The sequence below is a fragment of the Bradyrhizobium sp. Kon58 genome (assembly GCF_055807455.1).
This window is the reverse complement of the sequence record NZ_JBVVOT010000012.1, coordinates 1-57,191: the sequence shown is the minus strand read 5'-3', so window position 1 is coordinate 57,191 and position 57,191 is coordinate 1. Positions and strand designations below refer to the sequence as shown.

Below are 57,191 nucleotides of genomic sequence, written 5' to 3'. Positions count from 1 at the left end.
ATGAGGATCTGCGTGCCGTAGGATTTGTTGGCGCCCTCGAGGCGGCTCGCGACGTTCACGGCATCGCCGATCACGGTGTAATTCAGGCGCAGCTCGGAACCGATATTGCCGACCAGCATGCGGCCGGAGTTGATCCCGATCCGGATCTGGAGCGGGTGGCCGAGATCGTCGGCAAGGCCGGACGCCGCGATCGCCCTGCAACAGCCGAGCGCCGCACGGCAGCAGCGTAGCGCGTGGTCGGCCTGCGGCTGCGGCGCGCCCCAGAACGCCATGACGGCGTCGCCGATGAACTTGTCGATGGTGCCGCCATTGGCGACGACGGCCTCGGAGGCGAGGTCGAGATAGCGCGACAACAGCGGCACGACACGGTCGCCCAGCCGCTCGGACAGCCCGGTGAAGCCGGCGATGTCGACGAACATCACGCTGAGCTCCTGCATGCTGCCACCGGGCCTTGCCTCGACGCCCTGTCGCAACAGTGAGCGGACCAGATCGGCCGGAATAAACTTGCGAAACGCTGAAAGGCCGGCCGCCATCTCGGCGATCGCGCCGGACAGGCTCGCGATCTCCTTGAGCCGCGACGGATGGCGGCGGACCTGCTCCAGCGCGAAGGCTTCGACATGGCGCAGCTCGCCGACGACGCGCGACAGCGGTGCGGCGATGACGGAACGCGCCAGCATCGCCGAGGCCAATGCTGCGAGCACGGCGCCGATGCCAAGGCCGAGGATCAGGCGGCGCAATGTCGTCTCGACCGGACCGAGGAACTCGGCCTCGGGGATCACGGTTGCGAGCGACCAGCCGGGAAACGGCAGCGGCGTGAGCGCCACTTCGTAAGCGCCGCCAGCCGATGTCAGCCGACTTCGCCAGGCTTCCTTGCGGCCATCCTCGCCCGCCTTCACGAGTGCCATCCGCGCCAGCGGCAGCAGCGTCGTATCGCCCTTCGCAGCGTGCAGCTCGTCGGCGTCCTTGTCGGGCGCCGCGATCAGCTCGCCGCTGCCGTCGATGATGAAAGCCGTTCCGGTGCGCCCGACCTCAAGCTGCGACAGGAAGCGCGCGAGCCGGGTGTATTCGATGACGATGGCGAGGACGCCTTGCCGCTCCTGGTAGACATCGATCGGACCGGCAAAGGTAATCGAGGGCCGCTCGCCGGTCGGATGGTCCATGACCTTGAACCACTCCGGCTCCCCGGCCGCCAACCCGGTCTTGAACCAGGTGCGATCGGCGACACGAAAATCGGTCGGCTCGAAACGGCGATTGGCGAATTCGATGTCGCCGGGCACCACCTCGTATTCGTCGATGCGGCGCTGGCCGGCATGATCGGTCAGCGAGATCTCCATCATCTCCAGGCGGCGGTCGCCGAGCTTGTGCGCGGCGAAGAAGGTCCCGTCGGGCCAGCCAAAGGCGACCCAGGAGATCGTCGCCTGCGATTGCAGTTGCGACAGGAATACGAATTCGCGCTTGTCGGCCTCGCGGGTGTCGAGCACGTTCTGCAAGAACAGCGTTCGAATGGCGGTGTGGGCCGCACGCGCCTCGTCCACGATCGCGGCGACCTCCTTGCGGACAGCGGCCACGATCTGCTCGTTGATGGTCGATGCGAGCTGCCGGCTCGCCGCCTCTGCCGTGCGCCACCACAACAGGCTGGAGAGAGCCGCGGTCAAAAGGATCGCGGTCAGGACCAGCGCCGAGACGGCGAGCCGAATGCTGACCGTCAGCTTCGCGAGCGCGCGCAGGTGCCGTCCGGGATCGACGTTCATCGCTGTTTCCGTTCTCCGGCAAAGCGGCGACTGGCCACCTCCTGTTACCGCTCTACGCAGCGCGCATGCATTCGTTACCTGTGGCAGGCACCGCGTGCCGCCGCCAATGCTCTCCGGCTAAGGTCTCGATAGAGACTAGGCATTGGATTGACCGGCCCGTCACCCGCTAATCCGATCCAAGCGCACAGCCCGTGCGCCCATTTAACGGCCTCACGAACTCGTGACCTGCTCGATCGGTAACGCGAGCCGGCTGCGAGGCGAACGAACAAGGCGCTCTTCGCCTGCCAGGCGATGCCATCTCGAACAGGAGAAACTTCAATGTCTGCCAAACTTGCCGTGACCACGCTCGTTCTCGCCGGCGCCATGTCGACCGCACTGGCGACCCTGGCCGCTGCTGCTCCGCTGACCAAGGCCGAGGGCGACGCGGCCGTCGCCGCCAAGAAGGAAAAGTGCTTCGGCGTCGCACTGAAGGGCCAGAACGATTGCGCCGCCGGACCGGGCACGACCTGCCAGGGCACCTCGACCGCCGACTTCCAGGGCAATGCCTGGAAATTCGTCCAGGGCGGCACCTGCACCAGCATCGAGCTGCCGGGCGGCAAGAAGGGCTCGCTCAAGCCGGTCTGACGCGCTGCGTCGCGACCACCACGACACGGAAGAGCGGAGAGAAACCATGACGACGGCAATCGCGCCTGACATGTCTGCGGTGCCCCTCCGCTATTCCGCGCCGATCGGCGGCGTCGCCGGGACGAGCTTCAAGCCCGAACACCTTCATGCGATCCTGGGCGCGAAACCACAGCGCGGCTTCTTCGAGGTCCATGCCGAGAACTACATGGGCGCAGGCGGACCGCCGCACCGCGCGCTGGAAGCGATCCGCCGCGACCATCCCGTCTCGCTGCATGGCGTGTGCATGTCGATCGGCGGACCACAGCCGCTCGACAAGACCCATCTGGCCCGCTTTCGCGCACTGGTGGCGCGTTACCAGCCCGCGCTGGTATCGGAGCATCTCGCCTGGTCGACGCATGAGAGCAGCTTCTTCAACGATCTGTTGCCGCTGCCCTACACCGCAGCAACGCTCCGAAACGTCTGCGATCACATCGATCAGGTGCAGGACGCGATCCGCCGACCGCTGCTGCTGGAAAACCCGTCGACTTATGTCGCCTTTCGCGAATCCTCGATGAGCGAAACCGATTTCATCCGCACTGTTGCCGAACGGACCGGCTGCGGGCTGCTGCTCGACATCAACAATGTATTCGTATCAGCGACCAATCACGGCTTCTCAGCACTCGACTATCTCGCGGACTTTCCGCTGGCCCGCGTCGGGGAGATTCATCTCGCCGGCCATGCCGCGCAGGCCGACGACGAAGGCGACCTGCTGCTGATCGACAGCCATGACGGCCCGGTCGCGGACGCCGTGTGGAAGCTGTACGAGATCGTCGTCCGGCGCCGCGGCGGCGTGCCGACGCTGATCGAGTGGGACAGCAAGATCCCGGACTGGGCGGTCCTGCAAGCGGAGGCGGCCGCTGCGCAGGCGATCCTCGATCGTTGCCGCCCGGTCGGGCTGACGGGAGATCGTCATGCCGCCTGAGCCTGACCTTTGCTTTGCCGCAGCCTTTGCACCGGCGCTGCTGGACCCGGTGCGCCCTGCGCCTGAGATCGTGACCGGTCCGAACGGCAAGGCACCTGGCAAGCGCTACGACGTCTACCGCAACAACGTCACGGTCAGCCTGATCGACGCGCTCGCCGCGATCTATCCGGCGGTGCAGCGCATCACCGGCATCGACTTCTTCCGTGCCATGGCGCGCTTCCATGTTCGCCAGACGCCACCGATCTCACCGCTGCTGTTCGACTACGGCCACGACTTCCCGGCCTTCATTGCGCAATATGAACATGCGCAGATGATGCCGTGGCTCGCAGATGTCGCCCGCATCGAGCGGGCCTGGCTCGATGCCTATCACGCCGCCGACGCCGCACCGCTGTCGCCGGGGCAGCTTGCCGCGGTTGCGCCGGAGCGGCTGGGCGACCTCGTCCTCATACCGCACCCGGCGACGGCAATCGTGCGGTCGCAATTCGCGGCGGTGACGATATTTTCCGCCAACCGCGATACGTCGCCGGTCGGGCGCATCGACGCTGCGACACCGGAGGACGCGTTGGTCACCCGCGCCGAATTCGATGTCGTGGTCCGGCACCTGCCGCGGGGCGGAGCCACATTCGCGAGCAGCCTGATGTCGGGTCGGCCGCTCGGCGAGGCCGCCGCACGCGCGCTGGACGCGGCGGCCGACTTCGACCTCGCTTCGAACATCACCGGCCTGATCGAGGCGGGCGCCTTCACCTCAATCGCTTTCGGAGACGTCTGATGATCACGGACCAACGCATGCAGGCGGGTGGCGGCCTGCCCTCTCTCGGGCTGCTCGTCGACAAGGCCAATCATCTGGTGCAGACCATCGCCTCGCCGTCGCTCGTCCAACTCGTGCTCCGCGTCGCGCTGGCGGTGCCGTTCTGGCGTTCCGGCATGCTCAAATGGGCAGGCTTCCTCAGGCTCAACGACACTGCCGTGACGTTATTCAGCGACGAGTTCATGCTGCATCTGCCGGGCGGGCCCTATCACTATCCGGCGCCGACCGTGATGGCGTTCCTCTCCGGATGCGGAGAGATCATGTTCCCGATCCTGCTCCTGCTCGGCCTCGGCACGCGGTTTGCGGCGCTCGGACTGCTGTTCATGACCGTCATCGTCGAGCTGACCGTGCCCGACGGCTGGCCGATCCACATCACCTGGGCGGCGATGGCGCTCGGCATCATGGCCTACGGACCGGGCTGGGTCTCGCTGGACCACCTGATCTGCCGAGCGCGCGGCCCCCGGCCATAGGCGCGAGGCGCCGTCTCACATCCCGCTCAATCCGCTATCGACCGCGAGCGTCTGCGCGGTGACGTAGACGCTCTCGTCCGAGAGGAAGAACAGCACGGCATAGGCGATTTCCCAGGCGGTGGCCTGGCGGCCGAACGGGACATGGCCCTTGCCACGGTTGGGTCGGCCGGCGCCGGCCTCGCGGCCGTTCGGGGTATCGACGAGGCCGGGATAGACCAGGTTGGCGCGAATGCCGCGGCGCGATCCGAGATGGGCGATGTTGCGCATCAGGCCGCCGAGAGCGGCCTTCGAGGAATCATACACCGCCATCTGCGAGCCGGCTTTCAGCGCGGCGATCGAGGAGATGAAGACGATCGATCCGCCGTTGTCGAATTTCGGCAGGCCCGCGCGGCAGCACAGCATCGGCCCGCGAACATTGACATCGTAGATCGCATTCCACTCCTCGGGGCTGACGGCGTCGAGCCCGACCTTGCCGAAGGTGCCGATGTTGAGCACCATGCCGTCGAGCCCGCCCATGGCGCGATGCGCCTCGTCGATCATGCGCAGGATTTCGGCCTCCGACGTGACGTCGGCAGCAATCGCAAAGGCTTCGCCGCCTTCGTCGGTGATGCGCTTGACGGTGTGCTCGGCCGAGGTTCGATTGAGGTCGGCGACCGCGACCTTGGCGCCCTCACGCGCGCACAGAATGCTCATGGCGCGGCCGTTGCCGATCGGATCGGTGGCGGCATCGAACACGCGCTGGCCACCGCCGACGATCAGGATGCGGCGGCCCCTAAGGCGCCCCCTGCCCGGCGCTTCGCCCAGCGATTCCGCACTCGGCGGGCGGACATAGCGCTCCGGTCTGGTCTCGGAATTCTCGGACATGCGCGCCGCCTATGTCTTGCCGCCGTCATAGACCTTCATGCCGGCTGCCGGATCGAGATCGGTCTCGGTTGCCTCGGTGACACGCGCCATCATCATATAGAAGCCGAGCGCGACGATGGATTCGACGATCTCCTGGTCGCTGAAATGCTCGCGCATGGCGGCGAAGATCGCCTCGGGAACGCGGACGTTCTCGACCACTTCGCGGCCGAATTTCAGCAGCGCGCGCTCGGCCTCGCCCAAGCCGGCGGCATCGTAGTCGGCGCGCTCGACCGCATCGATCTGGGCTTGCGTGCAGCCGACCCCGAGCGCGATCGGCACGTGCTGGCGCCACTCGTAGGCGCCGCCTTCGAGCTGGGCGGCCTGGAGGATCAGGAGCTCGCGATTGACCGCACTGAGCTTCTGCTTGTGCAGGATCGAATTGCCGAGCCGCATCGCCGGAATCATGTTGGCCTCGGCATGGGCCATCATGCGGAAAATATTCAGCTTGACCGGCATGCGGTCGAACGAGGCGCGGATGTCGCCGCTGGTGGTCTCCGGATCAATCAGGGGCAGCCTTGCCACGAGTCTCTCCCTTGGCTTTTCGTTTCTTGTTGTCGTTTGTGCCACCATCCGCCGCGATCAGCGACAGGAAGAAGGCGAGATAGCGATCGATCGCCTCGATCACCTTCGGCCGCGGCGACGGTGCCGCGCCCATCACGTAATGCTCGAGACGGATGTAGATCAGCCCGGCCGCGAACAGCCGCGCGGTCTCGCGCGGATCCGGCGTCGAGACCAGACCGGCAAGCGCAAAGCCGCGGAAATAATCCGTCATCATGCTCTGCTCGCGCGCGTAAAAATGATCGGCGAATTTGGCGCGGATGCCGGGCACGCGATTGCGCTCGGCGGTGATGACTTTCTGGAACTGGTGCTCGCGCGGGTCGGACCATTGCTCGACGAGATCCAATGCAAACTGCCGGCAGAACGCGGCCGGCTGGCGCGCGAGCTGCTTGTAGCGCGGCTCCTCCAGCCGGCTCGCCGAACTGGCCGGACCGTGCTCGCTGACGATCGCCTCGAGGATCGCGGCCTTGCCCGCGAAGTGATTGTAGAGGCTGCTCTCGCGAATGCCGACGCGACGCGCGAGCTCGCGCATCGAGGCGCCGCCATAGCCGCTGTGCGCGAACAGATCGAGCGCCTCGGTAAGGATGCGCGCGCGGGTCGTGGGCGCAGCCGCTTCCGCCGCGCTGGTGGTGTGAACAGCCATGCGGCTTGACTAACGAACGATCGTTCGCTAGTCAACCGTCAGCACGATCGCTCGTTCGGTCTTGCGCTTCAACTCCGCTCCCAGAAGAAGCGGAGAGCAATCTGGGGAGACTAGGTCATGGCGCGCTTCGTCCATTTTCGTCTGCTGCGCGCCGCAACATTGTCATTGGTCGTAACGTCCTCGGCAATGCTGCCTGCGCGCGCCGAGGACCCAGCCGCCTATCCCACGCACAAGATCAGGATGCTGCTGCCTTATGCGGCCGGTGGCGGCGGCGACGTGATCGGACGACTGCTCGGCGACAGGATGGGCAAGACGCTCGGACAGAGCGTCTATATCGAGAACCACACCGGGGCTGCCGGCACGCTCGGCACCCAGATGGTCGCAGCGTCCGCGAATGACGGCTACACCATCACTGTCGGCGGCATGACCACGCATGTGCTGGCGCCGGCGATCTATCCGAAACTGCCTTACGATTCGATCAAGGACTTCACCACGATCGGGCGCATCGGCACGTCCTCGATCATGCTGGTGGCGACCAAGGATTTCGCCGCCAACGACATCAAGGGCCTGATCGCGCTGGCCAAGAAGGGTGAGCCGATCCAGTACGGAAGCTGGGGCGTGGGCTCGACCGGACAATTCTGCGCGGAAATCCTGATGCAGCAGACCGGAATCAAGATGGATCACGTGCCGTTCAACGGCATCGCAAAACTCGCCGGCGATCTGCTCGGCGGCCACATCTCGCTGGCGACCCTCGACATGGCGACCGCGACGCCGCTGGTGAAGGACGGCTCGATCAAGGCGCTGGCCGCCTGCGGCGAGCGCTCGCCGAGCCTGCCGGATGTCGCAAGCTACAAGGAACAGGGCGTGCCGTTCGACCGCAGCCTGTCCTGGGCGATGTATGCGCCTGCGGGCCTCGCAGAGCCGATCGCAAGAAAGCTGTCGGCGGCACTGAAGGACGCGCTCGCCGATGCCGAGGTGAAGGAGAAGCTGCTGGGGCTCGGCATCACGCCGCAATTCGTGCCGGGCGACGAGCAGCGTGACATCAACGCCCGCGACATCGCGGCCTGGAAGCAGGTTGCCAAGGACGCGGGCATTGAAGTGAAGTGAAGTGAATCGAGATCAGGTGAACGAGGTGACAACGGGGGCGCCGCTATGAGCCGCATCTTCGGCGCGGTGCGCCAGAACGGATATGTGGTGCGGGACATCCACGCCGCGATGAAGCACTGGATCGAGGTGATGGGCGTCGGTCCGTGGTACTACATGGACCGCGTCAAGACCGACTGGTTTCGCCATCGCGGCGAAAACTCCGCCGTCGAGATGAGCATCGCGCTGGCCAATTCCGGCGACCTCCAGATCGAGCTGATCCAGCAGCGCAACGACGCACCCTCGCTGTACAGGGAATTCCTCGAGTCCGGCCACGAAGGCCTCCAGCACATGTCCTACTGGAGCCACGACTACCAGGCGCTCTACGACAGGGCGCTCGGGCTCGGCTACAGGATCGGCCACGAGGGCCAGATCGGCGGCGACAAGGGCCGCTTTGCCTATTTCGACACCCAGGCCCATCCGGGCACCGTGATAGAGATCTCCGACATCAGCGGCACCAAGGGGCCGTTCTTCGAGAAGGTCCGGCAGGCTGCGGCCAACTGGGACGGCACGCGGCCGATCCGTGAGGTCGGTGGGGGCCGATGACGCCGGCGGCCCGCAAGGCGATGCAGGAACGGTCCGGGTTCACCGCGCTGCTGGCGCGGGAGACGGCAATCCATGGTAACGTGAGCCTCGTGTCCGAACCTTCAGCGAGGCAAGCATGTCCAACACTGACAAGGTTTTCGCCGGCTCGATCCCAAAGCTCTACGACGAATATCTGGTACCCCTGATCTTCGCCGTTTACGCCGACGACATCGCAAGACGTGTCGCGGCCCGGTCCCCCTCCGTGCTGCTCGAGATCGCGGCAGGCACCGGCGCCGTGACGCGCGCGGTCGCGGCGGCGCTGCCGCCTGGCGTCCGTTATGTCGCGACCGACCTCAACGAGCCCATGCTCGCCGTCGCGGCGCAGCGTCAGGCAGACGACGATCGCATCTCGTGGCGCCAGGCCGACGGATCGGCCCTGCCCTTCGACGATGCCGAATTCGACGTGGTCTGCTGCCAGTTCGGCGCCATGTTCTTTCCGGACCGCGTCAAGGCTTACGGGGAAGTGAAGCGCGTCCTGAAGGATGGCGGCACGTTCGTGTTCAACGTCTGGGATCGCATCGAAGACAATGTGCTGACGCATGAAGCAACTGTCGCACTCGAAAAGCTGTTTCCCGACGACCCGCCCCGTTTCATGGCCCGGACGCCGCACGGCTATCACGACAAGGCGGTCATCAGAACCGACCTCGAACGCGCAGGCTTCCGTGACATATCGATCGAAACGCGCGCTGAAATAAGCCGCGCGCCGTCGCCTGAGCACGCTGCGATCGCGCTCTGCCAGGGCACGCCGCTACGCAGCGAGATCGAGGCACGCGATGCCAGCAAGCTTCAGGCTGCGACCGACATCGTTGCCGAGGCGATCCGAACGCGCCATGGGTCCGGACCGATCGAGGGCAAGATCCAGGCTATCGTGATCGAGGCGCGGTAGTGACGGACTTCGATCAGCCCGCCTCCTACCAGAAGCCCCGCTGCATCGGCTGTGCCGGCTGATAGTATTGATACTGGCCACGCCGGCGCGGATTGACGGGCTGCGGGTTCGGGTCGCGCTGGAAGAAGAAGCCGAAACCGTTGCCGCCATTGTCCCAGCCGTCGTCGCTCGCCATGGCCATCGGAGGCGCGGTCGGCTTGCGCGTGATGAAACCGCCCTGGGGCTGATTGCTCAGCACCGCGACGAACTCGGTGCGGTAGTTGGTCTCGCTGCTCAGCGGCTCGTCCGAGATGATGATCGAGGACCGCGGCAATGCGGTCGGCGCGATGCGATCGAGCACCTCCTGCGGGATGGTGATGCGATCGAGCGCGCTCTTGGCGTTGTCGCCGTCTTCGATCGTGACCACGCTCCAGCGCAGGCCCATATCGTTCTTCGCCATCGCCGTGAAGATATGCGTGCCGAGCGGCTGGTCGGGATTGCGGATCGTGACGGGAACCTCGATGCTGGTGTCGAACACCTCGCCGCCGCCGTCCGGTGCCGGCTTGTGCGTGTTCCGCCGCACATAGAGCTTCTGCGTCGCGCGGCTGATGTAGACCGAGACCGGTTCGAGCGCGAGTTTTGCGTCGGTCGCAGCCTTCACGGCGTCGGCCTTCCTGGCCGCTGCCGCCTTGGCGGCCTCTTTCGTGGCAGCGACCGCATCGCGCTTCGGCTGTGCGGCGGCCTTGGCGGCATCGAGCTGCGTCGCCGCGTCGGCAGCCTTGATGGCGGCCTTCTGCTTCAGCTCCTCGGCCTTGGCGCGGGCCTGATCGGTCTTGGCGGCCGCGAGCTGCTTGTCGGCGAAGGCGAGTTCGGCGTCAGCGCGGGTCTTCTGCTGTTCCAGCTTGCGCAACGACGCCGGCAGCGAAGCCGCCTCTTTCGCGGCCAAAGTCGCGGCCTTCTTGGCCTCGTCGGCCGCCCTTGTGGCCTCCTCGGCCTCGCCGGAGAGCCTGCCGATTTGGCCCGGCGCCGCGGCAATGGCGTCCCGCTTCGGCATGAACAGTGCGGGATGAACGATGTCGATCGGAGCCGCGTCGTTCGGCGAGATGATCACCCGCATCCCGATGTTGGTCTTGTCGAACAGGCCCTCCGCGAAGCCGAACGGCATCCGCACGCAGCCATGCGAAGCGGCATAGCCGGGCAGCGGCCCGCCATGCAGCGCGATGCCGTTCCAGGTGATGCGCTGCATGTTCGGCATCCAGGCGTCGTCATACATGGTCGAGTGGTGGTCCTTGTCCTTCTCGACGATGGCGAAGACGCCGGCCGGCGTCTCGCGTCCCGTCGTGCCGGTGGACACCGGCGCGCGAAAAATCCAGCCCTCGGCGTCGTAGAAGGTGACCTGCTGGCTCTTGATCGAGACGATCGCCATGATCGGTTCGCCGGCCTCGCGCGGCGCCACCGCCTCGGCCGGCTGGCGCGCCTGCTTGGCCGCATTGGCCGGGCCCACGGCCGCAAAGGCGAGCATCGCCGCCAAGGTCACAATTCCGGGAGGCCCCCAACGCCGCATCGCCACGGTGGATTGCGCCGTTGTCATCAGGTTTCTCATGCCATCCTCGGTCGAAATTGCCAGTCCGCCGGTCATTGATCAGATTGCGATCATTGAATTAAGAAATCGCAGCCGCCTTACGTTCCGTCTGTGGCGACATTCGGCACGTTCCAGCGATAAATCTCATATACGACGGTTGACGCAGGCGGAAGGGCGGCGCGCGGCCGAAGCTGGCGGTCTATCGCTGCGACAGAATGACCGGGGGCGGTGACACGGCTGCCAGCGCCCGGCGTCGGACGGCGGGCCACCTTGAACGGGCGCTGAACGCCCATCGCCTTCCGATCGCGCGGATTCACGCCATTCGGCGGCCGCGCGGGGGCGGCGTAAGCGAAACCGCTGGGGTCAAGGCTGCCTTTTCAAACAAGCTTGGCTCCCTTTCCAAACAAGGCCGCCTCTCCAAAGGAGACGAGCCGCTGCCGCTCCTCGTCCCACAAGGTCAGCCGCACGGTCCGCAAACTCTGGAGCAGCGTAATCCGCCCGACACCAGCGAACTGCGGATTGTCGCGCAACACGTCCTGCAAGCGATAGTAGGGAATTCGACTGGACAAATGATGGATGTGGTGGACGCCGATATTTGCCGTGAACCATCGCAAGACAGCCGGCAGTTGGTAGTGAGAGCTGCCGTGCAGCGCGGCGTCGTGAAAATTCCAGGTCTCGTCGTGGGCCCAGTGCGTGTGCTCGAACTGATGCTGGACGTAGAACAGCCAGACACCGATCGACGCCGCCAGAACAATGATCGGCAGATGCACGAGCAGGAACGGCCCATAGCCGACCAGCTGGATCATCGTGACGACGAGAACCGCGAGGGCGATGTTCGTGCCCATCGTGCTCAGCCAGGGTTTCCAGCCGCGACGCATCATCCCCACCGGCAATCGGTGCTTCAAGATGAACAAATACGAGGGGCCGACGCCAAACATCACCAGGGGATGTCGATACAAGCGATACAGCGTCCGACGCCATCGAGACCGCCCGAGAAATTCACGCGTGGTCAACGTGTCGATGTCGCCCAACCCTCTTTGATCGAGATTGCCGGAGTTCGCATGATGGCCTGCATGGTTGCGCCGCCAGTAGCCGTATGGCGTCAGTGTCATCACGCCGAGGGCACGGCCGACCCAATCGTTCGCAACGCGGCCGCGGAAGAAAGAGCCGTGTCCGCAATCGTGCTGGATCATGAAGAGGCGGACCAGCAAACCCGCCGCGGGCACCTCCAGCAGGAGGGCCAACCAATAGCCCTGGTCAAGAGCGGCCCAGATCAGAGCCCAGATGACGACGAACGGTATCGCCGTAATCGCCAGTTCAAGGACACCCCGCGCATTGTCGGGCTCGCGATAGCGGGCAAGCAACTGCGCCGATGCGCGGATTTCCGGTATTCCTTGGGTCATATCTGCTCTGCTCCCGACATGCGGCCCAAGAAGCACGGTTATGGCCAAGGATGCAACAAAATCGCCCACCACCTGGACCGCTTCCGGTCGAAACCGAGCCATCGCCAAGTCAAGCGGCGCTTTCAGGGCTTCAGACGGTGAGGACGAGCCTCGTCAGACGCCGCGGCTAAACGCCTAACGCCTTCCGATTGAAGGTTCGCAGGAAACGCAACGACAGCGTCCGGACATTTGCGACGTTCAGCAACCACGCTGCGGCGACATAAGCGAGGCCGCCGGCAAGGCTCACAACCATGAGCGGGACGAGGCCGATGCCATTGACCTGGGATCGTGCCACGAGAATCGCAGCCGCCATCGCCGCGGCGGAGACGGCAACGCCGGCGAGGCGGTGGAGGTCGAACGGGACCGGATGGGCGCGATGCATCAGGGCGACGGCAACGAGGAAGCCGATCGCTTCGGTCGCAAGCGTTGCCAGCGCCGCGCCGTAGAGGCCATGGCCGGCCACCAGCACGAACATCAGCGCCACGCTGACGACCAGCGTCAGGAACGACTGCGCCGCCAGCATGAACGGCCGCTCGGCAAGCTGGAAGCTAATCTGCACGTAGAATTGATTGGCGATGCCGAACAACCGCGCGAGCACCAGGATCGGCAGCAATGCCGACACCCCGGCGCGGAAGTCGACGCCGACGAGCGTGCCGGCAACCTGGTCGGCTGCGAGCGCGAGCCAGACGGCGACGGGCGCGACCACGACGAGCAGAAGTTCGAGGCTCTCCGTCAGCCGCTCCCGCGTCGTCTCGTTGTTTTTCTCCGACAATGACCGGAACACCAGCGGCACTGTTGCCGCAGCGACGCTGGAGGCAATCATGACCATGAACTGTCGCGGCAGATCGGCGGCGACGCCAAAGATGCCGGCGGCGTCCTTGCCGAGCAAATATGCCACGATGAGGCGGTCGCAGGCCGAGTAGACCGCGACGGACAATCCGGCCAGCGTCAGCGGCAGGCCGTAGCGCGCGAGCTGCACGAACTGGCTGCGCTGAAAACGCGCAATCCGGGTGCGGTCACCAACGAGGTTCAGGATGATCCCCGCGAGCGAACCCAGGCCGAATGCGGCGAGCAGGCCCAGTCCACCCCAGCCGAGCCAGATGCCGAGCAGGCCGAAGCCGACGCTCGACACGCTGCGCACGATCGAGATCGCCGCGAACCTGTAAGGGCGCAGTCTTGCGCGCTCGAACTCCTGGCCGACATCGACGGCATTCGCCATGATCGCAACGAACATGCTGGCAAGCAGCAGCCCAACGCTGAGATCACTGCGGAACAGGAAGACCAGCGGCGTGGTGGCGCAGAGGACGGCGACGGTGAGCGCGAAGGCGACCATTGCGGTGCCGCGAAAATCCACCTCGGCCGACATCGCCTGATAGCGCGACACCGAGAGCTTGATCCAGGCGAAGAAGATCGCGCCTAGAATGCCGGCCAGGCTGATGCCGACGACATAGACGCCGTACTCCGCCGGCGTCAGCAGCCGCGTGTAGGCCGTGACGGCAAAGAAGCCCACCGCCGCAGGCAGGATGTAGGCGACGAGATAAATCGAGAAATGGCGGTTCAGCATGCGAGCACGGGACCGGCAACATTGTTGCGAGTGTGACGGCCGTTCATCAATTGGACCATGGCGGGGCGAACGAATTGCGCCGCAGCATCTCTCAAGAATGTCACATAAGTCTGGAGATCGGGCGGCGAATGCGGCTTTGAGGCCGCTTTCGCGGGTTAGCGTTAAATTTGCCCTTCCCTGACGGGGCACGGCCACCGAAAGGAACCGTGATTTCGCAGATGGCAAAGTTAACCCAACGACGGGAAACCCCGGCGTTGCAAGGCGTCGCTTGGTACGATGGCGCGTTGGTGCGATTAAGGAATGCCGTGACCAGGCTCGACAGACGCGAATTTCTCCTCGGCAGCGCCGCAGCACTCACGGCAGCCGCATCGGCATCCGCAGCGCCGGCGTCGAAACTCGCCCAGCGCTATCAGGGATTTGGTGCCGCGGCCACGCTCTGGGATCTGCAAGCCGATCCCAGGCTCGGCGAAGCCATCAGCACGTATTGCACGCAGGTGGTTCCGGTGCTCGAGCTGAAATGGCCGATGCTGCGTCCGGACGCGCACACCTTTGCCTTCGAACGTGCCGACGCGATCCTGGATTTCGCCCGGCAGAACGACCTGACGATGCGCGGCCACGCGCTCGCCTGGTATCACGACATTCCGGACTGGACCAAGCAGATCAAGGATACCAAGGGCGTCGAGCGCGCCTATGTCGACCACATCGGCACCGTCGTCTCCTATTACAAGGACAAGCTGACGTCGTGGGACGTCGTCAACGAGCCGATCCCCGACAATCCGCGCAGTCCAAAAGACCGGCGCGACTCGTTCTGGACGCAGCATCTGGGCAATCGCTGGATTCCGCTGGCGTTTCGTACGGCGGCCGCGGCCGATCCCTTCGTCAAGCTCGCGATCAACGAATATGACATCGAGTCGGCCAAGGACACGTTCATCGCGAAGCGCGCGGCCTACCGCCAACTCATCATGGAGCTGCTCGACCAGGGCGTGCCGCTGCACGCCGTGGGAATGCAATCGCATCTGCATGCCGAGCTCGAGATCGACACGCATGGGCTGGCCGAATTCGTCACCGAGCTGCGCGCATGGGGCCTCGAGGTGTATGTCACCGAGCTCGATGTCGACGACCAGAAGCTGACGGGGACGCCAGCGGAGCGCGATGCCATCGTCGCCAAGCGCGTTGACGATCTCCTCACCGCGATCTCGACCAGCGGACCGGTGCGCTCGATCCTGACCTGGGGCCTCTCGGACCGCTATAGCTGGATCAACGGCACCTTTGCCCGGGCCGACAAGCAGCCGAACCGTCCTCTGCCGCTCGACGGCGAGTTCAAGCCGAAGCCGTTCATGAACGTGATCAACAAGTTCACGAGGGACGCTTAAGGTCTAGCGAGCTTTCGGCACTTCGAACTGAGCCTCGTCGCCCATGTGATCGGGCGAAAGGCTCGGACCGCGACGGTCGCGTGAGCTGAGGCGGAACACGTCGCGGATGTCGTCGATCGAGGTCGACGAATAAGACTGGATGCAGAGCGCCACCTGGTCGGGCGAAGCGGCGCGCATCATCGCTTCGATGGCCGGGCGGTCGAGGCGCGTGTCATCCCAATGCGAGACCGCGATGCTGTCCTCGGTGACCCGATGAGTGGCCAGATGCGCGGGCGCGTTCGCGACGAAATGGCCGTACATGAGATATTCCGAGAACTTCTTCTTCCGGCACAGCGCCAGAACCCAGTTCAATCCCGTCGCCGACTTGATCGCGTCGGTCATCGCGCGCGCGGTGTCCTTGTCCCACACCAGTGCGTTGCCGACATAGTCGTCCGCGGGGAAGGACCTGTCCTTGATGCCAAGGAGCTGATCGACGGTGCGGAGCCACAGGACATGCAAAGGGTGGGCGGCGTCGATCCCGTTGCGCGCGACGAACAGCGGCGTCTTCTCGCCGCCGGCATACTGGCCGACGTCGAATTCGCGGAAGAACAGATTGTCCGAATCCAGGATGCAGACGCGCTGCTCGGGCGCGTTGAGGACGCCGGCGATCTTGAGGATCTGCTGGATGTGCCAGCCATGAACGGGTGACGACAGCAGCGACAGCCAGACGCGCCGTTTGCTGATGAACTGCAGAGCCGGCGGCAGCGCCCACAGCCATTTCGGCAAATAGCGCGAGGCCGGAACGATGACACGCTTGTCGGAAGCGAACTGCGCGAACAGCGGCAGATCCTCATCGTTAACGAGAACATAATGCCGCGTGTAACCGGTCAACCAGGTGTCGATGCTCTCGCTGAGCAGCGAAAAGCGCTCGATATCCTTGGCGTAGCTGGCGGTCAGCAGGGCAACGGAATGCATGGCGCGCGCTCGTATGGCGATCAGGCCGTAGTCATAACGGCGCGTAGATGGGCTGGAAACTCACAATCTGAATCAAGGTAAAGCGAAACAGAGGGTAACCGCAGGAAAAGACTAGCCTCCGGACGCAAGGCTTCTGACATAGGCGATCGCTCGCTCAGCTACGGCAGGATCAAGATCGGTCTTACGTATCATTTGCTCAATCAGCTCCAGGTCCAAAGGACGCGTCCCATGGATCGCGCTGACGAACCTCTGGTCCCTCTCATCCAACCTGGCGAGTTTTGACACGACGAGGTCTTCCAGCGCAGGCGCCACGCCGGTCACCGTCCGTCCCGCGACTTCAGTTTGCACCCTGACCGCCCGGTTCAGCCAACCTCTCGGGAGCTTAGCCGTCGTCTCATCGACGCCATCGATGTAGAAACCATGCGTGCGGTGGAACTGGCTTTCAGATCCAAAAAGGCCGTCGATGTGTTCAGACGCAATGGGCTGCACACCGTCGCGCGTGTGCTTGGCCTCCGTCATTTCCCAGACTTTTGCGTTTGCTGGAAAAGCGTCGATTTCCGGCGATTGCCTCGTCGCCTCAGGCGCATCGGACATGGAAGCCAGTATCGCCTGACTGCCCACGATGTACACCGTATCCGTCAAATGCGAAGGCCAGGGCTCTGACGACTCGAAGCAAATCCTCGAAATCGCGTACTGGGCCACCTTCAGCCATCACAGATCTCAATCAGAAGAAATTTGAGTATTCAAGCCGCGTTCGACGATTCGTCTTGCAGCTCTCCGGAGCCGGACCCGCATGTCGTAATCTCCAAAATGAACGCCTTCGGTGAGAAAGAATGGCGACGAATTGCGCAATTTGACCATCTCGCGATCGCGACTGATCAGTTTCATCGCAAGTTCCCCAGTCGGAAGAGCAAGCAACTCCTGCCACTCGCGTACGAAAGGCCAATCGGTGAATTGGTCGGCCTGACGGGCATGAGCTGCCTTGGCCTTTTCGACCAAAGATGGGTCGCGGCGAAGCCTCCGCACGATCAGCCGATGCATCATCAGCTTCGCGGTATCGCCAACCACACCCTCGTTCAATCCGTCATTCATCTGTTCATCCGGACCCAGCCGGAAATATAGACAACCCGCCGGGAACAAAACAGGGCGCAACTTCCCAATAGTTACCACTTTAGCGCGGTGAGCCCTAATCCGACGGCAGCCCCTGCTCGATGCCGCGAAAACGCAGCGGCGCCAGCGCGGAGGCGCGCTGCCACCAGTCGGCGACGCGGTCGTCGAGCGCGGTCACGCCTCGACCCTGGCCTGGGAAGATCCGGATCTGCTGCACCGCCTCGGCTTCGAACCCCTTGCCCTTGCGGGTGATCTTGAGCGCGGCGCCTTCGCGGTCCCGCTGCGTCAGCGGTACCAGAAGCCGGCCGCGCGGACGAAGCGACCGAAGCCAGAGCGGATGCGGCTGCGAGAAGCCGGCATGAACGATGATCACGTCGGCGGGCTCGCCGATGTCCTCGCATCCGTCGCCATGGACGACCGCGACGTTGCGATAGGCGCCGAGATAGCTCGCGGCGCGCGCCGCAAGCCGCTCGTCGCATTCGATTGCCTGCACCCTGCCCTTGGGGCCCACGATCTTGGACAGCACGGCCGAGAAATAGCCGAGCCCGCAGCCGATCTGGACCACACGGTCTTTCTCCCGGACGTCGAGCAAATCGATGAAGTGCGCCCACAGGCTCGGCAGTCCGGTGTCGAGCTTGCGGCGCGCATCGATCGCGACCAGCACATTGTCCTGGAGATGAACGGGATCGGCATCCGGCGTCAGCCGATAATTGCGCGCCGCCTCGCTCTTGATGCGCCAGGGTCCCTTCGCCAGAAACTTTTCGCGCGGAACGGTGGCGAGGGCTTCGAGCAGGCGCGCTGAGGAGATCCGCTCGCGCTTTGCGATCAGCTCCACGTAACGCGCACGCGCGGCGGCAAGATCGCTCATCTCACGGGATCGACCTGTGCACGAACAGGCGCGTCCGCGCCGAGCTCGTCGATCAGTTGCATCGCCTGTTTCAGGTCCGGCGTGGAAAAGCCCTCGCTGAACCTGCCCACGATCGGTACGAGCAGGAGACGAGCGTGCTCGCGCTTGCCGGCTTGGTGCGACAGGCGCGCGAGGCTGACGGCGGTGCGAAGCTCCCACGACAGCGCGCCCTGCTTGCGCGCGATCTCCAGCGACAGGTTGAACAGGTCCTCGGCCTCCTGCACCGAGGCCGGATCCCCGTCCGAGAGCGTGATCTCGCCTTGCAGGCGGTAGACCTCGGCGAGGTAGGAGTGGTCACCGGTCCGTCTTGCGGTCGCGAGCGCACCGTCCAGCGCGCGCAAGGCGGCATCGCGCATCCCGACCTTGGCGTAGGCCTCCGCGAGCAGGCAGCGGAACCAGCAGCCGGCGAGCCAGGAATCCATCGCTTCGTATTCGTCGAGGCCGAACCGCATCTGGCTGAGGCCTTCGTCGGCCTCGCCGAGCTGCGCCAGCGCCCAGCCGCGCAGGATCGCGGCCTGCTGCTTCCAGTGCAGGAAATTGTGCTCGGTGGCGATGATCATGGCGCGGTTGGCGTGGTCGCGCGTGCCCTCCACATCGCGCAAATGCTGGCAGAGATAGGCGCCGAACACGAGCGCGAAGGCGAGCGTGAAGGGGTGGCGGATCTTCTCGGCGTTCGCGATCGCCTGCTCGCTGTGCTGGCGCGCCGCGTCGGGCCGGCCGAGGAACCACAGCAGGTAGCCGAGATAGGACAGCGAGACGACGCCGGGATCGGTGCCGTGCCGCTCCATCAGATCGGAGTGCAGGTCGGGGCTGTAGAGGTTGATGCAGCGATGCAGATGGTGCTGGGACACAGCAAAGCGCCCGCGATAGAGCATGGTCATCGCGATCGAGCGATGCGCCTCGATCAGATAGCCGGTCTGCTGCGCCGGCAGCGTCCCCTCGTTCAGCCGCTCGCGCTTGGCGAACTTCAACAGCTCGACGCTGAGGTCGTGCGCGCGGGTCAGATCGGCGCGGATGAAATGACAGACCCAGAGCCCGCGCGTGGCGGCGAAGGCCTTTTCGTCGTCGTCGAGCTGCTGGCCGAGCTCGAGGGCGCGGACGTAGTTCTCCTCCACCTCCTGCACGGCATAGCCCTTGGCGGCGATCAGCGCGTTGCCGAGCGCGATGCGCAGCTCCAGCTCCATCTCGTCGGCGCCCTGCATGCGCGCATTGGCCTGCACGACGCCGAGGCCGCGGCCCAGATGCCCGATCGCCTCCAGATTGGCGCCGCTCTTGGCCGCCTGCTTGCCGGCCTTGAGCCAGAAGCTGGCGGCGCTCTCGCTCTGGCCGGATTCGGTCATATGATGGGCGAGCAGCTCCGGTTCGCGCTCGGTCTTCTCGGGATACATCTCGGCGAGCACCTGGGCGATCCGGGAATGCAGCTTGCGCCGCTCGCTGTGCAGCAGGCTCGCATGCGCGGCGTTCTGGATCATCACGTGCTTGAAGGAGTAGAGCGCGTCGGGCGGATGGCCGCGGCGCATGATCAGCCCGGCCTCCTCCAGGTGATTGAGCGCGGCCTCGATCTGTTCGGCCGGCGTGTTGGCGACCGCGTGTAGCGTCTCGTAGGAGAATTCGCGGCCGATGGTGGCGCCGATCTGCGCGATCCGCTTGAACGGCCCCATCCGGTCCAGCCGCGCCATCAGCGAGTCCGTCAGCGTCGCCGGAATCGCGAGCTGCCGCCACGGGCCGGACAGCACGTAGCGCCCGTGCCGTTCGGTCAGGAGATTGGATTCGAGAACCGTCTTGGTCAGCTCCTCCAGGAACAGCGGCACGCCGTCGGTCTTGACGATGATCTCCTCGATGACTTCCTTGGGAAGCTCGCGTCCCGCCACGCGCTCGACCAGCGTCGCGCGCAACTGCCGGCTCAACCGGCTCAGGACCAGGGTCGTGATATGCGAATGGGCATTCCAGCTCGGCTGGAATTCGGTCCGCGCGGTGATGATGACCAGGATTGCCCGGTGCTGTGCCCGGTCGACCAGGAGATCGATCACCTCACGGGATGTCGGGTCGATCCAGTGCAGATCCTCGAATGCGATCACCAGCGGCTGCTCGCGCGCAAGGCCGAGAAAATGATTGACCAGCGCCGCGACGGTCGCATCCTTTTGCTGCTGCGGCGACAGCTCCAGCGGCGGATAGCGGTCACCGGTCGGAATGGACAACAGCGCGGCAAGCAGCGGAGCAACCTGCTCGATGTCGCCATGAGCGGCGGCGATCGCGGTCTCCAGGCTCGCCAGCGACTGCACGGACGCATCCTCGCGATCGAGACCGAGAGAGAATTTGAGCTGCTCGGCGAACGGATAGAACGCCGTGGAGGTGTAATAGGGCGAGCACTGGAACGAGACCTGTCCATGGCGATCGCCCGCGATCCGCTCGAAGATTTCCTGGATGATGCGCGACTTGCCGATGCCGGGCTCGCCGAACTTGACCACGACCTGGCCCTCGCCCTCCTTGGCCTGCTGCCAGCGCCCCATCAGCAGCGCAATCTCCTCCTCGCGGTTGACGAGCGGGGTCAGCCGCGTGCCCATCGCGGCGGCGAAGCGGGTCTCCACCCGCGAGGCGCGCATCACGTGCCAGGCCTGGGCCTTCTCCGAGATACCCTTCAGCGCGTGGACACCGAGATCGCGGTAGTCGAACTTCCCCTTCAGCAGCGACTGGGTCGACGTGGAAATCACCACACCGTTGGGCGGCGCCAGGCCTTGCAGGCGCGCGGCGAGATTGACGGTTTCTCCGACCGCGGAGTCGCGCTCTTCGGTGCCCTGTCCGACGAGGTCGCCAACCACGACGAGACCGGTCGCAATGCCGATGCGGACGGCGGGCGAGTGGCTGAGCGCACCACGCGGCTCGATCGCGCGGGCGGTCGACAGCACCCGGACGATTTCCAGCCCCGCTCGCACGGCGCGCTCGGCGTCGTCCTCATGCGCGGTCGGATAGCCGAAATAGACCAAAATCCCGTCCCCGACGAAGCGGGCGGCAAAACCTTCGTAATGCTTCACCACGCGGACACAGGTTTCGCGGAAGCTCGCGATCATGTCGCGCACGTCTTCCGGATCGAACTGCACCGAGAGCGAGGTGGAATCCACCATGTCGCAGAACATGGTGGTGAGCTGACGCCGCTCGGCGCCGACCTCCGTCCGGATTTGCGGGCGCGCCGTCCCGTCGGGCTTCTGCGCGGTTTCCGCCCGGAACAACGCGGTCATGGCCCGCTGGAGCCGCTTCCGATCGCCGAGCGGCAAGCCGAGCTCGACCAGATCGGATTCGGTCAGGTCTCCCATGACATCGAGATCGAGACGGTGCTGCGCGAAGAGATCGGTATAGTGGCTAAGACCGATACCCTCGAGCCAGCGCTTCAGCCCGCCTTCCGTTCCCGTGCCCGACTCAGTCTCCAGCATGGTGATTCCGCCCGACCAATCACTCCGTCGAAGGGCTCAAGACCCCGCAACCACAGATTTTGGGGCCAAAACTTCACCTCAGACTGGACGCGTTCCCTAACTTCTTGGAAGAATAGCCCAATCGGATCAAAAGGGAACGGAATTGTCGGACGTCACACGCCCAACGCCGCGGGAATTGGCCAGCACGACGGCCGAAACGAAGATATTCGCGGATATCGGCGGCCTTCTCGATTTCTATGCCCGCAAGACGCCGGCGGCCCCCGCCCTCCTCGCCCCCGGGCGGCCGGTCCTCAACTACGGCGGGATTGGCGCGCGGACGCAGGATCTCGTCCGCACGCTGCGCGGGCTTGGCATTACCCCTGCCGACCGTATTGCGGTTGCACTGCCGCGCGGTGCCGACAGCGCACTGGCGCTGATCGCGGTCGCCTCGAGCTGCGCTTGCGTCCCGGTCAATCCCGATCTGACGGCGGACGAGCTGCAACGCTATTTCAGCGAATTGAAGCTGAGCGCGCTCGTCACCCGGGCCGACACGAACTCGGCGGCCCGCGATGTCGCCAAGGTGCTCGATATTGCCGAGATCGATTTCGTGCCGGGGTCGCAACACGATCTCGGAGGCTGCACGTTCGTCGGGCCGGCGGTTGGACCGGCGAGCAGCAGCGGCGCCTCGCGTGGCGACGACGACGCGTTCATCCTGCTGACCTCGGGCACGGCGGCGCGACCGAAGATGGTGCCGCTCACGCATCGCAATGTGTGCCTCTCCGCCTACAATGCCGGCCGCGTGCTGTCGCTCGCGTCCCACGATCGTCTGCTCAACGTCCTGCCGCTGTTTCACGCCCATGGTTTGATTTCCGGCCTGCTGACGGCGCTGGTCGCGGGCTCCAGCGTGATCTGTACGGAAAGTTTCGACGCAGCCTCCTTCTTCGGCTGGATGCGGCAGCTGCAACCGACCTGGTACACGGCAGTGCCGACCATCCATCGCGCGCTGCTGACCGCGGCGGAAGCCAACCCGGATCTTGCCCGATCGTCCTCGCTGCGGGTGATCCGCTCCGCCTCGGCCTCGCTTGCGCCTGCGATCCTCGATGGGTTGGAGGCGACGTTCGGCGTTCCCGTGCTCGAAACCTACGGCATGACGGAGGCGGCCTCGCAGATCGCGGCCAATCCGTTCGAGCTGCGCAAGGTCGGATCGGTCGGCCGCGCCGCGGGCCCCGAGATCGCCATCATGGACGAGACGGGCCGCACGCTCGCCAGCGGCGAGCACGGCGAGATCATGCTGCGCGGACCCAATATGAGCCGCGGCTACTATAATGACGAGGCGGCGACGCAGGCTGCCTTCCGCAACGGCTGGTTCCGGACCGGCGATCTCGGTTATCTCGACGCCGACGGCTATCTCTTCATCGTCGGCCGTATCAAGGACGTCATCAACCGTGGCGGACAGAAGATCTCGCCGCTGGAGGTGGAAGAGGTTCTGCTCAGCCATCCGGCGGTGCTGGAGGCCGGCGTGTTTGCCGTCCCGCACCCGAAGCTCGGCGAGAACGTCGCCGCAATCGTGGTGCTGCGGCCGAATTCCGAGGCGACCTCGGACCAGTTGCGCCAGTTCGCCCGGAAACGGCTCGCGGCCTACAAGGTGCCGAGCCTGATCCGCAGCGTGGCGACGCTGCCGAAAGGCGCCAGCGGCAAGGTCAAGCGCAATGCGCTGGCCGAGCTGATCGCAACAATGGGCGGCGGCGAGGAGGAGGCGCGTCTGCCGCGCAACGCGCTGGAGACCGAGCTTGCCGGGATCTGGGCCAATTTGCTGGAGCTGCCGCAGGTCGGGAGCGATCAGGACGTCTTCGCACTCGGCGCGGACTCGCTCGCGGTGACGCAGATGCGCTCGCGCCTGCGCGAACGCTTCAACGTCGATTTCTCGTTCGAGGACGTTTTCGATTGCGCCACGGCCGCCGCGCTTGCAGTCCGGATCGAGACCGCAACTCATCGCGAAGCGATGCTGCCGGCCTGGCGCAAGGCCATGAAAGCAGACGCGCCGCTGTCGTTCCAGCAGCAGCGGATGTACGTGCTCTCGCGACTGGACCCCACGCGCTACAATTATAACGTCGTCGAAGTCGCGCTCCTCAAGGGTGGGCTCGACGTCGCCGCACTTTCTACTGGCCTCGCCGCGATGTCGGCGCGCCATGAGGCGTTGCGGTCGGTCATCGTCGAACGTGAGGGCGAGCCGGTGCAGCTTGTGCTGCAATCGCCGCCGCAGTTCGAGCGGATCAAGCTCAAGGCCTGCCCCGCGGACAAGCGGGCCGCTGTTGTCAAGCGCGAAGCGCTTCGGCTCGCGCAACATCCGTTCGACCTCGCGCACGAGGCGCCGCTGAAGGTCACGTTGCTCTCGTTCGACAAGAGCAGCCACGCGCTCGTGGTCAACGTCCATCATCTCGTCACCGACGGCTGGTCGCAGCGGCTGTTCTGGGAAGAACTCGCCGCCCATTATTCGGCAGCGCGCAAGAATGACGTGGCGGCACTGCCTTCGCCAGCCTTCCAGTATCGCGACTTTGCGCTCTGGCAGCAGAGCTGGGCGCAGACGCCGGCCGCCAAGGAGCAGCTCGATTACTGGCGGACGCAGCTCGACGGCGTCACCACACTGCCGCTGCGGACCGACCGACCAAGGCCGGAGGTCTGGAGCGGCCACGGTGCCCGTCATTATCTCGAATTCTCCAAAACCCTGTCGGCCGACCTGCGTGCGCTGAGCCAGAACCAGGGCGTCACGCCCTTCATGACCCTGCTCGCAGCGTTCCAGTGCCTGCTGTTCCGTCACACCGGACACGAGGATGTCGCGACGGGCTCGCTGATCGCCAACCGCAACCAGATCGAGAGCGAGCGCCTGATCGGATTGTTCGCCAACACCCTGATCCTGCGCAATGATTTTGGCGGCGATCCGAGCTTCGGCGACATGTTGCGCCGGGTCCGGCAGGTCACGCTCGATGCCTATCGCAACCAGGACCTCCCGATCGAAGAGGTCCTTCGCGCGCTTCAGATCGCGCGAAGGAGCGACGGCAATCCGCTGTTCCGGATCATGTTCATCCTCCAGAATGCCTCGATCGAGGCGGCATCTTTCTCCGGTCTGTCGACGCGGCGGATCGAGATCGATCCAAAAGTGGCGCGATTCGACATCACGCTCGAGCTGGTCGAGGCTGATGGCCGTTTCACCGGCTTCTTCGAATACGCCACCGATCTGTTCGACGCGGCGACGATCGAGGGCATGGCCGCTCAGTTCAAAACCCTGCTCAAATCTGTCATCGCCGATCCCGAGCAACGCATCTCTCACTTGGCACTTCTGACCGAGACCGAACGCCGGCAACTGCTGGCGCAGGGCCGGGGCGTGCCGGCCAATTTCGCCACGCGCGGCAATCCGAGCGAACGTTTCGACCGCCAGGTCAAGAAGACGCCGAACGCGATCGCGGTGTCGGACGGCCGCACATCCTTGAGCTACCGCGAGCTGGCGCGCCGCAGCCAGGCGGCCGCGCGCTGGCTGGCCCGCGAAGGCGTCGGCGCCGAGGCCGTGGTCGCCTTGCTTGCGGAGCGCGGACCCGACCTGCTCGCGGCGATGATCGCCGTGCAACGCGTAGGCGCTGCCTTCCTCAATCTCGATCCCGACCAGCCGCCGGCACGGCTCGCAACCATCCTCGGATCGAGCGGCGCCCGCATGCTGCTGACCGGACTGGCGCAGTCGTCCATGGCGGAGGCGCTGCTCGAACCGCTGGTCGAGCGCATCCCAATGGCCGGGCTCGAGGATGCGATCGCGCCAGCGTCGAGCAAGCCGGCCCGTGCAACGCGGCGCGCGGCGTCGAGCCTTGCCTATCTCATCTACACCTCCGGGTCCTCCGGCGCGCCGAAGGGCGTCATGATCGAGCAGCGCGGGCTGTCGAACCATCTGGCCTCGCTCATCTCCGAGCTGAACCTCTCGTCCCGGGACGTGATCGCGCAGACCGCGCCGCAGAGTTTTGTGATCTCCGTGTGGCAGTTCCTCGCGGGGCCCATGGTCGGCGCGCGCGTCCATGTCTGCGGCACCGCGATCGTGCAGGACCCGATTTTGCTCGCGCGCGAGATCGAGCGCGAGGGCATCACGGTGCTGGAGATCGTCCCATCGCTGCTGCGCGTGATCCTCGATCGCATGGAGGAGGCACAGGTCCGACGCGCCTTTGCGAGGCTGCGCCTTCTGATCTCGACGGGCGAGCCCCTGCCCGTCGATCTCTGCAACGCCTGGTTCGCGCGCTGCCCGAAAGTGCCGCTGATCAACGCCTACGGTGCGTCGGAATGTTCCGACGACGTCTCGCTGCATCGCCTGACCAGGGCGCCGGCGACCATGACAAACAACGTCCCGGTCGGCGCGCCGCTGCCGAACATGCAGCTCTACGTGCTCGACGCGAGCTTGCAGCCGCAGCCGGTCGGCGTGACCGGCGAGCTCTGCATCGGCGGCGCCGGTGTCGGCCGCGGCTATGTCAACGATCCCGCGCAGAACCGGCAGCGCTTCCTGCCCGATCCGTTCTCGCGCAAAGCAAGCAGCCGGCTGTACCGGACCGGCGACCTCGCCCGTCGCCGCGCCGACGGCACGATCGAATGCCTCGGTCGCGCCGACCATCAGGTCAAGGTCCGCGGCTACCGTATCGAGCTCAAGGAGATCGAGAACGCGCTTGCCGACCATCCGGATGTGCGCGCCGGCATCGTCGAGCCGCGTCGCGAAGCAAGCGGCGATGTCAGGCTGATTGCCCACATCGTCGCGAGATCCGGCAGCCGGAGCAGCGCCAGCGAGCTGCGCGACTTCCTGAAGAGCCGGCTGCCGGGCCATGCCATCCCGTCCGCGTTCCTGTTCCTGGACCAGGTGCCGCTCAATGCCCATGGCAAAATCGACCGGAGCGCGCTGCTGGCGCCGGCGCAGCAGGAAACCTCAGGACCGGATGCGGCGGTGCCGGCGCGGCGCCTCACCGAAAAGGTGCTGTCCGACATCTGGATCGACCTGCTGAAGGTCGAGAGCCTCGGCGTCACCGACAATTTCTTCGACCTCGGCGGCCACTCGCTGCTGGCGGGCCAGGTGATGGCGCGCGTCGCTCGGGCGCTCGGCGTGTCGCTGCCGATCAAGACCATCTTCGAGGCACCGACGATCGACGAGCTTGCCCAGCGGGTCGACGAGGCCGTGGCGGCAAAGCCGCGCAAGCCGGCCGCAAGTTTGGCAAGGCTGGTTGGAGCGAGCCTGGCCGAAGGCAGCCCTCCCACGCTCTCGATCGCGCAGGACCAGATGCTGCGGATCGAGCAGAATCTTTCGGGGTTGCCGCTGTTCAACCTGCCTTTCGCCTTCCGTCTCCAGGGGTCGCTCAATCTGGCCGCCCTGGCGCAGGCGATCGACGACATCGTGCGCCGGCACGAATCGCTGCGGACCCATTTCGGCTGGAGCGGCGGGGAGCCCGTCAGCCACGTCGCCGCGCCCGGCGCCCTCGGCCGTGTCCTGACCGTCGAGACGATCGGCGACGGTCAGCCCCACAACAACAAGCGGCGCAAGGCGCTGGAGCTCCGCAAGATCAATCTCCTGATCGAACAGGAGACCTATGTCCCGATCGACACCAGGCGCGCGCCGCTGCTGCGCACCCGGCTGTTGCGGCTCCACGATGACGATCACGTGTTGCTGCTGACGCTGCACCACGTCGTCGTCGACGGCTGGTCGATCGGCTTGCTGTTCGAGGAATTGTCCAACCGCTATGCGGCGCTGGCTGGCTATCCGTCGGTGCCGCTGCCGAAACAGCCGCCGGCCTTTTCGGACGTCGCACGCTGGCAGCGCTGGTGGTGCGGCACCGATGCCGCCCGCCGTCAGGCGGCTGAATGGACGGAGAATTTGCGCGGGGCGGGTCCCCTCTTCGAGGGCGAATCAAGCCCAGGCCCGTCCCGAGGGCACCATCCGGTCAGTCTCGAGCGCGAGCTGATCGGCCAGCTCGCGGCCTTCGCCGGCCAGCACAATTGTACGCTGTTCATGTGTCTGCTAACCGGCCTGAAAGCCCTGCTGCTGGCGCGGACCGGCCGCGACGACATCTCGATCGCCACCGCCATGGCCAATCGCGCCCAGCCTGACACCGACCGGATCGTCGGTGCGTTCGAGAACACGGTGATCGTTCGCACCAAAATCACGCCGGAGCTGTCGTTCGCGCAGGCCGTGGCCCGGGTCCGCCAGAGCGTGCTTGACGCGCATGCGCGCCAGGAGCTGCCGTTCAACATCCTGGCCGACCATCTGGAGCAGGAGGGGGTCAATCCAGCCGCGCTGCTCCAGGTCTATTTCACCCTGCAAAATCCGCTGCGCCAGCCGCTCGATCTGCCTGATCTCACGACAGGATCGATCGGCAACATTGCCCGCGAAGGCCAGCCGGTGCTGCCGATCGACCAGACCTGGCTGTCGCTGATGCTCAAGGAGCGGCCGACGGGAATCACCGGTTCATGCAATTACAAGAGCGAGCTGCTCGACGGCGCTACGGTCGGCCAGTGGATGGAGGATCTCATCGCGCTGCTCGGGGCCGCCCTCGCCCAACCCAACGCACCGCTCGGCCGATTGCTCAATCGCAAGGCGGCATGACCGGCCGCAGAGCACGGGCGAATACGGAGTCACCCGTCAAAGCTGTGAATGACCAAGTTGCATCTTGATTATTTGGCGCCATCGCGCAAGATTATTCTCGCGTTTTGATTTGGACGATTATTTTCAACCGGGGAGTTCGTTATGGGTTTCATCAAATTTACCAAGGGCACCTCGTTGAGCGACAAGGACCGCAAGGCCCTGCAGAAGTTGCTCGGCGCCGAAAAGAAGAAGCTGCAGTCCGCGCTGAAGGACGTCGACGCCAGCATTTCGATGCTGGGCGGCTCCAAGAAGTCCAAGAAGAAGAAGACGTAAGACTCGTCGGCCGGGACGCCGCGCGAATCTTCAGGCTTCAGGTTTCGGGCTTCTGTTTTCAGATTTGGCCGCTCGCGTGTCGAGTTGGGGTCTCGCACAAGCTTGCGCCCGTAAACCGGCCAGCAATCGACAAGGATTCGCCGGAGTGGACCGCTAGAAGCGGTCCGCTCAGTTGATTCTTGCTCAGTTGATTCTTCCGTCATGGCAGGGGATTTGGCCCCGGCCTGACGCCATGGGCCCAATTGATGGCAGACGACAGAATTGAACTGTTTGTCGGACTGATCGAGACTTTTGACGCGCCGGATGCGGTTGATACGTGCCGGCGCCTGCTCTCGGTCGACGAACGGGCACGAGCCGACCGCTTCAGGTTCGAGCGGCACCAGCGGCAATATATTTTCGCGCACGCGATGTTGCGCCTCGCGCTCTCGCACGTCGCACCTGATGTCGCCCCCACCGACTGGTCATTTGCCGCCGGGCGTTACGGGCGGCCGTTTGTCGCATCACCCAAGACCTCGAGCACGCTGCATTTCAGCCTGTCGCACGCCGACGGCTGCGTCGCCTGCGTCGTATCGGGGCATGAGACCGTCGGCGTCGACGTCGAGACCGTGTCGAGTCGGGTGGCGCCGCTATCGACCGCGCTTCGGTTCTTCGCGCCGGAAGAGGTCGAAACGCTGCGCGGACTGCCGGAGCCCGCCGCGACCGAGCGCTTCTTCGACTACTGGACGCTGAAAGAGGCCTATCTGAAGGCCAGGGGTTTCGGCCTCAATTTGCCGCTCGATGCCTTCGCGATGCAGGTATCGCGCGAGGCCATCGAGATCAGCTTCACGCCCGATATCGCCGACGATCCGGAAGGCTGGCGATTCCAGCTGATCTCGCCGTCGCCCTCGCATCGTCTCGCGATCGCCGACGGCTCCCGCGCCACCGGCGGCCTTCCCATCACCCGCAATGCGTGGCCGCTGCAGGAGGCGGCTGAATGACACTGCCGCGGCTGCGCGTCTTTCCCGCGATTTCGCGCAACCGCGACCCCAAGAAATATGTCGGCGAGCTGATGCGGGTGGCGCAGTTCGCCGAGCGCAACGGCTTCGAGGGCATCCTGCTGTTCGAAGGCAACGACGTGTTCGTCGAGCCTTGGGCGATGGCCCAGCATATCATTGGCGAGACGACCCGATCCTCGCCGCTGATCGCCGTCAATCCGGTCTACATGCACCCGTTCACGGCGGCAAAATTCGTCTCGTCCTTTGCGCAGCTCCACGGCCGCAAGGTCTATCTCAACATGATCACGGGGACGGCGGTCAGCGATTTGCAGGGGCTCGGCGACGAGCAATCGCATGCCGACCGCTACGTCCGGCTCGGTGAATTCGTTGCGCTGATGCGCCAATTGCTGGCAAGCCCGCGGCCGGCGACTTTCGAGGGCCGGTTCTACCGCGCCAGCAACCTGCAACTGCGGCCGCGCCTGCCGCCGGAGCTGATGCCGGAATTTCTGGTCGCAGGCCAGTCCGAGCCGGCACAGCGCGTCGCAAAGGAGACCGGCTGCATCAAGATGCAGATGCTGCCGCCCGATCTCGACCGCGGCCTCGATGCGCCGGGCGTGAATTTCGGAATTTTCGCCCGCGAGGGACGCGACGAGGCACGGGAAGCGGCAAAGGCGCGTTTCCGCGATAATGCCGACGATCGCGAGCTGCTCGTGCTCACGGTGGAGAACAGCGATTCCGTGTGGAAACGGCGCCTCTACGAGGGCCAGAGTGGCGAGCTCGCGGACAATGGCTATTGGCTGCTGCCGTTCCTGACCTTCCAGGCCGACTGCCCCTACCTCGTCGGCAGCTACGCGGAGATCGGCGCGAAGCTGAAGGAGTTTGCCGCAAACGGGCTGACCACGATCATGCTCGACATGGTCGCAGACGAGACCGAGATGCAGCACGTCTGCAAGGCGCTCGCGGCAAGCGGGATGTTTTGAGATCGAATTATCAAGGAAGTGCCTCTTCTCCCTCTCCCCGTTCTTACGGGGAGAGGGTCGGGGTGAGGGGCTCTCTCTGCGGGCGAGATATGCCTGAGACCTGTACCCCCTCACCCGGAATTTGCTCGCGCAAATTCCGACCTCTCCCCGCAAGCGGGGAGAGGTAAACTTCACCGCGCCTCTTCGAATCCGGCCAGCACCGAGGTCAGGTTCGCGCCGAGGATATCCGAGAGATAGCCGCCCTCCTGCACGAACACGGTCGGCAGGCCCATCTTCGCGATGGCCTGGCCGATGCGGCGGAAGCCGGGCGTGGTGACGGCGAGACCCTTCAGCGGATCGTGCTCGGAGGCGTCGAGGCCGAGCGCGATGACGAGGGCGCCGGGCGCAAAGGATTCGATCGCCTTGCGCGCGACCTCCATCGCCTGGATGTAGCCGTCATCGCCGGTGCCGATCGCCAGGGGAATGTTGAGGTTGGCGCCGAGGCCGGGACCTTCGCCACGCTCATGCGCATAGCCCCACACGTAAGGATAATACGCGACCGGATCGGCATGGATCGAGACCGTGTAGACATCCGGCTGCGCGTAAAAGATGCCCTGCGTGCCGTTGCCGTGGTGGACGTCGACGTCGAGGATCACGACACGCTCGTGCCTCTGCCGCAGATGCGCCGCCGCGATCGCGCTGTTGTTGAGGAAGCAGAAGCCGCCGGCCATGTCGCGATAGGCGTGATGGCCGGGCGGCCGGCAGAGCGCATAAGTCGCATCCTCGCCGTCCATCACCATCTGTGCCGCGGTGACCGCGACGTCGGTCGCGGCGCAGGCCGCGGCCCAGGTGCCCGGGCCGATCGGCGCCGCGGTGTCGGCGGTGTGCCAGCCGAGCTTGCCGGTGATATGGGTGGGATAAGTCGCGGCATGACGCACCGGATGGATGTTGCCGATCATCTCCGGACCGGAATCGCCGAGCGCGGTCCAGGCCTCCCAGGCCTCGCTCAGGAACGATAGATATTCCGGACTGTGGATGCGCGCACGCGGCCCCTGCCCGAATGTGGTTGGCTCGACCAGTTGATGCTTGCCGTCTTTCAATCCCTTGAGCAGGCGGTCGGCGCGCTCGGGCTGCTCGGTGGTGCGCTTGACCACGCCGCGAACCAGGAAGAATTGCGGATCGTGGCTGCGATGCAGCTCGGTATGGACGGCTTTCACTCGAACACTCCGTGGTCGCTTTGAGGGTGCCACAGATGTCTAAATCCCCGCGGCGGCGAGATGCAAGCAAGAAGAATGCCGCCCCTGTCGCACCGCCCGCCGCAAGCAGATCGCTCGTGAAGCTCAGCAGCGCCCACGCTGAAGGCAGTGCTCGCGGCCCTGCTGGTCGGTGCGGAAAGACTCGACGAAGCCGCCCTGACGCTGGGTGACGAAGATCGTCTTGCCGTCGTGGCCGCCGAAGGCAAGATTGGTCGGCTCCTTGGCTCTCAGCGCGATCTCCCGCTCGACCGCGCCATTGGCCTTCATCAACGTGATCGTGCCCTTGAGGATGCGCGCGACATAGAGGCGGCCAGCCATGTCGGTGCGCAAGCCATCGACAGTGTCGGGCTGAAACGCCTTGACGAGTTTTGGATTGGTGAGCTCGTTGCCGCCGACCGTGTAGGACCAGATCTGGCCGCTGCTGGATTCCCCGACATAGAGCGTCTTGTCATCAGGGCTGAGGTCGATGCCGTTGGTCGTGCCCATCGCGCGCGGCGCCGACATGAGCTGTCCCTGCACCGTTCCGTCGGCTCCCTTCGCGATGCGCCAGATGTGGCCTTCGCGACCTTTCCAGTTCGGATCGCTCGCGTAGATCGTGCCGTCGCGGGCGATGGTGATGTCGTTGGGCTGGTTCATCTCGTCGGAGTGAAACCAGATGGCGGGCTCGGTCGATCCCTTCGGGATCGCGAAGATGTTGTGCTTCTTGTAGTCGGCGATGAACATGGTGCCGTCGCGCGCGAAGCGGATGGCATTGCCGACGCTGCCCTCGGGCAGTGCCGTGAACGGCTCGGACACCGCGCCGCCGACAGGCAGCTTGCCGATGGTGCCGGGCTTGCCGAAATTGACGACGAAGAGATTGCCGTCGAGATCGGCGGCCGGCCCTTCGATGCCGAACGTGTATTCGCCTGATGGCGTCACCTGCACGCTTTCGAACAGTTTCGTTTCCGCTCGTGCCGGTGCCGTCGCAAGGACGAGAACAACGCTACTGCACAGGCACCAGAAATTCCTGCCGGATGTAATAGCCATCGCCGTCGCTGCACTCGCCATTCAGATAGGGATCGGCCGGCCGGAAGAAGCGGCTGAAGCCGGGTTTGTCTACAGCGTTCCTTTGTGTCACGACGACGACCTTGGCAGCCGGTATTTCGCCGCATTCGTTGTTGGTTTTCCCAAAGAACTTGCGCTGCGGCGGGCCGGACTTGATCCGCATCCGGATGCCTGGAACCATTTTTGACACCAGCAGATCCGCCGTGTCGAGCAGGCGCGTGTAACCAGGCTCGGCCTTCGGCAGGCCTTCGCCACCCGGCGGCATCAGCTTCTCCGCGCCTAACCCACGAAGCCGCGTGCGCAACTTGCTGGAGTCGGGATCACCAGGATAGATCCAGCCATCCTGCGACAGCATGAAGCGAAGCACGGTCGCGTCCTTCTGTGCGTCCGATTGGCCAGGCCTCAGGCCGAAATCCGAGTGACAGCCGACGCAATGCTTTTCGACGAGGCCCTTGCGCAAATTGGTGAGCCGGACGCTGTTCTGCGCGTCCCTGGCCACGAAAACCGCCAGTTGATCGATCAGCGCCTGGCTCCGCATGTCGCAGGGCAAGGGCGGCGGCGCATCGCCCGCGGCGCGGTCGATCCGGATCACGGTCTGGTTCTTGTCCTCGACCAACCAGATGGCGCCGTCCTCCGCGACCGTCATGCCGACGGGCGCACCTTGCGGCCGTGCGCCGTTGACGCGGTGCCAGCCTGCGATCAGCTCCTCGAACGGCGCGGCGGCGACGTCGCCGGCCTCGGTCTGGAAGCTGTGGGTCGGATCGGCCGCGCAGCTGACATGATAGCGCACCGGCGCCGGGGCGGGCTTCGGGAAGCCGTGCTCGTCGACGTCATAGACGATGACGCGGCTGCCGGTCGGGCGATAGCCATGCAGGCCGACCAGCAGCTTGCCCTCGAGCTCCGGAAATTTCGCGCCGTGATAATAGAGCATCGCGAGCGGCGCGCCGTGCGGCGGCAGCAGCGAGAACGGCGCCTTGTAGAGAACGTTGGCGGTGCACAGCGATTTGTAGACCCCCGACTGCAACACGATCCTGAATTCGGGACTCGGCGTCGACACATCGTAGCAATAAGGCCAGCCGTAATGCCTGCCCTGCTCGATCGCGTTGATCTCCTCGTTCGGCTTGAAAATGTCAGGCAGGTCGCGGCCGTTCTCGCCTTGCAGGAAGGCATAGCCCGCATCGGGAAAGCTCGGATGCAGCGCCAGCGCCATCGAGTTGCGCAGGCCGCGCGCATAGACGCCGTGCGGCGGGTCGGGTTCGCCAGGCTTCAACGCCGAGAAGATACCGCCCGGGGGCGGCGTGAACAGCCAGATCGATGCCATCGCGGAAGCGCCCTCGGCCGCCGCGCAAGGTTTCGTGATCGGCGCCGGCGTGATGCAGTCGTCGCTGTGCGAGCCGATGTTGATGAACAGCCGGCCGTTCTTATCAAAGACAAACTGCTTGAGTGGATGCGCGCTCTCGTCGAGCTTTGTGCCATCGGGCAATGTGACCCGGCGGCCGGGCATGTGACGGACGATGGTCTCGACCGTGTCGCGCGGATTGTCGGCGAGCGGATCGAAGCGGAAGATCGTCTCCGCGCTCGAGGCATAGAGCCTCTTGTCCGGGCCGATCACGAGACCGAACGGATATTCGATTGCAGTCAGCAGCTCCTTGAACCGCTGTCCCTGGGGCGCGCGCGGGTCGAGCAACAGCAGCCGGCCATCGGTATGGCCCCAGCCCGCCATGTCAGAGACCACGAACAGGTCACGACCGGGCACCTGGACGATCGAGCGCGGGAATTTCAGCCGATCCTCCTCGCTGGCGACGAGGCCCGCGCAAAATCCCGCCTTCATGTCGATCTGGAGTTTTGGAAAAGCCAGATCGGCACTGCCGCAGGTCTCCGTGCCGATGGCATAGCCGCTCTTGCGGACCGGTTCTGATGAGCCTACCGAGGTCAGGGTCAGGAGGACCACCAAGGCGATCGCGCATGCGCGCAGGCTTCGGCTTTCACGCCACAATGTGAGGTGGTTCACGGCGCCTCCCGGACTTTCCGTCCAGGGTTGTTCCATGCCGTGGGAATGCCGTCCAGTTGATCAACACCCCCTTGTGATCAAACCAGCAGGGGGCTTGGCGCCGACCAATCTCCGTAGATTCCCTTACCGGGCTCGACCCGAATGTTTCGCGAAGGCTTGGAATGGTATCGGTTTGCCGTCCCAATCGCTCCCAATAGGAGACGCATATGGTCCAGGTCTATTTTCACTGCTCCAACTTGGACGGCACGCTGATCGATCGCAGCGGCACAGCCGTGACCAACCTGACCGAGGCGCGCGACCGTGCCGCCCAGATCATGAACGCGATGATCCTGACGCCCGGCGCTGAGGATTGGCGCGACTGGGTGATCCATGTCAGCGGCTCCGACGGCGAGGAGATCTTCGATCTCCCCTTCACTGCCATGCTCGGCAAGCCGCACTGAGGTGATGCCATGTTGCTCGCGTCACTGACCCTGCTCCGCCAGCCCCTGAACTTCGTCGCCAGCAAATGGCAGACGCTGATGCGGGTCGCGGGCAATCCCTACCGCCCCGAGCTTCACTACATGCGCGGGCCTGGCCCGAAATGGCACGCCAAGTATCAGGCCAGCCGGCTGGATCGCGCGCGCTGAGCCCTGCGGCTCCTGCTTCCCACTGATCGGTGTCTCAATGCGTCATGCCCGGGATAGCCGTCCGAAGGACGGCGTCGCTTCCGCTCGCCTATGTCCCGGGCATTCTCGTCTTTCCGAGCACCACCCCTGCCTGTTTCACACCAGCCATGCCGCGCCGCCCTTTCGATGTTCTCGGTGGGGGCGATGTGCCATTCTTCGCGCGTTCCGCCGAATGCGGAGCTCAGCGCAACGAAGCCAAACCGAAGACAGCACACAGACATCATCATGCCGCACCAGTTCAGCCACGCCCAAACCGTCCGCAAGCCCGCCGTCACATCCAAAGGCGGCATCGTCGCCGCGCAATCGCGACGGGCGGCCGAAGTGGGGGCGCAAGTGCTGGCGGCGGGCGGCGACTGCGTGGACGCGATCGTCGCCACCACCTTCGCGCTCAACGTGCTGGAGCCCTGGAACAGCGGCATGGGCGGCGGCGGCGCGATGGTGCTCTACCGTGCCGCGGAAAATCGCTATGAGGTGATCGACTACGGCATGTGCGCGCCGCAAAGCCTGCGCACCGCAGACTATCCGCTCAGCGGCGAAGGCGCGGCTTCCGATCTGTTTCCCTGGCAGCGGGTCAAGAACGACCGCAACATCCACGGCCCCGGCTCCATCGCCGTGCCCGGGGTCGTCGCCGGCATGGAGGAGGCGCATCGCCGCCACGCCAGGCTGCCGTGGAAAGATCTCGTCGCGCCGGCCGTCGCCCTCGCCGGTGAAGGCCTGCTGGTCGACTGGTGGACCACGCTGACGATCGCGGCATCGGCGGCCGATCTTCGGCGCTACCCGGGAAGCGCGGCCACGTTCCTGAAGGATGGCCTCCCTCCGAGCGCGCCATGGGGTATCAAGTCCGAGACGCGGCTGCCGCTGGACGCGCTGAAGGCGACACTGTCGCATCTTGCGGCCGCCGGTCCGCGCGATTTCTACCACGGCGATCTCGCCAGAAGCATCGCATCCGACATCAAGGCCGACGGCGGCGCGCTGTCGGTGGAGGACCTCGCCGCGTTCCGCGCCCATCCGCGCGAGCCGCTGGCGATCCCCTATCGCGGCGGCAAGGTGTTTGCGACGCCGGAGCTGACGGCCGGACCGACCATGGCGCATGCGCTGCGCCTGTTGCAGCAGAACCTGAAGCCGGGAAGCGCGCCCGATGCGGCCGCCTATGCCGAATATGCCGCCGCGCTGCAATCAGCCTATCGCGAGCGGCTCAAGGATATGGGGGATGCCGACGGCAAGCGCTCGCTCGGCGCGGACTATCTGGCGCCCGCCTGTACCACGCACTTCTCGGTAGTCGATCGCCACGGCAACATCGCGGCGGTGACGCAGACGCTGCTGTCATCCTTCGGCTCGAAATACGTCACGCCGCACACCGGCATCGCCATGAACAACGGCATCATGTGGTTCGACCCGATGCCGGGCACCACCAATTCGCTCGCCCCCGGCAAGCGCTGTCTCACCAACTACACGCCTGTCATCGCCGAAGCCAAGGACGGCAGACGGCTCGCGGTCGGCGCCTCCGGCGGTCGCCGCATCCTGCCCTCGGTGATGCAGATCGTGTCGTTTGCGATGGATTTCGGCATGGATCTCGATGCCGCGATCCACCAGCCGCGCATCGACGCCAGCGAAGGCGCGATCGTGATCGGCGATACCAGGCTGCCGGCGGACACACGCGAGACGCTCGCGGCGCGATTCGACTATGAAGAGGCGCGGGTGCAGTCCTTGCCGCAGAAGTTCGCCTGCCCGAGCGTCGTGATGCGCGACGGCGACACCAATTCCGGCGCGGTCGAGATCTTCCAGCCCTGGGCCGATGCGGTGGTGGAGGGCTGAGCTTAGATCCCGAGCCGGTCGCGCACGCGACCAGCGATCACTGCCGTCGTCACGCCGACCGGCCAGAAGGCATGCATCGGGATCGGCTTGATGCCGGTGACGGGCATGTCGAGCTCGGCCTTGGCGCCGCCGATCAGACGCCGCGCCAGCTGCGCGCCCATGGCGGTCGAGAGCGCGACGCCGCGGCCGTTGCAGCCGAGCGAGATCAGGATGTTGTCCGCGGGCTCGTGCACATGCGGGTAATGATCCGCGGTAATGGCAAGCCGGCTGTTCCAGCCATGGGTCCAGGCGACGCCCTCGAGTTGCGGCCATAGCCGCTCGGCGTATCGCATGAGATAAGCGACGTCGCGCGGCGAATTGATCCAGCGCATCGGGCCGCGGCCGCCCATCAAGAGGCGGTTCTGCTGATCGATGCGGTAATAGACGGTGATGTGGCCGCTCTCGTAAAGGACGGGACGCGTCGGCATGATCGAACGGGCCACGTCGTCAGAGAGCGGGGCCGTGGCCGCGATCGAGGAAAACACCGGCACGATGGTGCGGCGAAGCGCCGGCCAGAGATCGTCGGTAAAACCGTTGGTCGCGAGCAAGACCTTGTCGGCATGCACCACTGCGCGCGGCGTCTCGATGCGCCAGCGGCTGCCCTCGCGACGGAGTGATAGTGCGGGTGTCTCGCCGTGCACCTTCGCGCCTGCGGAGATCGCGGCGCGCGCAAGGCCGCGGGCGTAGCTGAGGGGATGCAGGTCGCCGCCGCGGGTATCCAGCATGGCGCCGATGTAGCGATCGGTGCCGGTCATCTCGCGCAATTGCTCGCGATTGAGGTACGACACCGGCATGCCACGGGCGATGCATTGTTGTGCGGTTGTCTCGATCGCGGCGGCGCTGGCCTCGTTATAGGCCGCACGCAGCGTGCCGTTCTGCCGCGCTTCGCATGGGATCTGGTAGCGGCGGATCAAATCGTGGGTGAAATCCGTCGTGCCGTAGGAGAACGCGACCATGCGGCGGCCGAGCTCGGCGCCGAAATCGACCTCGATCTGATCGGGATCGTGCTTCAGTCCCGGATTGGTGTGACCGCCATTGTTGCCGGATGCGCCCCAGCCCGGCTCCTGCGCCTCCAGCACCAGTGCCTCGACACCCTGCTCCGCCAGATGCAACGCGGTGGACAGGCCGGTGTAGCCGCCGCCGATGATGGCGACCGAGACCGTCTTGTCGATGTCGAGCGGCGGCGTGGCCACCGGCGGGACGGCAGTGTCGGCATAGAGAGACGGCGGCAGAGGCAGGCGCGTGGTCATGGCGAGACCGATCAGAGCGGATGCAGCACGCGGCGCAGAAAATCCTGCGTCCGCGCATGCTGCGGTTGGTTGAGCACCGATTTCGCCGGTCCCTGCTCGACGATGACGCCGCCGTCGATGAACAGCACGCGGTCGGCGACGTCGCGGGCAAAGCCCATCTCGTGGGTGACGACGACCATGGTCATGCCGTCGTCGGCGAGCTTGCGCATCACGCCGAGAACGTCGCCGACCAATTCAGGATCGAGCGCCGAGGTCGGTTCGTCGAACAGGATGGCCTTGGGCTGCATCGCCAGCGCCCGCGCGATCGCGACGCGTTGCTGCTGGCCGCCGGAGAGCTGCGGCGGATGTTCGTTGGCTTTCTCGGCAAGGCCCACCTGGGCGAGCAGCGCGCGGCCACGCTCGAATGCCTGCGCAGGCGGCTCCTTCTTCACATAGAGCGGACCTTCAACCACGTTCTCCAGCACCGTCCGGTGCGGAAACAGGTTGAAGCGCTGGAACACCATCGAGACCTGGGTGCGGATCTTCACGATCGACGGCGCGTCGCGATCGACCTTCAATCCCTCGACGCTGATCTCGCCGCGGTCGTAGCTTTCGAGACCGTTGATACAGCGCAAGATGGTGGACTTGCCGGAGCCGGAGGGGCCGACGATGCAGACCACCTCGCCCTTCTGGACGGACGCCGTGATGCCCTTGAGCACCTCGTTCTCGCCAAAGCTCTTGTGGACGTCGGTCAACTCGATCATTTCTTGCCGGCCCGCTTCTCGAAGTGACGGACCAGCAGGATCAGCGGAATGCTCATGGTGAGATACATCAACGCGACCATCGTAAACACGTTGGTGTTCTTGAAGGTCGAGGACGCGATCAGCTTGCCCTGAAGGGCGAGCTCGGCGACCGTGATGGTCGAGGCCTGCGAGGAATCCTTCAGCATCATGATCATGACGTTGCCATAGGGCGGCAGCACGATGCGCACCGCCTGCGGCAGCACGACGCGACGCATGGTCAGCCACCAGCCCATGCCGATCGATTGCGCCGCCTCGATCTGCCCCTTGTCGATCGCCTCGATGCCGGCGCGGAAGTTTTCCGCTTGATAGGCCGAGTAGGCGATGCCGAGCCCGAGAATCGCGGCCTGCAACGCGCTGAGCGTGACGCCGAGATCGGGCATCACGAAGTAGAGGTAGAACAACAGCACGATGATCGGAATGCCGCGGATCACGTTGATCAGGCTGGCGCTGAGCAGCGACAGGACGCGGATGCCGGAGACCCGCATCATCGCCCAGACGAGGCCAAGCACCGTCGAGAGCAGCAGCGAGCCGATGGTGACAACGATCGTCAGCACGACGCCGCTCATCAGGATCGGGAAGAATTCGGCCGCGTCGTGCCAGAAACCTTTCATCGATCAGCTTTCATCGATTGGCCGCTGGCGATCAACCCTGTGCCTTCAGGCCCCATTTATCGAGGATCTTGTCGATGGTTCCGTTGGCCTTCAGCTTGGCGAGCGAAGCGTTGATCTTGCCGAGCAGCGCGGCTTCGCCCTTGCGCACGCCGATGCCGACCGAGCCGACGGTGACGGGCTTGTAGCCGTCGACCAGGCGCACCTCGGGGAAGCCGCCCTGCTTCAGATTATAGGCGAGGATCGGATAGTCGGCGTAACCGGCCTTGAGGCGGCCGGTGTTCACGTCGCGCAGGATGTCGGGGATGGTGTCGTAGGCCTTGACGTCGGCGAACAGGCCGGACTTCTTCAGCGCGTCGACGAAGGCGGTGCCGACCTGGGCGCCGACCGTCTCACCCTTCAGATCGTCCTGGGTGGCGTAGGCCTTGGTGTCGCTCTTGGGAACCACGAGGCCTTCGCCATAGGTGTAGATCGGGTCGGAGAAGTCGACGACCTCCTTGCGCGGCGCCGTGATGAACATCGCGGCCGCGATGATGTCGATCTTGCTCGATGTCAGCGACGGGATCAGCGCCGAGAACTGCATCGGCTCGATCTGCACGTTGAAGCCGGCATCCTTGCCCACTTCAGTGACGAGATCGACCATGATGCCCTGGATGCTATTGGTCTTGGTGTCGAGGAAGGTGAAGGGAATGCCTGTCGGCGTCGAGCCGACTTTCAGCACTTGCTGCGCCGAAGCCGGCGCTGCTGCGGCAATCGCGAGTGCCGCGACCGCGGCCAGACCAAAACGCTTCATTGCATCCCCCTTGGGCCCGGCCGCTGGCGGCGCTCGCAGATCTCGTCATCGCAGACGTTGCGGGCCAAGCCGTTTCGGCCTATTTTCACCAGTATGAAAATTTGGTCACACTTCCGCGGCGGATGCAAGCGGTTTTCATGCACATGAAGGAAGCGGTTTGACGTGAGCGGTGGCAAAAGAATGCGCAGACCGGCCGCCGCAAAGCCGGTGAAAAAGGTGCAAACAAAGGTGAAGGTGAAAGCCGACGCCAAGGCCAAGGCTATCGCCAAAGCCGCCGAGCCGGCGATGGACGTCGCGGTCGGGCGCCGTATCCGCGATCTCAGGCGCACCAGGCAATTCTCGCTCGAGACGGTCGCCGCTCGCACGGATCTGTCGATCGGCTTCCTCAGCCAGATCGAGCGCGGCCTGTCGTCGCCGTCGCTGCGCGTGCTGGCCACGCTCGCCGACGTGCTCGGCGTCGGCATCGCCGCGCTGTTCGGCGCCAGCCCCAACGCCGATGGAGCTTCCGACCAGGTGGTGACGCGCGGGCTGCAGCGGCCCGAGCTGAAGCTCTGGCGCACCGGCGTGTCCAAGCAATTGCTGAGTCCGAGCAGTGCCGACAACCGGCTCAATTTGTTCCTGGTGCATCTGGAGCCCGGCGGCTCTACCGGCGACGAGCTCTACACCCATGACGGCGAGGAGGCCGGCCTCGTGCTCGAAGGCGAGATGATGCTGACGGTGGACAGCGAGACGTGGTCGCTGAAGACCGGTGACAGTTTTCGGTTTGCAAGCCGTCGGCCGCACCGGTTTTCAAATCCGGCCGAGGATGCCAAGGCGGTGGTGCTGTGGGTGAATTGCGTGACGGGGTCGGGGTAGCGCAGCCGTCATTGCGAGCGAAGCGAAGCAATCCAGGGTCTTTCCGAGGAGGCAGCCTGGATTGCTTCGTCGCGAGAGCTCCTCGCAATGACGGGAGGATAGAGTCTTAGCCGAACCGATACTTATACCGGTCCACCGTCAGCGCACTGACATCAATGTCCGGCTTCTTGCCCGACAGCATGTCGGCGAGTACGCGGCCGGAGCCGCACGACATGGTCCAGCCGAGCGTGCCGTGGCCGGTGTTGAGGTGAAGGTTGGCGTATTGCGTCGGGCCGATCACGGGCGGACCGTCCGGCGTCATTGGGCGCAGACCGCTCCAGAACGTCGCCTTGGCGAGATCGCCGCCGCGCGGGAACAGATCGGTCAGCGAGTGATCGAGCGTGGCGCGGCGCGCATCATAAAGCTGGCTCGAGAATCCGGAGATTTCGGCGGTGCCGCCGACGCGAATGCGATTGCCGAGGCGCGTAATGGCGACTTTATAGCTCTCGTCCATCACGGTCGATTCCGGCGCGCCGGAAGCGTCCTTGATCGGCACCGTGATCGAATAGCCCTTCACAGGATAGACCGGCAGCGAGATGCCGAGGGGTGCGACGAGGCGCGACGAATAGCTTCCGAGCGCCAGGACGTAGGCGTCCGCCTGCAACATTCCGGCGCTGGTCGCGACGCCGCTGACGCGCCCGCCGTCGGTGACGATGCGGTCGATACCGGTGTTGAACATGAAGCGCACGCCGAGCGCTTCGGCATGCTTGGCCAGCGCCTGCGTGAACATGTGACAGTCGCCGGTCTCGTCCTGCGGCAAGCGTAGTCCGCCCGCGAACTTCTCCTTCACGCCTGCCAGCGCCGGCTCGGCCGCGATGCAGCCCTCACGGCTCAGCACCTCAAATGGCACGCCGTACTCCTTGAGCACGGCGATGTCCTCACCGGTGCCGTCGAGCTGCGATTGATAACGGAACAGCTGCAGCGTGCCCTGCGAGCGCTCGTCATACTGGATGCCGATGTCACGGCGCAGATCGCGCAGGCAATCGCGGCTATATTCCGCGATCGGGATCATCCGGCTCTTGTTGATGGCGTAGCGTTCGCTGGTGCAATTGCGCAGCATCTTGAGCAGCCAGACCCACATCACGGGGTCGAGCTTCGGCCGGATCACCAGCGGGCCGTGCTTCATCAGCAGCCATTTGACCGCCTTCACCGGTACGCCGGGACCAGCCCAGGGCGAGGAATAGCCGGGCGACACCTCGCCGGCATTGGCAAAGGAGGTCTCGAGCGCCGGTTCCGGCTGACGGTCGACAACCGTCACCTCATGGCCGGCACGCGCGAGGTAGTAGGCAGAGGTGACACCGATGACACCGCTGCCGAGGATCAGAACTTTCACGCTTGGTCAAACTCCCGCGGCATCACGCTCGCCGCTGCAAGAGGGAACTCCGCAACGGCGAGAGCAATTATCAGGCCACCCGCTTGATGGCATCGCCGAGGATCGACACGATATCGTCGATGTGGCTCTTCTCGACGATGAGCGGGGGCGACAGCGCAAAGCTATCGCCGCTCATGCGGAAGTACAGCCCGCGATTGAAGCAGTCGACCATGACGTCGTAGCCACGCACGCCGACCGTACCGTCACGCGGCGACAACTCGACCGCGCCCATCAGGCCGCAATTGCGGATGTCGACGACGTTGGGCAGGCCCTTCAGCGAATGCAGCGCATCGCGCCAGTATTCGGAGATCGACGCACCGCGCGTCAGCAGGCCTTCGTCCTTGTAGATGTCGAGCGTCGCGATACCCGCGGCGCAGGCGACCGGATGCGCCGAATAGGTATAGCCGTGGAACAGCTCCATCGCGTTCTCCGGGCCGACCATCAGGCCGTCGTGAACCTTGCGGCTCGCAAAGACGGCGCCGCAGGGAACGGTGCCGTTGGTGATGCCCTTGGCCGTCGTCATCATGTCAGGCGTGACGCCGAAGAAATTGGCGGCGAACGGCGTGCCGAGGCGGCCGAAGCCAGTGATGACCTCGTCGAAGATCAGGAGGATGCCGTGCTTGTCGCAGATCTCGCGCAGGCGCTGGAGATAGCCCTTCGGCGGCGGCAACACCGCGGTCGAGCCCGGCACCGGCTCGACGATGACGGCAGCAATGGTCTCGGCGCCGTGCAGGGCCACCAGCCGCTCGAGATCATCGGCGAGCTCGGCGCCATGCTCGGGCTGATCCTTGGCGAAGGCGTTGCGGGTGAGATCGTGGGTGTGGCGGATGTGGTCGACGCCCGGCAGCAGGGTCGCGAAGGCGCGGCGGTTGGCGACCATGCCGCCGACCGAGGTGCCGCCGAAGCCGACGCCGTGATAGCCGCGCTCGCGGCCGATCAGGCGCGTCCGGCTCGCCTGGCCGTTGGCGCGATGATAGGCGAGCGCGATCTTCAGCGCGGTATCGACCGACTCGGAGCCGGAATTGGTGAAGAAAATGCGATCGAGGTTTTTCGGCGCGATCTCGGCCAGACGCTCGGCGAAGTCGAATGCCAGCGGATGGCCCATCTGGAACGACGGTGCGAAATCCAGCGTCATCAGCTGGCGCTCGACGGCGGCGGCGATCTGCTTGCGGCCGTGGCCGGCATTGACACACCAGAGGCCGGCGGAGGCGTCGATCACCTTGCGGCCGTCGACGGTGGTGTAATGCATGCCCTCGGCCGAGGAGAACAGGCGCGGCGCCTTCTTGAACTGCCGGTTGGCCGTGAACGGCATCCAGAACGAGTCGGTCTTGATGGTGTTCGGAATCTGATGAAGGGTCACGGGCCACGCTCCTTTGCTGACTTGCTACCAGAGGCACGGCTTGAAAAGCGCAACAAGTCCTTTTCTGACGGGCTGCAAGCCATTGATTTGACTGGGGCTGCCGGTCCATATTTGCGCGATCCGCAACACCTGCAACACGGGACAGGGACATGAGCGTCGATATCGGTGGACGGCTGCGATTCATCCGGGCGCGCCAGAAGCTGTCGCAGCGCGAACTCGCCAAACGCGCCGGCGTCACCAATTCGACGATTTCGCTGATCGAATCCAACCAGATGAACCCCTCGGTCGGCGCGCTCAAGCGCATCCTCGACGGCATCCCGATGGGGCTCGCCGAGTTCTTCGCGCTGGAGCCGGAGAGCCGGCGCAAGATCTTCTACCGCGGCGAAGAGCTGACCGAGGTCGGCAAGAAGCCGATCTCGTATCGGCAAATAGGCGACAATCTGTTCGGTCGCAGCCTGCAGATCCTGAAGGAGCGCTACGAGCCCGGCAGCGACACCGGGCGCGTTCACCTCGTGCATGACGGCGAGGAAGGCGGCATCGTGATCTCGGGAAAGCTCGAAGTCACCGTCGAGGACGAGCGCCGCATTCTCAATCCGGGCGATGCCTACTACTTCGAGAGCCGGCGTCCGCATCGCTTCCGCTGCGTCGGCGGCAAGCCGTGCGAGGTGATCTCGGCCTGCACGCCGCCGACGTTTTGAAGTTGTCCGCAATCCTACGGAGCCACCGGTGTCTTACGGAGCTTGAGCCATCTCAATTTCCGCAGCCTGATCCTCTATAAGTTTCGAGCCATAGCCAAGCAGCCTCCGCTTTCCGGAGCCGCTTCGTAACAGGGCTCGCTATGAAGATCACGCTCGCAAATGCAGAGGCCGCACTCGATGAAGTGCAGCGCGACAGCGACAGGCTCCATTCGGAGGAGCTGCGCAAGACCATCGCGAACTACATCGAGGCGCAGCGAGAAGCGCTCAAGGCTCTTCGCAAGAAGCTGCATTAGCACGCGGCGGAGCGAGACGGCCTCGCCCGCCGCTGCTTAAAGCCTAGGTCAGCAACTCCTCGATCCGGATCGGGAAACGGCGAACACGCACGCCCGTCGCATGCCAGACGGCGTTGGCGACTGCCCCTGCACTGCCGGTGATGCCGATCTCGCCGACCCCCTTGATGCCGAGCGCGTTCACGTGCGGGTCGTGCTCATCGACCGTGATCACGTCGAGCGGCGGCACGTCGGCATTCACCGGGATATGGTATTCGCCGAGATTGGCGTTCATGATCCGGCCGGTGCGGCGGTCGGTGATGGCTTCCTCGTGCAACGCGAAGGACAGGCCCCAGATCATGCCACCGAACAGCTGGCTCTGCACCATGCGCGGGTTGACGATGCGCCCCGCGGCGAAGGCGCCGACCATGCGGGTGACGCGGACCTAGGTCACGATCAGTCCGGAATTCCACGACGTGCTGATCCTGGAGAAACCGATCGATCTGCCGGCGATGGCCCACACGCTGGCCGCGCTGATCGCCGATCCGCACGGTTGAGCCGAACGGCGATCAGAGCAAATGCGCGAAAGCGAGCCAGGCGGTCACCGCCAGGCACAGGAGCACCGCAGCATAGGGCAACGCGATGCGCATAAGCAGCCCTCCCCGCCATCAGCCCATCATCATCCAGACGATCGCCGCCATCATGATGAGAAAGCCCGTGATCGCCGTTGCGACAAAGGCCTGTTCGACGCGATCCATCGGCATCACAAGCCCCCTTTCTCCAGCCGAACCAGTCTGGGGGCTCGGGGAGCTTTGCGCATTAGGCTATGTGAATCGGCGTGCTCCTTTGTAGGTCCGCGGGATCGGCCGCACCGCCCAGCAGAGATTGCGAGGGCATTGTCCTACGACTTCGCCGTGCCCGGCTCCGCCATCTTGCGATGCTGCTTGGCCAGCATCTCATTTGGCGTGACGTTGGCGATGGTGGTCTGAAGCTTGTTCTTCATTCCGGTTACGATGTCGGACTCGCCGCGCAACATGGCGTCGAAGCCGGCCTTCGCGACGTCGTAGGCACTGTCCTTCGGCTCGGTGCCGACCTTGGTGTCCATCATGTCGGCGCGGCGGAAGAACTCGGTTTCGGTGGCGCCCGGCATCAGACAGGTGACGGTGACGCCGCTGTCGCGCAGCTCCTCGCGGAGCGCGAACGAGAATGAATCGAGGAAGGCCTTGCTGGCGTTGTACACCGCCTGAAAACTGCCAGGCGTGAATCCGGCGATCGAGCCCGTGATGAGGATGCGGCCCGAATTGCGGCGGAGCATCTCGTTGCCGGCGCGATGGATCAGATACAGCGTACCGGTGATGTTGGTGTCGACGAGGTGCTTGATCCTGGCAAAATCCTGGTCGAGGAAGGCCTTGCCGAGGCCGACGCCGGCATTGGCCAGCAGCGCGTCGATCGGCCGGTCGCCGACGGCGGCGCAGAGCTTGTCGACGCCTTGCGTGGTGGCGAGATCGGCTTCGACCGCCTCGACGCTGGCACCGAGCCTGCGGAGATCGACAGCAACCCTCTCGATCTCGGGCTCATCCGCCGCGATGACAAGGTTGAACCCTCCTTGGGCGCAACATCTGGCGAGTTCCAGGCCGATGCCGGTGGAGGCGCCGGTGACGACGGCGAGTTGATTGGCGGCCATGAGCGTATCCTTCGCTTGTCCTTGAGATGGGATTGATGACGCTCCAATCGCCGCGGTGGCCGCTCGTTCCTATCGGGCCGCACGCCGCTGCGGCGCAAAGATTTTGCACCGCGCGATAGCAACCATCGTTCGTTGTTCGACTTGGATGCCTCGTAGCTCGCGGGAGAACTGAGATGAAGGCGCTAGTTTGGCACGGCAAGGAAGACATACGCTGCGACACCGTCACCGATCCTGAGATTCAGGACCCGCGCGACGCCATCATTAAAGTCACGAGTTGCGCCATCTGCGGCTCGGACCTGCACCTCTTTCACAACTACATTCCGGGCATGCTGCCCGGCGACATCATGGGCCACGAGACCATGGGTGAAGTGGTCGAGGTCGGCTCCGGCGTCGACGGCAAGCTGAAGAAGGGCGACCGCATCGTCGTGCCCTTCACGATCATTTGCGGCGAATGCGATCAGTGCAAACGCGGCAATTTCTCGGTCTGCGAAACCACCAATCGCAAGCGCCATTTGGCAGACAAGGCGTTCGGACACACGACAGCCGGCCTGTTCGGCTACACGCATCTGACCGGCGGATATCCCGGCGGCCAGGCCGAATATCTACGCGTGCCGTTCGCCGACGCCACCCATATCAAGGTGCCCGACGGCATACCCGACGAGCAATTGCTGTTTCTCAGCGACATCTTCCCGACCGGCTGGCAGGCCGCCGCGCAATGCGACATCGAGCCGACCGACACGGTCGCGATCTGGGGCTGCGGGCCCGTGGGACAGATGGCGATCCGCAGTGCCATTTTACTCGGCGCCAACCAGGTGATCGCGATCGACTGCCTGCCCGAGCGGCTCAGCATGGCGGAAGCCGGCGGCGCCACCACCATCAACTTCGAAACCGAAAGCGTCCTGGAGCGGCTCGAGGAGCTCACCGACGGCAGAGGCCCCGAAAAATGTATCGATTGCGTCGGGATGGAGTCGCATGTGATGGCCTCCCTGCCCGACACGCTGCTCGACCGCGCCAAGCAGATGGTGATGGTGGAGAGCGACCGACCGCACGTGCTGCGCGAGATGATCTATGTCTGCCGCCCTGGCGGCATCATCTCGGTGCCGGGCGTGTACAGCGGATTCTCCGACATGCTTCCGATGGGCGCCTTCATGAACAAGGGCCTGCAGATGCGCACCGGCCAGACCCACGTCAACCGCTGGACCGACGACCTGCTCCGCCGCATCGAGGAAGGTCAGATCGATCCGTCCTTCGTCATCACCCACACCGTCCCGCTTAGCCAAGGCCCCGAGATGTATCAGGTGTTTCGCGACAAGCGTGACTCCTGCGTCAAGGTCGTGCTGAAGCCCTGAGGAGCAAGAGCCATGTTTCATTTCTCCAACATCGTTCGCACCAAGGGCGATCCGAAGATCGTCGAAGGCGGCCCGAGCCTGAAGCGCCCCGAAGACCAGCTCGCGCGTGCGCTCGGCTGGTTCAGCATCGGTCTCGGCGTCGTGGAATTCTTCGCGCCGCGACGCGTCACGGAAACGCTGGGCATGGAAGGCCATGAGACGCTGGTCCGTGCCTTCGGCGTGCGCGAGATCCTGGCCGGGATCACGACGCTCTCGGTCGAGAAGAACGCCGGCCTGTGGGCTCGCGTCGGCGGCGACGGCCTCGATGCCGCCGCGCTGCTTTCGGGGCTGACCGCGGACAATCCCAAAAAGGGCAATATTGCACTGGCGCTGCTGATGGTCGGCGGAATTGCAATGCTCGACTACCGCGCCGCGCAGGACACCAAGCCGCGGCGGCCGCCGCGCGACGCACGGCGCAAGCTGTATCCGAACCGCAGCGGCTTTCCCAAGGGCATCGAGAGCGCCCGAACCGCGGCCAAGCAGATCGCAGCGCACGCCACGGCGGGGCGCACCTGAGGAAGCAAGACGAGGTAATGCAAGACGAGGTGATACAAGACAATGAACGAGGCGTCCCGTAACGAAGGTGCGTGGTGGGAATCCGCCGTCATCTACGAAATCGCACTGATCTCGTTCCAGGACTCGGACGGCGACGGCAAGGGTGATCTCGCCGGCCTGACATCACGGATCGACTATCTGAAATGGCTCGGCGTCGACGCGGTGTGGCTGACGCCGATCTACAAGAGCCCGTTCCGCGACCTCGGCTACGACATCTCCGACTACTGCTCCATCGACCCTGCGTTCGGCAGCCTCGAGGCGTTCGACCGCCTGCTCAAGGCCCTGCACGCGGCCGAGATCCGCCTCATCCTCGATCTCGTCCCCAATCATACTGCGAACGACCACGCATGGTTTGTCGAGAGCAGCAGCTCACGGAACAGCGCGAAGGCCGATTGGTATATCTGGGCCGACGCGGCCGAGAATGGCGGTCCGCCCAACAATTGGCTGAGCCGCTTCGGCGGCAGCGGCTGGGAATGGTGCGAGGCGCGACGGCAATATTACTACCATTCCTTCCTGGTCGAGCAGCCCGATCTGAACTGGCGCAACCCGCAGCTGCGCGCCGCGATCGCCGATGTCATGCGCTTCTGGCTCGATCGCGGCGTCGACGGCTTTCGCGTCGATGCCAGCGCCGTCCTGATCAAGGACGCCCTGCTGCGCGACAATCCGCATAACCCGCAAGCGAAAGGCAAGCCGCCGCCGCAGCGCCAGACGCCCGTCTTTACCGACGATCGGCCGGAGACGATGGATTGCATCGAGTTCATCCGCGAGGTGATCGATGGCCATCCAGGGCGGATGTTGTGCGGCGAAGTCCAGGGCAAGACCGACCGCATCGGGCACTTTTACGGCAACGACCGCCCGCGCCTGCATTTGCCGCTCAATTTCGCGCTGCTGGACTCGCAATGGGACGCGTTCTCGCTGCAAGCAACGATCGACGCCTATTTCAACGCTATCCCGGATCATGCTTGGCCGGTCTGGGTGGTCGGTGGCCACGACAAGCAGCGGATCGCGAGCAAAATCGGGGACGCGCAGATGCGGGTGCTGGCGATGCTGCTGATGACGCTGCGGGGAACGCCGTTCTTCTTCATGGGCGACGAGATCGGCCGCAAGCGCGTTCCCATTCCGCCCGACCGCGTCCGCGATCCCTTCGAGAAGCTCGTGCCGGGGTATGGCCTTTGCCGCGACCCCGAACGCGCGCCGATGCGATGGGATGAGAGCAGCAACGGCGGCTTTACAACCGGCGATCCATGGCTGCCGCTGGAGCCGCCCGACGGCGCGGCCAACGTGGCCACCCAGCAGCGCGACGGGCGTTCGATCCTGGCGCTGTTTCGCGCGCTGATGACGCTGCGGCGCGAGCAGGCGTGCCTGCGCCAGGGCGGTTACGAGCCGCTACGCGCGCAGAACGACGTTCTTGCCTACAGGCGGACGGGTGACGGCCGCGACATTCTGGTCGCGCTCAACATCGCCGCCGAGCCGCGGAAATGGCATTGGCAAGGTCGCGGCCGCCTGCTGATGTCGACGCATCTCGATCGGTCGTCCGAGCCGTTGCCGGACGCCTCCATCCTGCTCCGCGGCAATGAAGGCGTGATCATTGAACTCGAGCCACGATGACGGCCGAGGAACCATCCGCGCGTCAGAGAGTCTCATTCAACGCTTCCGACGCCCCCTGCCGGAGGCTGAATAGACGAAACCGCGGCCCTGGCGCTCATCCCCCTTCAAGCGCCGGGGTAGCGGCGTGAGCCTGGAGGCGGACCATGAGCAAGACCAAGGGCCTCGGTCAGCGGATCGCTGGCAAGGCGAAACAGGCCGTAGGCGAGATCGTCGGCGATCAGGATCTCCATGAGGAAGGCAAGGAGCAAGCGGAACGCGGCCGGGACGAACAGAGCAAGCCGAGCGAGCTCAATCCGTTGAAGAAACTCAATCAGCTGACGTGAACGCCGCGGGGCCGTCAACCATTTCCAGTCCAATTCGCCCCGGTGATGAAGGCGCCTCACGGCGACGCTCGCGCTGGATCGCCGCGGCCGAACTCGGCCTGATCAGCAGCACCTTCTCGACCATCGTCAGCCAGCTCTTCGCCGCGCGCATCGGACGCGATGCCGCCGTCGACTGGATGACGGTCGCCGCCATTCCCGCGCGCGATTGGGCGATCAGCGCAGAGCCGTCGTGGAGCGCGATCCTTGCCGGGATCGCCTTCCACCAATGGGCCGACTTCTCCTGGGCGCTGGTGTTCTTCGGTGTGCTCGGGCGCTGGACCGCCGACCTGCGTCCGCTGACGATCCTGCTGCTCGCGCTGCCCTGGGCCGTGTTCTCGTCGAGCATGGAATGGTTCGTGCTGGTGCCGCTGTTTCCGTTCTGGCAGCCGCTGTTCACGCTGCAGCAACCCTACTGGATCGGCCTGCTCGTCCACGGCTCCTCGGCCGTGATGTACCCCCTGTTCGCCCGGTTGCGCTGGAGGCGAGGCGCGGCACCCGCGCGCGATGTTCGCTTCACCAATGCCTGGATCACCGGCGCGCTGGCTTTGATCGCACTGCTCGGCGCGACCGCGTTGTTCGGCAGCCATGGTTACGAGCCGCCATGGATGGGCCGCGACAGGGACGCGGACCAGACTTACATCCGTCACATGACCGCGCATCATGCCCAGGGCATCGCACTGGCGCGGATCGCCGCGGAGCGCGCGCAGGACCCGCATCTGCGAAAGCTGGCGATGCTGATGGTCGCAAGCCAGACCGGCGAGAACCGGATTTTCGAGACGTGGTGGCTGAGCTGGTTCGACACCGAGATGCCCGATTGCAGCACGGACGAACGTGCCGCCATGCCGGGCTTCCTGACGCAGGCCGAGATGCGGCAGGTCAGGGCCGCGCCGGCGGACCAATTCGACATGCTGTTCGTCGAAACGATGAGCAAGCATCATGCCGGCGCCGTCAGGATGGCCGACCAGATGTGGCATAGCGGCGGCGATCTGCGCCTGCGTGTGATGGCCCACGCCATCCGCCACGAGCAGCAGGGCGAGATCGCGCTGATGCACGGCGCCAGCGGCATTGCCGCCGTTGCCACCGCCTTCCACAACATGCTCGGCGACAATGTCAATTGAGCGGATCGTCCCCTACTCCCGCCAGAACTCCGCCAATTCCTCGGCGGTCATCAGGTCGACCTGGCCGTGAAAGCGGGTGCGGTACATCGTCATGAGCGCATCATGGCCGACGTCGGACGAGCTGCACAACGCATCCTCGACGATGACGACCCGAAAGCCGAGATCGACGGCGCTCAGGACCGTCGAGAGCACGCAAACGTCGGTCTCTGCGCCCGTGATCACGACCGTGCCGACATTCTTCTCAATGAGCAGGCTCGCGAGGCCGGGATTGCTGAAAGCCGAATAGGCAGGCTTGTCGATCACGGCCGCCGGCGGAACGAAGCGGCTCAGGGCGGGCACGAGTTCAAGGCCCGACGGCGGAAGATGTTTGCGGGTCGCTTCGCGCCAGCGACGAAAATAGCTCTGCCACTGTCCGGGCCGATCCTCCGGATCTTCCGGCGTGATGAATCGCGTGAAGATCGTTCTGGCCTGATGGCGCGAAACGATCGAGGCGATCGTCGGCAGAACCCTCGCCATCCAGGGCGTCTCCCAGAGACCGCCGGGAGCGAAGATGTTCTGCATGTCGATGCACAAGTGAACGGCGTCGCTGATGTCGGTCACTTCCGACGCGCTGTCTCTCATCGTCCTTCACTCCTGTGGGCTGATCGACGGCGCTCACGACGCCGAGATCGGAGCCTCTCCGCTCTCGACGATCTCTGAAAGGATGTCCTTGAACAGACGCACCGGAATGGATTTTGCCGCAGGGACCTTGCTGCCCTCCGCCTGATGCCAGAGCGGAATGAGCACGTTGCACTCCGGATAGTAAGCCGCAATGCTCCTGCGGGGGATGCCATAGGGGACGATTTGGAGCTCGCTCAAGCTGCGCGTGACGCCATCGCCCGCCTCCGTCACCAGCGTGACGGTATCTCCTGCTTTCAACCCGTCTTCCTCCATGTCAGCGGGATTCATGAACACGACGTAGCGGCCGCCCTCGATGCCGCGAAAGCGATCGCCTTCGGCGTAGATCGTCGTATTGAACTGTCCGTCCGCGCGCAGTGTCATCAGCTCATAGACGCCGTCGGTCTCGCGGGGCGGCGCGAAGGCCGACTTTGGAACGGTGAAATTCGCCTTACCGTTCGGGGTCTTCCACTTCCGATCTCGCGCGGCGAGCGGCCGCGCAAAGCCGCCGGGTTCGAACAGGCGCGCATTGAAGTCCTTGAATTGGTCGGGATAGGTGCGCTCGATGGCGTCCCGAACCCGTGAATAATCGGCGACCCAGGCGTCCCAATCGATCTTGGGATTGGGCTTCAACGTTGCCTTCGCCAAGGCGGCGACGATCGCCGGCTCCGACAGGAGATGGTCGGCCACCGGCTTGCGCTGGCCGCGCGATCCGTGAATGCAGGTGGTGGAATCCTCCATCGACACCGCTTGTTCGCCGCTATCCTGCCGGTCGATCTCGATCCGGCCGAGACACGGCAGCAGATAGCTGACCTCGCCGGGCACGAGGTGAGTCCGGTTGAGCTTGGTCGCGATCTGCACCGACAGGCGCAGGCCCGACCACGCGGGCTCCATCAGGGACCGCTCGGGAACGGCGCGCAGGAAATTGCCGCCGAGGCTGACGAAGCCGCGAATTTCACCCTTCAGAATGCTCTGGCAGGCCTCGACGGTGGACAGTCCCTCCCATCGCGGCGGCTCGAAGCCGTAAAGCTCCGCAAGCTTGTCGAGCGGCACCAGCTTGGTCTTCTCGGAAATGCCGACGGTGCGCTGGCCCTGCACGTTGGAGTGGCCCCGGATCGGCGAAATGCCCGCGCCGGGCTTGCCGATATTGCCGCGGAGCAGCAGCAGGTTGACGATCATCTTGTTCGTCTCGACGCCGTGCTTGTGCTGGGTGATGCCCATGCCGTAATTGGCGATCACGGCCTTGGCCTCCATATAAGTGTTCGCGGCCTCGCGCAGGGCACCGCGCGAAAGCCCCGAGGCCCGTTCGATCTCCTCCCAATCCTGTGCACGGCAGAATGCGGCGAACTCCTCGAAGCCGGCGGTGTGTTGCCGGATGAATTCGACATCCACTACGCGCGCAGTTTCATTTTCCCGAGCGAGGTCGTCCGCCTCGATCACCCATTTGCAAATCCCGATGATCGCCGCCGCGTCGCCGCCGACCCGCACCTGATAATATTGCGAACTGATGCGCGTGCCGCCGGCGATCATCTGGACCGGATTTTGCGGATTGGCGAACCGCTCCAGGCCGCGCTCGCGCAGCGGATTGAAGGTTATGATCGGCACGCCGCGCTGCGCCGCCTCCTGAAGCGGATGCAGCATGCGCGGCGCGTTGGTGGTGGTGTTGTGGCCGAAGAAGAAGATGCAATCGGTGGTCTCGAAATCCTCCAGCAGCACCGTGCCGACCGGAACTCCGATCACCTCCGGCAGCGCCACCGACGTCGTCTCGTGGCACATGTTCGAGCTGTCAGGGAAATTGTTGGTGCCGTACATGCGGCCGAACAATTGGTACATATAGCTGGTTTCGAGCGAGGCACGTCCGGACGTGTACATCACGACAGAATGGGGATCGAGCCGGTTCAGCTCGGCGCCGATATCAAGAAAGGCCTCGTTCCACTCGACCGGAAGATATTTGTCGCTTGCCCGGTCGTAACGCATCGGCGTCGTCAGGCGCCCCTGCTCCTCCAGTTGATGATCGGACCAGGTTCGTAGTTCAGCCAGCGTATGTTGCGCAAAGAACTCCGGTGTTGCGGTCTTGCGCGTAATCTCCCAGGCGGTCGCCTTGGCGCCGTTCTCGCAGAACTCGAATGGACGTGGCTTGGCCGGCTTGGCCCAGGAGCAGCTCACGCACATGAATCCATCGGGCTTGTTCTGCTTGAGCAGGATCTCGCTGCCGAGAATGGCGACCTCTTCCTGCGTCAGGATGCTTGCAACGGCTTTGAGTGAGCCCCAGCCACCTGCTGGCGCATCATTGTTCTCGACCTTTGCCTTTTGCCTCATGGCGTTTCCTTCAACCGCAAGCCCCGCACGCAAAACCCAAGATGCGATGGCAAGTTCCAAGCGTTGGGAACCTTGCTCCGGTTTGTGCGTCGATGAATCGACGTAGGGCGAACACCCATGCACGGCTCTCGATCCGGCGCACCCGATCGCGCATCCATGCCCACGGCATCCGTGAGAATGCCCCGGCTCACGTCGAGCGGGACGCAGGATGAGCGGATGCTGGCTGAGGAATGTCCCGTGGCACTCGTCTACGACGGAACTACCGTCGCCGTTGTGATGGCAACTCCCGCCGACTTAACCGACCTCGCTGTGGGATTCAGCCTGACCGAAGGGATCATCGGCGACATCGGCGAGATCGAGGAGCTCACGGTCGTTCCCGGTCCCGACGGGATCGAACTGCGGCTATGGCTGCGACCGAACGCCGGGCGACGGCTGAAGGAGCGACGGCGACATCTGGTCGGGCCGACGGGTTGCGGCCTATGCGGCATCGACAGCCTGCGCGAAGCCGGCCGGATCGCTCAGTGTGTCGAGCAACCGGCGAGCCTCACGCCGGAGCAGATTAGCGCGGCCATCGCGGCCCTCACCGAGTCACAGATCCTCAACCACAAGACACGCGCCGCTCACGCCGCGGGTTTTTTCCGGCCAGGCAGCAAGACCATGATGGTGCGCGAGGACGTGGGGCGCCACAACGCCCTCGACAAGCTTGCCGGCGCTCTCGCCATCGAAGGCGCATCCGGCCGCGCCGGCGCCGTCATCCTTACCAGCCGGATATCGGTCGAGATGGTGCAAAAAGCCGCCGCGGTCGGCGCCGGCATCGTCGTCGCCATGTCTGCACCGACCGCGCTTGCGGTCCGAACGGCGGAGGCCAGCGGCATCACGCTCGTCGGGATCGCGCGGGGCGACGAATTCGAGATCTTCAGCCATCCGGCACGGGTGTTCATGCCCGCGGCCACGCAGATCGAGCCGGAGTTTCGACCGCAGGCAAACTAAGGGAACCCGGGCATGAGGGATTCGCCGCGCTCACCCTCTCGACGTATGTCGATGGTGGAATCGGCTTGCGGTGCTTCCCCACGAAGCGTAATTTTCAACTCTACGTAGCTCATTCGAAAGCATCTATCGGGTTCGGCCAAGCGGGAGACAGCAATGGCGGATGTCCCATGGCACCTTTCCGGTGACTATTTCGAGAATTGCAGTTGCAGCATCGTGTGTCCCTGCCTGGTGTCGGCGGCGCCTCCGTTGACCGCGCGACCGACCGAGGGCTTCTGCAACGTACCGCTGATCTTCCACATCGAGACCGGCCGTTATGGCGATATCGCGCTTGATGAGCTGAATGTGCTCGTCATCCTCCACGCACCTGGGGTCATGGCAGACGGAGACTGGTCGGTGGCCGCCTATATCGATCAGCGCGCCAACGATGACCAGACCGAGGCCCTGGCTGCAATCTTCACCGGCGGTGCCGGCGGTCCCATGGCCGCGTTCGCGCCGCTGATCAGCAAGAACCTGGGGGTGCGCAAGGTCCCGATCACGTTCCGGATCGACGGCAAGACGCGGTCCGCGGAAATCCCCGGCATCCTGCACATGTCCGTCGATCCGCTACCGACCATGCATCCGAGCGGCGAGATGTGGACGAACATCGGCCATCCGGTCAGCCCCGACGCCATGGTGATGGCCGTCGGCGCCGCCGGCAATACCTTCAGCGATCATGGCATGCGCTGGGACAATTCCGGCAGGAACGGCCTCTATGCGCCGATCCGCTGGTCAAACCAGGCGTGACGTAAACTCCCGATAAGCCGCCCGCATCAGCGGCCGGCAACATCGATCGCACAACATCGATCGCAAATGACGGACAGCCCCCTGGAAGCCGTGCTGCGGCGCGATCGCTGGATCGTCGGCGGCGCGATCGTCCTCATTGTCGTGTTGGCATGGAGCTATGTGCTCTGGCTCGCCAACGACATGGACATGGGCGGCATGGACATGGCTGAATTCCGCATGATCCCGGCGGGGATCGGAATCATGCTGCCAGCCGACGAGCCGTGGCGAACGATCGAGTTCGCCTATGTGTTCCTGATGTGGGCGGTGATGATGGTCGGAATGATGGCTCCCTCGGCCGCGCCCATGATCCTGATGTACGCC

49 protein-coding genes and 2 pseudogenes (1 of these 51 running past the window's edge) are annotated in these 57,191 nt (G+C 64.8%); 26 read left to right on the top strand and 25 right to left on the bottom strand.

Annotated elements, in window-relative coordinates; all coding sequences use genetic code 11:
* Positions 1-1,751: the 5' portion of an adenylate/guanylate cyclase domain-containing protein gene (locus AC0L20_RS20625; protein ID WP_473291518.1), read on the bottom strand. Its footprint begins 340 nt before the window's first position; 1,751 of the gene's 2,091 nt are visible here — the first part of the coding sequence; it begins with the start codon at positions 1,749-1,751; its stop codon lies beyond the left edge, outside the window.
* Between the two features lie 318 nt (positions 1,752-2,069).
* Between AC0L20_RS20625 and AC0L20_RS20620 the strand changes: the two genes are divergently transcribed.
* Genes AC0L20_RS20620 through AC0L20_RS20605 form a run of 4 tightly spaced genes read left to right on the top strand, consistent with a single transcriptional unit; the run spans position 2,070 to position 4,614 of the window.
* Positions 2,070-2,375 carry a BufA1 family periplasmic bufferin-type metallophore gene (locus tag AC0L20_RS20620; RefSeq protein WP_456765912.1) on the top strand — a complete coding sequence of 102 codons (306 nt, stop codon included), beginning with the start codon at positions 2,070-2,072 and terminating at the stop codon, positions 2,373-2,375.
* Between the two features lie 46 nt (positions 2,376-2,421).
* Entirely contained in the window at positions 2,422-3,336 is a 915-nt protein-coding gene (gene bufB, locus AC0L20_RS20615) for an MNIO family bufferin maturase (protein ID WP_473291515.1), read from the top strand.
* The gene (locus tag AC0L20_RS20610) at positions 3,326-4,105 is read left to right on the top strand and encodes an HvfC/BufC N-terminal domain-containing protein (RefSeq protein WP_473291513.1); all 780 of its coding nucleotides are present in this window, start codon (positions 3,326-3,328) and stop codon (positions 4,103-4,105) included. The genes bufB and AC0L20_RS20610 overlap by 11 nt, the downstream gene beginning before the upstream one ends.
* Positions 4,105-4,614 (top strand): DoxX family protein, encoded by a 510-nt coding sequence (locus AC0L20_RS20605; protein ID WP_473291509.1) that lies wholly within the window; start codon positions 4,105-4,107, stop codon positions 4,612-4,614. The genes AC0L20_RS20610 and AC0L20_RS20605 overlap by 1 nt, the downstream gene beginning before the upstream one ends.
* Before the next feature lie 15 nt (positions 4,615-4,629).
* On the opposite strand, the gene AC0L20_RS20600 is transcribed toward AC0L20_RS20605, so the two are convergent.
* From AC0L20_RS20600 to AC0L20_RS20590, 3 genes are read right to left on the bottom strand one after another with little or no spacing between them, the layout of a single operon-like run.
* Positions 4,630-5,478 carry an SDR family NAD(P)-dependent oxidoreductase gene (locus AC0L20_RS20600; protein ID WP_473291505.1) on the bottom strand — a complete coding sequence of 283 codons (849 nt, stop codon included), beginning with the start codon at positions 5,476-5,478 and terminating at the stop codon, positions 4,630-4,632.
* Between the two features lie 9 nt (positions 5,479-5,487).
* Positions 5,488-6,039, bottom strand: a complete 552-nt coding sequence (locus tag AC0L20_RS20595; protein ID WP_473291502.1) for a carboxymuconolactone decarboxylase family protein — start codon at positions 6,037-6,039, stop codon at positions 5,488-5,490.
* Positions 6,017-6,718 (bottom strand): TetR/AcrR family transcriptional regulator, encoded by a 702-nt coding sequence (locus tag AC0L20_RS20590; protein ID WP_473291498.1) that lies wholly within the window; start codon positions 6,716-6,718, stop codon positions 6,017-6,019. Before AC0L20_RS20590 ends, AC0L20_RS20595 begins: the two co-directional genes overlap by 23 nt.
* Before the next feature lie 117 nt (positions 6,719-6,835).
* Between AC0L20_RS20590 and AC0L20_RS20585 the strand changes: the two genes are divergently transcribed.
* The 3 genes from AC0L20_RS20585 (at position 6,836) to AC0L20_RS20575 (ending at position 9,332) form a co-directional block, all read left to right on the top strand.
* On the top strand, positions 6,836-7,825 hold the full coding sequence (locus AC0L20_RS20585) for a Bug family tripartite tricarboxylate transporter substrate binding protein (protein WP_473291495.1): 990 nt from the start codon (positions 6,836-6,838) through the stop codon (positions 7,823-7,825).
* Positions 7,826-7,870: 45 nt separating this feature from the next.
* The gene (locus AC0L20_RS20580; RefSeq protein WP_473291492.1) at positions 7,871-8,407 is read left to right on the top strand and encodes a VOC family protein; all 537 of its coding nucleotides are present in this window, start codon (positions 7,871-7,873) and stop codon (positions 8,405-8,407) included.
* 115 nt (positions 8,408-8,522) lie between these two features.
* Positions 8,523-9,332, top strand: a complete 810-nt coding sequence (locus tag AC0L20_RS20575; protein ID WP_473291487.1) for a class I SAM-dependent methyltransferase — start codon at positions 8,523-8,525, stop codon at positions 9,330-9,332.
* Between the two features lie 25 nt (positions 9,333-9,357).
* Here the strand turns inward: AC0L20_RS20575 and AC0L20_RS20570 are convergent, their stop codons facing one another.
* From AC0L20_RS20570 to AC0L20_RS20560, 3 genes are all read right to left on the bottom strand, one after another.
* Positions 9,358-10,914, bottom strand: coding sequence for a L,D-transpeptidase family protein (locus AC0L20_RS20570; RefSeq protein WP_473291485.1), 1,557 nt, complete (start codon positions 10,912-10,914; stop codon positions 9,358-9,360).
* A gap of 356 nt (positions 10,915-11,270) precedes the next feature.
* Entirely contained in the window at positions 11,271-12,296 is a 1,026-nt protein-coding gene (locus AC0L20_RS20565; RefSeq protein ID WP_473291827.1) for a fatty acid desaturase, read from the bottom strand.
* A 166-nt stretch (positions 12,297-12,462) separates the two neighbouring features.
* The gene (locus AC0L20_RS20560; RefSeq protein ID WP_473291482.1) at positions 12,463-13,899 is read right to left on the bottom strand and encodes a lipopolysaccharide biosynthesis protein; all 1,437 of its coding nucleotides are present in this window, start codon (positions 13,897-13,899) and stop codon (positions 12,463-12,465) included.
* 305 nt (positions 13,900-14,204) lie between these two features.
* On the opposite strand from AC0L20_RS20560, the gene AC0L20_RS20555 reads away from it, so the two are divergent.
* Entirely contained in the window at positions 14,205-15,272 is a 1,068-nt protein-coding gene (locus AC0L20_RS20555) for an endo-1,4-beta-xylanase (protein WP_473291480.1), read from the top strand.
* 3 nt (positions 15,273-15,275) lie between these two features.
* On the opposite strand, the gene AC0L20_RS20550 is transcribed toward AC0L20_RS20555, so the two are convergent.
* The 5 genes from AC0L20_RS20550 to AC0L20_RS20530 form a co-directional block, all read right to left on the bottom strand.
* Positions 15,276-16,226 (bottom strand): DUF6492 family protein, encoded by a 951-nt coding sequence (locus AC0L20_RS20550; RefSeq protein WP_473291478.1) that lies wholly within the window; start codon positions 16,224-16,226, stop codon positions 15,276-15,278.
* A 111-nt stretch (positions 16,227-16,337) separates the two neighbouring features.
* A complete protein-coding gene (locus AC0L20_RS20545; RefSeq protein ID WP_473291476.1) occupies positions 16,338-16,820 on the bottom strand; it encodes a DUF6036 family nucleotidyltransferase in 483 nt (160 codons plus the stop codon).
* A 126-nt stretch (positions 16,821-16,946) separates the two neighbouring features.
* Positions 16,947-17,318: a hypothetical protein gene (locus AC0L20_RS20540; RefSeq protein WP_473291474.1), complete on the bottom strand. Its 372-nt coding sequence runs from the start codon at positions 17,316-17,318 to the stop codon at positions 16,947-16,949.
* A gap of 94 nt (positions 17,319-17,412) precedes the next feature.
* Complete coding sequence (locus AC0L20_RS20535; RefSeq protein ID WP_473291471.1) at positions 17,413-18,204, bottom strand: protein-L-isoaspartate O-methyltransferase family protein; 792 nt, start codon at positions 18,202-18,204, stop codon at positions 17,413-17,415.
* A complete protein-coding gene (locus AC0L20_RS20530) occupies positions 18,201-21,671 on the bottom strand; it encodes an AAA family ATPase (RefSeq protein WP_473291468.1) in 3,471 nt (1,156 codons plus the stop codon). Before AC0L20_RS20530 ends, AC0L20_RS20535 begins: the two co-directional genes overlap by 4 nt.
* Positions 21,672-21,813: 142 nt before the next feature.
* Between AC0L20_RS20530 and AC0L20_RS20525 the strand changes: the two genes are divergently transcribed.
* The 4 genes from AC0L20_RS20525 to AC0L20_RS20510 all read left to right on the top strand — a co-directional run bounded on the left by AC0L20_RS20525 (position 21,814) and on the right by AC0L20_RS20510 (position 30,532).
* Positions 21,814-28,266 carry an amino acid adenylation domain-containing protein gene (locus tag AC0L20_RS20525; RefSeq protein ID WP_473291465.1) on the top strand — a complete coding sequence of 2,151 codons (6,453 nt, stop codon included), beginning with the start codon at positions 21,814-21,816 and terminating at the stop codon, positions 28,264-28,266.
* 141 nt (positions 28,267-28,407) lie between these two features.
* Positions 28,408-28,578, top strand: a complete 171-nt coding sequence (locus tag AC0L20_RS20520; protein WP_162847227.1) for a hypothetical protein — start codon at positions 28,408-28,410, stop codon at positions 28,576-28,578.
* A gap of 245 nt (positions 28,579-28,823) precedes the next feature.
* The gene (locus AC0L20_RS20515) at positions 28,824-29,555 is read left to right on the top strand and encodes a 4'-phosphopantetheinyl transferase family protein (RefSeq protein ID WP_473291461.1); all 732 of its coding nucleotides are present in this window, start codon (positions 28,824-28,826) and stop codon (positions 29,553-29,555) included.
* Entirely contained in the window at positions 29,552-30,532 is a 981-nt protein-coding gene (locus AC0L20_RS20510) for an LLM class flavin-dependent oxidoreductase (RefSeq protein ID WP_473291459.1), read from the top strand. Before AC0L20_RS20515 ends, AC0L20_RS20510 begins: the two co-directional genes overlap by 4 nt.
* A gap of 170 nt (positions 30,533-30,702) precedes the next feature.
* On the opposite strand, the gene AC0L20_RS20505 is transcribed toward AC0L20_RS20510, so the two are convergent.
* From AC0L20_RS20505 to AC0L20_RS20495, 3 genes are all read right to left on the bottom strand, one after another.
* Entirely contained in the window at positions 30,703-31,728 is a 1,026-nt protein-coding gene (locus AC0L20_RS20505; protein ID WP_473291456.1) for a histone deacetylase family protein, read from the bottom strand.
* Between the two features lie 123 nt (positions 31,729-31,851).
* Complete coding sequence (locus tag AC0L20_RS20500) at positions 31,852-32,793, bottom strand: SMP-30/gluconolactonase/LRE family protein (protein WP_473291453.1); 942 nt, start codon at positions 32,791-32,793, stop codon at positions 31,852-31,854.
* Positions 32,750-34,822 (bottom strand): PQQ-dependent sugar dehydrogenase, encoded by a 2,073-nt coding sequence (locus tag AC0L20_RS20495; protein WP_473291451.1) that lies wholly within the window; start codon positions 34,820-34,822, stop codon positions 32,750-32,752. Before AC0L20_RS20495 ends, AC0L20_RS20500 begins: the two co-directional genes overlap by 44 nt.
* A gap of 206 nt (positions 34,823-35,028) precedes the next feature.
* Between AC0L20_RS20495 and AC0L20_RS20490 the strand changes: the two genes are divergently transcribed.
* The 3 genes from AC0L20_RS20490 to AC0L20_RS20480 all read left to right on the top strand — a co-directional run bounded on the left by AC0L20_RS20490 (position 35,029) and on the right by AC0L20_RS20480 (position 37,302).
* Positions 35,029-35,262, top strand: coding sequence for a DUF6894 family protein (locus AC0L20_RS20490; protein ID WP_007606355.1), 234 nt, complete (start codon positions 35,029-35,031; stop codon positions 35,260-35,262).
* Positions 35,263-35,271: 9 nt separating this feature from the next.
* Positions 35,272-35,448 carry a hypothetical protein gene (locus AC0L20_RS20485; protein ID WP_197031156.1) on the top strand — a complete coding sequence of 59 codons (177 nt, stop codon included), beginning with the start codon at positions 35,272-35,274 and terminating at the stop codon, positions 35,446-35,448.
* Between the two features lie 264 nt (positions 35,449-35,712).
* Positions 35,713-37,302, top strand: coding sequence for a gamma-glutamyltransferase family protein (locus AC0L20_RS20480; RefSeq protein WP_473291444.1), 1,590 nt, complete (start codon positions 35,713-35,715; stop codon positions 37,300-37,302).
* Positions 37,303-37,304: 2 nt separating this feature from the next.
* Here the strand turns inward: AC0L20_RS20480 and AC0L20_RS20475 are convergent, their stop codons facing one another.
* The 4 genes from AC0L20_RS20475 to AC0L20_RS20460 are packed head-to-tail and all read right to left on the bottom strand — an operon-like array spanning position 37,305 to position 40,774.
* Complete coding sequence (locus AC0L20_RS20475; RefSeq protein ID WP_473291442.1) at positions 37,305-38,591, bottom strand: NAD(P)/FAD-dependent oxidoreductase; 1,287 nt, start codon at positions 38,589-38,591, stop codon at positions 37,305-37,307.
* A gap of 11 nt (positions 38,592-38,602) precedes the next feature.
* Positions 38,603-39,334 (bottom strand): amino acid ABC transporter ATP-binding protein, encoded by a 732-nt coding sequence (locus AC0L20_RS20470; protein ID WP_473291440.1) that lies wholly within the window; start codon positions 39,332-39,334, stop codon positions 38,603-38,605.
* On the bottom strand, positions 39,331-39,984 hold the full coding sequence (locus tag AC0L20_RS20465; RefSeq protein WP_007600584.1) for an amino acid ABC transporter permease: 654 nt from the start codon (positions 39,982-39,984) through the stop codon (positions 39,331-39,333). The genes AC0L20_RS20470 and AC0L20_RS20465 overlap by 4 nt, the downstream gene beginning before the upstream one ends.
* 31 nt (positions 39,985-40,015) lie before the next feature.
* A complete protein-coding gene (locus AC0L20_RS20460; protein ID WP_247282586.1) occupies positions 40,016-40,774 on the bottom strand; it encodes an ABC transporter substrate-binding protein in 759 nt (252 codons plus the stop codon).
* 180 nt (positions 40,775-40,954) lie between these two features.
* Here AC0L20_RS20460 and AC0L20_RS20455 point away from each other — a divergent pair, with 180 nt between their 5' ends.
* Positions 40,955-41,629: a helix-turn-helix domain-containing protein gene (locus AC0L20_RS20455; protein ID WP_473291437.1), complete on the top strand. Its 675-nt coding sequence runs from the start codon at positions 40,955-40,957 to the stop codon at positions 41,627-41,629.
* A gap of 106 nt (positions 41,630-41,735) precedes the next feature.
* Here the strand turns inward: AC0L20_RS20455 and AC0L20_RS20450 are convergent, their stop codons facing one another.
* Together AC0L20_RS20450 and aptA are read right to left on the bottom strand one after the other, a co-directional pair.
* Entirely contained in the window at positions 41,736-43,001 is a 1,266-nt protein-coding gene (locus tag AC0L20_RS20450; RefSeq protein ID WP_473291435.1) for a D-amino acid dehydrogenase, read from the bottom strand.
* A 70-nt stretch (positions 43,002-43,071) separates the two neighbouring features.
* A complete protein-coding gene (aptA, locus tag AC0L20_RS20445) occupies positions 43,072-44,400 on the bottom strand; it encodes an omega-aminotransferase AptA (RefSeq protein ID WP_473291433.1) in 1,329 nt (442 codons plus the stop codon).
* Positions 44,401-44,549: 149 nt separating this feature from the next.
* Here aptA and AC0L20_RS20440 point away from each other — a divergent pair, with 149 nt between their 5' ends.
* On the top strand, positions 44,550-45,098 hold the full coding sequence (locus AC0L20_RS20440) for a cupin domain-containing protein (protein ID WP_007600574.1): 549 nt from the start codon (positions 44,550-44,552) through the stop codon (positions 45,096-45,098).
* 140 nt (positions 45,099-45,238) lie between these two features.
* The gene (locus tag AC0L20_RS20435; RefSeq protein WP_473291430.1) at positions 45,239-45,391 is read left to right on the top strand and encodes a hypothetical protein; all 153 of its coding nucleotides are present in this window, start codon (positions 45,239-45,241) and stop codon (positions 45,389-45,391) included.
* Between the two features lie 43 nt (positions 45,392-45,434).
* Here the strand turns inward: AC0L20_RS20435 and AC0L20_RS20430 are convergent.
* Both AC0L20_RS20430 and AC0L20_RS20425 read right to left on the bottom strand, forming a co-directional pair.
* A pseudogene (locus tag AC0L20_RS20430) lies at positions 45,435-45,812 on the bottom strand (molybdopterin cofactor-binding domain-containing protein); the annotation flags it as partial.
* Positions 45,813-46,268: 456 nt separating this feature from the next.
* On the bottom strand, positions 46,269-47,051 hold the full coding sequence (locus AC0L20_RS20425; protein WP_473291428.1) for an SDR family NAD(P)-dependent oxidoreductase: 783 nt from the start codon (positions 47,049-47,051) through the stop codon (positions 46,269-46,271).
* A 173-nt stretch (positions 47,052-47,224) separates the two neighbouring features.
* On the opposite strand from AC0L20_RS20425, the gene AC0L20_RS20420 reads away from it, so the two are divergent.
* The 5 genes from AC0L20_RS20420 (at position 47,225) to AC0L20_RS20400 (ending at position 52,082) form a co-directional block, all read left to right on the top strand.
* The gene (locus AC0L20_RS20420) at positions 47,225-48,400 is read left to right on the top strand and encodes a zinc-dependent alcohol dehydrogenase (protein WP_473291425.1); all 1,176 of its coding nucleotides are present in this window, start codon (positions 47,225-47,227) and stop codon (positions 48,398-48,400) included.
* Positions 48,401-48,412: 12 nt separating this feature from the next.
* Positions 48,413-48,955, top strand: a complete 543-nt coding sequence (locus AC0L20_RS20415) for a hypothetical protein (RefSeq protein ID WP_247286916.1) — start codon at positions 48,413-48,415, stop codon at positions 48,953-48,955.
* Positions 48,956-48,997: 42 nt separating this feature from the next.
* A complete protein-coding gene (locus AC0L20_RS20410; protein ID WP_473291422.1) occupies positions 48,998-50,602 on the top strand; it encodes an alpha-amylase family glycosyl hydrolase in 1,605 nt (534 codons plus the stop codon).
* Positions 50,603-50,745: 143 nt separating this feature from the next.
* Positions 50,746-50,925 (top strand): CsbD family protein, encoded by a 180-nt coding sequence (locus tag AC0L20_RS20405; RefSeq protein WP_007603181.1) that lies wholly within the window; start codon positions 50,746-50,748, stop codon positions 50,923-50,925.
* Positions 50,922-52,082 (top strand): DUF305 domain-containing protein, encoded by a 1,161-nt coding sequence (locus tag AC0L20_RS20400; RefSeq protein ID WP_473291419.1) that lies wholly within the window; start codon positions 50,922-50,924, stop codon positions 52,080-52,082. The genes AC0L20_RS20405 and AC0L20_RS20400 overlap by 4 nt, the downstream gene beginning before the upstream one ends.
* Before the next feature lie 12 nt (positions 52,083-52,094).
* On the opposite strand, the gene AC0L20_RS20395 is transcribed toward AC0L20_RS20400, so the two are convergent.
* Positions 52,095-52,703 carry a cysteine hydrolase family protein gene (locus AC0L20_RS20395; RefSeq protein WP_473291417.1) on the bottom strand — a complete coding sequence of 203 codons (609 nt, stop codon included), beginning with the start codon at positions 52,701-52,703 and terminating at the stop codon, positions 52,095-52,097.
* A gap of 33 nt (positions 52,704-52,736) precedes the next feature.
* Positions 52,737-55,058, bottom strand: a complete 2,322-nt coding sequence (locus AC0L20_RS20390) for an FdhF/YdeP family oxidoreductase (protein ID WP_473291414.1) — start codon at positions 55,056-55,058, stop codon at positions 52,737-52,739.
* A gap of 216 nt (positions 55,059-55,274) precedes the next feature.
* Between AC0L20_RS20390 and fdhD the strand changes: the two genes are divergently transcribed.
* The 3 genes and pseudogenes from fdhD to AC0L20_RS20375 all read left to right on the top strand — a co-directional run.
* On the top strand, positions 55,275-56,048 hold the full coding sequence (gene fdhD / locus AC0L20_RS20385; RefSeq protein WP_473291411.1) for a formate dehydrogenase accessory sulfurtransferase FdhD: 774 nt from the start codon (positions 55,275-55,277) through the stop codon (positions 56,046-56,048).
* A gap of 153 nt (positions 56,049-56,201) precedes the next feature.
* Positions 56,202-56,831: a DUF1326 domain-containing protein gene (locus AC0L20_RS20380; RefSeq protein ID WP_354209357.1), complete on the top strand. Its 630-nt coding sequence runs from the start codon at positions 56,202-56,204 to the stop codon at positions 56,829-56,831.
* 66 nt (positions 56,832-56,897) lie between these two features.
* Positions 56,898-57,191: pseudogene (locus AC0L20_RS20375) on the top strand (DUF2182 domain-containing protein); the annotation flags it as partial.

Bases quoted from the DNA above. Each gene is read 5' to 3' on its own strand.
- AC0L20_RS20620 (WP_456765912.1), top strand. From the start codon at position 2,070: ATGTCTGCCAAACTTGCCGTGACCACGCTCGTTCTCGCCGGCGCCATG.
- bufB (WP_473291515.1), top strand. From the start codon at position 2,422: ATGACGACGGCAATCGCGCCTGACATGTCTGCGGTGCCCCTCCGCTAT.
- AC0L20_RS20610 (WP_473291513.1), top strand. From the start codon at position 3,326: ATGCCGCCTGAGCCTGACCTTTGCTTTGCCGCAGCCTTTGCACCGGCG.
- AC0L20_RS20605 (WP_473291509.1), top strand. From the start codon at position 4,105: ATGATCACGGACCAACGCATGCAGGCGGGTGGCGGCCTGCCCTCTCTC.
- AC0L20_RS20600 (WP_473291505.1), bottom strand. From the start codon at position 5,478: ATGTCCGAGAATTCCGAGACCAGACCGGAGCGCTATGTCCGCCCGCCG.
- AC0L20_RS20590 (WP_473291498.1), bottom strand. From the start codon at position 6,718: ATGGCTGTTCACACCACCAGCGCGGCGGAAGCGGCTGCGCCCACGACC.
- AC0L20_RS20585 (WP_473291495.1), top strand. From the start codon at position 6,836: ATGGCGCGCTTCGTCCATTTTCGTCTGCTGCGCGCCGCAACATTGTCA.
- AC0L20_RS20580 (WP_473291492.1), top strand. From the start codon at position 7,871: ATGAGCCGCATCTTCGGCGCGGTGCGCCAGAACGGATATGTGGTGCGG.
- AC0L20_RS20575 (WP_473291487.1), top strand. From the start codon at position 8,523: ATGTCCAACACTGACAAGGTTTTCGCCGGCTCGATCCCAAAGCTCTAC.
- AC0L20_RS20570 (WP_473291485.1), bottom strand. From the start codon at position 10,914: ATGAGAAACCTGATGACAACGGCGCAATCCACCGTGGCGATGCGGCGT.
- AC0L20_RS20565 (WP_473291827.1), bottom strand. From the start codon at position 12,296: ATGACCCAAGGAATACCGGAAATCCGCGCATCGGCGCAGTTGCTTGCC.
- AC0L20_RS20560 (WP_473291482.1), bottom strand. From the start codon at position 13,899: ATGCTGAACCGCCATTTCTCGATTTATCTCGTCGCCTACATCCTGCCT.
- AC0L20_RS20550 (WP_473291478.1), bottom strand. From the start codon at position 16,226: ATGCATTCCGTTGCCCTGCTGACCGCCAGCTACGCCAAGGATATCGAG.
- AC0L20_RS20545 (WP_473291476.1), bottom strand. From the start codon at position 16,820: ATGTCCGATGCGCCTGAGGCGACGAGGCAATCGCCGGAAATCGACGCT.
- AC0L20_RS20540 (WP_473291474.1), bottom strand. From the start codon at position 17,318: ATGAATGACGGATTGAACGAGGGTGTGGTTGGCGATACCGCGAAGCTG.
- AC0L20_RS20535 (WP_473291471.1), bottom strand. From the start codon at position 18,204: ATGAGCGATCTTGCCGCCGCGCGTGCGCGTTACGTGGAGCTGATCGCA.
- AC0L20_RS20530 (WP_473291468.1), bottom strand. From the start codon at position 21,671: ATGCTGGAGACTGAGTCGGGCACGGGAACGGAAGGCGGGCTGAAGCGC.
- AC0L20_RS20520 (WP_162847227.1), top strand. From the start codon at position 28,408: ATGGGTTTCATCAAATTTACCAAGGGCACCTCGTTGAGCGACAAGGAC.
- AC0L20_RS20515 (WP_473291461.1), top strand. From the start codon at position 28,824: ATGGCAGACGACAGAATTGAACTGTTTGTCGGACTGATCGAGACTTTT.
- AC0L20_RS20510 (WP_473291459.1), top strand. From the start codon at position 29,552: ATGACACTGCCGCGGCTGCGCGTCTTTCCCGCGATTTCGCGCAACCGC.
- AC0L20_RS20500 (WP_473291453.1), bottom strand. From the start codon at position 32,793: ATGGCTATTACATCCGGCAGGAATTTCTGGTGCCTGTGCAGTAGCGTT.
- AC0L20_RS20490 (WP_007606355.1), top strand. From the start codon at position 35,029: ATGGTCCAGGTCTATTTTCACTGCTCCAACTTGGACGGCACGCTGATC.
- AC0L20_RS20485 (WP_197031156.1), top strand. From the start codon at position 35,272: ATGTTGCTCGCGTCACTGACCCTGCTCCGCCAGCCCCTGAACTTCGTC.
- AC0L20_RS20480 (WP_473291444.1), top strand. From the start codon at position 35,713: ATGCCGCACCAGTTCAGCCACGCCCAAACCGTCCGCAAGCCCGCCGTC.
- AC0L20_RS20475 (WP_473291442.1), bottom strand. From the start codon at position 38,591: ATGACCACGCGCCTGCCTCTGCCGCCGTCTCTCTATGCCGACACTGCC.
- AC0L20_RS20470 (WP_473291440.1), bottom strand. From the start codon at position 39,334: ATGATCGAGTTGACCGACGTCCACAAGAGCTTTGGCGAGAACGAGGTG.
- AC0L20_RS20465 (WP_007600584.1), bottom strand. From the start codon at position 39,984: ATGAAAGGTTTCTGGCACGACGCGGCCGAATTCTTCCCGATCCTGATG.
- AC0L20_RS20460 (WP_247282586.1), bottom strand. From the start codon at position 40,774: ATGAAGCGTTTTGGTCTGGCCGCGGTCGCGGCACTCGCGATTGCCGCA.
- AC0L20_RS20455 (WP_473291437.1), top strand. From the start codon at position 40,955: ATGCGCAGACCGGCCGCCGCAAAGCCGGTGAAAAAGGTGCAAACAAAG.
- AC0L20_RS20440 (WP_007600574.1), top strand. From the start codon at position 44,550: ATGAGCGTCGATATCGGTGGACGGCTGCGATTCATCCGGGCGCGCCAG.
- AC0L20_RS20435 (WP_473291430.1), top strand. From the start codon at position 45,239: ATGAAGATCACGCTCGCAAATGCAGAGGCCGCACTCGATGAAGTGCAG.
- AC0L20_RS20425 (WP_473291428.1), bottom strand. From the start codon at position 47,051: ATGGCCGCCAATCAACTCGCCGTCGTCACCGGCGCCTCCACCGGCATC.
- AC0L20_RS20420 (WP_473291425.1), top strand. From the start codon at position 47,225: ATGAAGGCGCTAGTTTGGCACGGCAAGGAAGACATACGCTGCGACACC.
- AC0L20_RS20415 (WP_247286916.1), top strand. From the start codon at position 48,413: ATGTTTCATTTCTCCAACATCGTTCGCACCAAGGGCGATCCGAAGATC.
- AC0L20_RS20410 (WP_473291422.1), top strand. From the start codon at position 48,998: ATGAACGAGGCGTCCCGTAACGAAGGTGCGTGGTGGGAATCCGCCGTC.
- AC0L20_RS20405 (WP_007603181.1), top strand. From the start codon at position 50,746: ATGAGCAAGACCAAGGGCCTCGGTCAGCGGATCGCTGGCAAGGCGAAA.
- AC0L20_RS20395 (WP_473291417.1), bottom strand. From the start codon at position 52,703: ATGAGAGACAGCGCGTCGGAAGTGACCGACATCAGCGACGCCGTTCAC.
- AC0L20_RS20390 (WP_473291414.1), bottom strand. From the start codon at position 55,058: ATGAGGCAAAAGGCAAAGGTCGAGAACAATGATGCGCCAGCAGGTGGC.
- fdhD (WP_473291411.1), top strand. From the start codon at position 55,275: ATGCTGGCTGAGGAATGTCCCGTGGCACTCGTCTACGACGGAACTACC.
- AC0L20_RS20380 (WP_354209357.1), top strand. From the start codon at position 56,202: ATGGCGGATGTCCCATGGCACCTTTCCGGTGACTATTTCGAGAATTGC.